Source organism: Streptomyces sp. AC555_RSS877 (assembly GCF_019049245.1).
In the GTDB taxonomy this organism is placed as follows: domain Bacteria; phylum Actinomycetota; class Actinomycetes; order Streptomycetales; family Streptomycetaceae; genus Streptomyces.
In genome coordinates this window covers 213,820-269,803 of the sequence record NZ_JAGMUK010000216.1, presented here as the reverse complement: position 1 = coordinate 269,803, position 55,984 = coordinate 213,820, and the positions used below count along the sequence as shown (strand labels likewise).

Below are 55,984 nucleotides of genomic sequence, written 5' to 3'. Positions count from 1 at the left end.
CGCGGATGAAGCGACTCGGTTCACGGTGAAGGGCGGACTCGCAGGAGGAGCGATATTGGTCGACTGGCTGCTTTAGTCCAGCGGGTTTGGCTTGATGTCCACCCGGTCGGTGTCGAACCCCCTGCCCTTCCTCGTCGGCGGGCGGACGACCACGGCGGCGAACAGGAAGCGGTAGATCGCGTTCATGCGTGCGTAGTCCTCCGCCCTCTCCAGCCTCTCCCAGTTGGCTTCGGCCTCTGGTCCGGCGATCCCCTCCAGGACGGCGACAGGTCGTTTGACGGTCTTCCGCTGTCGCTCCTTCATACGCTTGAGGATGGGGGCACGCATGGATTGGAAGTCGGCAGTCGTAAAGTCGTCATCGTTGAGCCAAAGCTGTTTCAGCTCTTCCAGCTTCGCCCGGTCCTTCTCGTCCGCGAGAACGTCAGCCTCGGGACGCGTGGTCGTAGCGGGTTCGTAGCCCGAGGTGTCCAGCTTGGTCAGAACCTTGATCGCCACATCTCGCGCGAAGGCTTCCATGGGCACTGCGGACACGGATCGATCGCACCTCTGCTGATCGACGTCGTCGGCCCGCATGCACCGGTAGTAGGCGTACCGGATGCTGTTCGTGCCGGCCATGCGGGCCCCGCACGCGCACGTCACCACTCCGCGCAGCACGTAGTACCGGGTCGGTCGCTTCTGCTTGTCCTTTGCCTGAGTAGCCCGGTACTCCCTGAACCGCTGAACCTCGTCCCACTGGCCCCGGTCGATGATGGCGGGCCACGTCCCGGTACCCACCTCCTCGCCCTGGTGGATCCGAACACCCGCCACGAAGTTGGACGAGAGCAGATGCCGGACGTTCTCCGGTTGCCACGTCTTGCCCTTGGACGTCGGCACTCCCCGCGTGGTCAGGTCCTGGGCAATGCCCAAGGGTGACTCACCGTCTAGATGCCGGCGGAAGACCTCGCGGACGATCTCCGCTTCTTCTTCGATGATCGCCTGACCGTTGCTGGTGTAGCCGTACGGACGGTTGCCCACATGCGGCTTTCCCTCGCGGGCCTTGTCCTTCAGCGCGTCTTTCAACCGCCGTGAACTGTCGTCGGATGAGCGGCACGCGTGGGCCACTTCGATGCGGAGGATGAACCGGTCGTCGGTTCCAGGAACGCTTTACCGCAACTTCCCCAGCAGGGAAGTCCTCATCGAGGCCGCCTACCCCAACGAGCTGGCCAAACTCTGCGACGCCGCACCCGAGCTCTTGGCCACCCTCCCGCCGCGGGACGCGCTGCGTGAGTGGATGGGCCGCTTCATCGACTATGCGACCGCGAAGCTGGGCATGGCCGACGCCCTGCGTTCCTTGGTCGCGACGGGGGTCAACCCCTACGCCCAGAGTCACGAGTTGATTCTCACCGCGCTGACCTCCCTTCTCGACGCCGGGGTCGAAGCCGGTACCGTTCGCGACGACATCAGAGCGACCGACATGTTCGCGGCCTCACCGGCATCGCACTGGCCTCGGGCCGGCCCGAGCAGCGGGAGCAGGCCGAGCGTCTCCTCGACCTCACACTCGACGGTCTCCGTGCCGGTGACTGAGTGCTCGAGGGTGCCGGCATTCGGCTGGACAGGACGCCCCGATTCGCTCCACTCGCCGGGAGCACGGGATGTCCGACACGACGCAGTGACCGAGGCGGCAGGGCCCGCCGGGTATGAAAGGCATGGCATGGAAGCGCCACCACGCGGCAGGATCGCCGACCGGATCAGCGCGGCGAACGAGCAAGTGTTCGTCGGCAGGGAGACCGAACTGCTTCTCCTGCGTGAGGCCCTCGCGGGAGGCCCTGACGCGCCTTCCGTGCTGTGGGTGCACGGCCCTGGAGGCATCGGCAAGTCCGCGCTCATCCGGCAGTACGCCAAGGAGGCCGCCGCTGACCGGACGGTCGTCCACATCGACGGACGGGTGGTGCCGGCCGCACCTCAGGCGTTTGAGACGGCCGCCGAGACAGCCGTGCGAGCCCCACGAGCGCTGCTGCTGATCGACACCTTCGAGTACTGCCAGAGTCTGGAAGGCTGGCTGCGTGACGAGTTTCTGCCGGGGCTGCCCGCCGACACCTTGGTCGTCGTCGCCGGCCGCCACGCGCCGGACGTGAGGTGGTCGGCGGACCCGGGGTGGGCGGACGTACTCAAGGTGATCGCTCTCGGCGACCTCGGCGCGGACGAGGCGGCGACCTTCCTGGAGAAGCGGGGGGTCGATCCGGCCCGGCGCGACGCGCTGCTCGCGTTCGCCTGTGGCCATCCACTCGCCCTGGTCCTGGCCGTCCACGCGTCCGCCGGGCACGATCTGCCCGCCTCCCGGCCGTGGGAGCCCACCGCGGAGATCGTCGCTCCGCTGCTGCGCAACATCCTGGGAGAACTGCCCGGCCCCCGGCACCGGCTGGCTCTCGAAGTCTGCGCGCAGGCGCACTTGACCACCGAGACACTCCTGCGCGCCATGGTCGGTGACGACGCGCCGGAACTCTTCGCGTGGATGCGCGAACAGCCTTACATCGACCGCTGCACCGAGGGTGTCTTCCCGCACGATGCCGTCCGGGAGGCACTCGCGGCAGACCTGAAGTGGCGCGACCCCGAGCGGTTCGACCAGTTGTACCGGCGACTGCACCGTCACCTGGTGGAGCGGATCGGCTCTGCCTCGCGCGGCAGACTGCTCCCGTACGTGGGTTCCTTGCAGTTCCTCTACCGGGGAGCGGGCCATATGGCACAGAGCCATGCGTGGTACACCCCGGGACTGGTGGAAGACCATCCCTACGACCCCGCGGACGAAGCCGACGTCCTGGCGCTCGCCGAGCGGGGAGAAGGTGCCGATACGACCGGTCCGCTCCGCTACTGGCTCGAGAACCGGCCGCAGGACTTCCGGGTGCAGCGGCTGCGCGGTACGTCACCCGCCACCGCCTTCTCGGCCTGGTTGCGTCCGGAGCCCTCCCAGGGACGCGAGCACGATCCGGTCGCCGAGGCCGCCTGGGAGCACGTGGACGTTCACGGCCCTCTCGCGCCCGGCGAGCACATCGTGGTCGGCCGCTTCCACGTGTACCCGCGCCAGTACCAACGGCCTTCCCCAGTGATGGACCTGATGCTCTGGCGCATGCTGGGCGAACTCCTGCGCGACACCGACCTCGCCTGGTCGTTCATCGTGTTGCGGGACGACGGCTTCTGGGACGCGCACATGAACTTTTGCGACATGGCGCCACTGGACCGGCTCGTCATGGTCGGCGGACACCCCTACCGGCTCTTCGCCCACGACTGGCGCGACATGTCCCCCAGGGACTGGCTGGCCGAGAAGCAGCGGACGCTGCTGACCGACACGGACGACGACGGTGACTTCACCGTCACCACCCTCACGGACCGGCCGTCGGCTCCGGTGCCGTCAGCACACGCGATGTCCAAGCCGGAGTTCACCGTCGCGGTCCGTTCGGCCCTACGTGATCTACGGCGACCGCAAGCGCTTGAAGCCAACCCGCTACGCCACAGTCGGCTCATCGTCGACCATGGCATGACCTTGCGGGAAGTACTGTCCAACGCCGTCGCGGGCCTTGTGACCGCGCGTGGCGGCGACAAGGCACACCAGGTCGCCACCCTCGCCTTCCTAGAGGGCGCACCCACCCAGGAGGCGGCGGCGCGGCGACTGCAGATGCCGTACAGCACCTACCGCCGGCACCTGACGACCGCGATCTCGCGCATTGAGGAGAGGCTGTGGCAGCACGAACAGACGGGTCTGCCCCTGCTCCCACCCTGACGCGTTGAGCAGGGGTCACGGACGGTCGTCGGCCTGGGGCCGCAGAACCACCTTGCCCATGGTGCCCCGTGTCTCCAGCGCCGAGTGCGCCTGTGCGGCGAGGGCAAGGGGGAAGGAGCGTACGACGGGACGGAACAGGCCTTGTGCCGCCCGGGCGAGCGCGGCCTCCTCCAGTCGGCGGATGCCACCGGGCAGTGCGAAGAGGGAAGGCCCCACCACCAGTTGTGACGTGATGCCGTACTTCTCCAGCTCCGCCTCGGTGAACGTGGTGAAGTGCCCCTCGTCGGACGCCCAGCCGTAGTACAGGTGCCTGCCCCCTGCACCGAGTGACTCCGCGGCGCCCCGACCGAGACGGCCGCCCACTCCGTCGAAGACGACAGTCGACGCTCCGCCCCGGAGAGTCTCACCGAGGTGTCGTTCCCAGTCGGCCAGCGTGTAGTCCACGGCTTGGTCGGCGCCCTGCTCCAGCACCGCTTCGGTCTTGTGCCTGCCGCCGGCCAGGCCGATCACCCTGGCGCCCGCCTGCCGTGCCGCCTGGACGAGCAGGGTCCCCATCCCGCCGGCCGCGGCGGTCACCACCACGACGTCCTCGGCCGACAGCGCCGCCTGCTCGAGCACGCCGACCGCGGTGCGGCCCGTCCCGATCATGGCGACCGCGGTGGCGTCGTCGACGCCTTCCGGGACGCGGTGCAGGGCGTCGGCCGCCGCCACGGCGTGGGTCGCGTAGCCGCCGTTGCGTTCGTGCCCGAGGTAGGCCACCACCCGGGCGCCGAGCCAGCTCGCGTCGACCCCGGCGCCGACGGTGTCCACCACGCCCGCGGCCTCGCGGCCCGGTGTCATCGGGAGGTAGGGCAGCGCCATCCCCATCTCTCTCCCCGCGCGGAGCACGGTGTCCATGAGGTGGACGCCTGCCGCCGTCACAGTCAGACCGACCTCGCCGGGACCGGGCGAGGGGGTGTCGACCTCTTGATAGACGAGCGTCTCCGGCGGGCCGAAGACGTGCTGCCTCACTGCGTACATGGTGTTCCCTTCAGGATGTCCTACCTGTTCAGCGGGTGTGTCAGTGGTCCCGTAGTCCGGTCAGCAGGGTAAGGACTTCCTCGGCCGGGGTCATGGCCGCGATCACCGCTGCCGCGTCCTGGGCGGCCGTCCGGTACGACGGTCTTTCCAGCACCCGAGTGACGGCGGCACCGGCCTCGTCCGCCGCGCCGATGACTTCGGCGGCCCCGAGGGCCGCGGTCCGCTCCGCGTTCAGGGGCTTGTCGAGTCCCAGGGGCCAGATCACCATCGGGACACCGGCGCCGAGCACCGACAGCACCGTGCCGGCGCCACCGGAGGAGACCACCGCGTCCACGCCCTGGAGCAGAAGCCCCATCGGCACGAAACCGGTCACATGGACACCGTCCCCCTCCACAGGCAACGTCTCTCCCTCGACTGACGGCGGAAGCGCGACCACCACGTTCACGTCCTGGCCGGCGAGCGACGCGACGATCTTCACGAGGGCGTCGGAGTCGTCGATGATGGTGCCCAGGGTCACCAGCACCCGAGGGAGATGCTCACGGCCGGGGAACGACGGCCGGCGCCACTGCGAGGTCTTCTCGGACTCGTGTGCCTCGGGCCGGATGGTGACGCGGTCCGCCGACGGCTTCCAGTCGTCGCGCTGGAGACAGGAGGGCCAGGGATCCACCGAGGCGAAGGGCAGGGTCAGAGTGATGCCCCGCTCCGCGGCGCGCGCCATGGCAGTCGACCGCATCGCCTCCGCCAGGGGAGCCTCCAGCGCGATGCCCACACCGTGGGACGCCCACTGCACTCCCAGCTCCGAGGCGACGAGCGGGCCGAGGAAGTCCGCCGTCTCGGCGACCACCAGGTCGGGGGCGAACTCGCGGGCCGCCGGCAGTGCCTCGTCGGCGCCCAGGTCGACTCGGGTACCGCCGAAGAACTCGCCGGCGGTCGCCGGAGACATGTCGGTCGTGGCATCCTTCCCGGTCCGCTGCTGGAACTCCACCAGAGTCGCCTCCAGCGTGGCACCCGCCGGAACGACGGGAGCGGGACCCACGACGGATTCCAGTGACGGGTGCGTGAGGAAAGCGGTGGTGTGACCGGCCCGGCGGGCGGCCCTCTCCAGGGGAAGCAACGGCAGCAGATGGCCGTAGGCCGGAGTGCCGGAGAACAGAATGCGCATGGAACACCTTCGACAGAACGAGAGTCGGGCCGACAAGAACGTGCCACGGTGAACGGCGTGGCAGTGCCCACGAAGGTCCCGCCGTCGCGCACCGGATGGCCGCGGCCGGACCTCGTCATCCCATCCTGACGGGTCGTGATCACCGAAACCGCAGCTTCGGGCCGCTCAGAATTGCTCACTTCCGCCAAGGCGGGCCACCACGCCGCGAAGCGGTTCCCCGGCCGCGACGTCGTGCGGGACCACGGGCCACAGTCCGTACACGTCCCAGCAGGGACGGACACCCGTTTCGGGCTCGGTGCGTGGCCATCGCCGGCAGTGGCGACACACGACGCCGTCGTCGCTGCGGTCGCCCGCCCCGACCGATGCCTCCCAGACGATCCGACAGCCGGACCCGTCGTCCGCGCGGTTCACACGAAGGCCGCGAATTGACGTGACTGCAGGACAAGCTCGCCGTCCGAGTCCCAGACCTCGGCGTCCTCGACGACGTGGTCCTCCCTCAGTGCCTTGGTGCTCGTGCGCACCTGCAACCATCCCGGAGCGGGGAAGCCGCGGATGTGGGCCGTCAGCTGCACGGTGGGAAGCCACCCGACACGGCCGAAGTCGAAGGAGATCGGAGGAAGGGCGTGCACAGCGGCCAGTAGCGCCAGAGGGTCCGGGTCACGGCCGTTGGCCAGCCGGAACCAGCCGTCGAAGTGGCCGGTGCGCGAGGGGGAATCGAAGGCCCAGCCGGCGCACTCAGGCGTCAGCCGTATGTCGATGCCGGCCAGGTGGCCGAGGCGTTTGGCCGTTCCGCCGGGGGCATCAGCACGGGCGATGCAGGCCGAGGGCGGGGTGATGGCCGGCGGCAGCGGGGTGTGGACGGGTGCCTGAGAGGCGAGGGTTCCGTGCGAGACGAGGGCGCGCAGCCGCTCGATCTCCCGGTCGTCCTCCGTCTTCTGGGTCAGCGAGACCTGGGTGGTGGTGAAGCGGCTGCCGCGCTGGATGACATCGGTGTGTATGCGGACCGGCCCCGGACGCGAGGCCGTGAGGAAGAAGGCGCTGACGGAGCTGGGAAAGAAGCGTTCCGCGCGTACGGCCGTCGCCGCCGCTGTCGCGCGGGCGGCGACGGCCAATAGGATCCCCCCGTCGATGCCCTCGGCGGTGCCCCACACCGGTGAAAGATGACTGTCGAAAGTTCCCGGCGTGTCCGTCCGTCTGACGACGGACGTGGCCGCTAGGAAGTCGGCGCTTTTGGCGCTCTCCATCTGCTGCACCTCGGGATGGTATAAGCCCGGCTGGACATGCATACCGAGGTGAACAGCTAATGATCATCGTGTGGGCATAGTTCGGCAGTCTGCTGTGGTGCCGCCTTGCCAACGGGGTGACGGTGTGCAGGGCCTGTCCGCCGTCCCGTCCTGTGCGCCACCGGCTCGGCGCAACCGGAACAGGGGATTTCCGGCCGCTTCGACGGGCGTTGGGCCGTCGAGTGAGCAGTACTGAGCAGAAGTTGGCGAATGTGTGAGCGCCGCCCGGCATGGACGTCGCAAACGGAAGAATGCGGGCACACCGCCGTGCGCGTTCGCCGCAGTGTGCATCTGGCGGGCCCGGTCGGGCCACTGCTGCTCTGAGTGACAGCAGGGGCGTTCCAGGCCCGCTTCATCTGCCGAAACGAGCTTCCGGCCGCGATGACCGAATCCACCGGTGGTTACTTTGGGTGACCGCAGGGTTTCGTGCACACCTCCCCCGGACGGAGTGCGTTCCATGTACGGAACGAGATTGTCGGCGGGAAGGGCGATGCCTCTCTTCCTATAAAGTAATTGATCTATACAACGCGAATATGGCCTCGTGTGCGGCGTGGCGCTGCGCATGCGGGCCGAGTACGGACGTCCGGTGCGACAGCGTCGACGAAGGCCTGTCGGTCACGTGGCGTCACATGAACTGCGTGCGGTCAGCTCACGGTGAGTCATGGGGGGAGCGGTGACGTGAAGTCGAAGCGCGTCGGCCCGCGGGTCGGCTGCCCGTCCGGACGACCGTGCTCCAGGAGCGCACGCACACACCGAGCCGCACGGGGCAGGTCAGCCCAACGCGGTGCACAGTGAGGAAGGACAGGAACGGAATGGCGACGGAAGATTGTGCCTCCCGCTCCGCCGGTGAGACTTCTCGCCCGCATGGTCCGGACCGGCGCGGCCGGTTCGCCGACAGGCTCGCTACGGCGAGAATGCAGAACTTCGTCGGCCGTGAGGAGGAAGTCGAACTCTTCCGCCGCGCTCTGAGCGGAGTGCCGTCCGCACCGTCGGTCATCGTTCTGCACGGACCGGGCGGTATCGGCAAGAGCGCACTGCTCCAGCGCTACGCAGTCGAGGCCCGTAGTGCGGGCAGGCCTGTCGTGTCCGTGGACACCCGCACGATCTACCCTTCCCCGGCCGCCTTCGAGCAGGCGGCGACCGGTGCCCTGTTCCAGGACGACTGTGTTCTGATGGTCGACAGTTTCGAACGCTGCCGGGACATGGAGGAGTGGTTACGCAACCGTTTCCTTCCCCGGCTGCCCACCGGCGTACTCGTGGTCCTCGCCGGCCGCCTACCGCCCGGTCCCCTGTGGCGCACCGACCTCGGATGGCGCGACCTGATGAGGGTCGTGCCACTCTCCGAACTCGACGCGGACGAGGCGGCAGGACTTCTGGCGGGGCAGGGAGCCGACCCGACCGCCCACAGGGAGCTCCTCGGCTTCGCGGGAGGCAATCCGCTCGCTCTGCGGCTGGCCGCCGAGGTCGCCGCTCACGGCAGCACGGACGGCACGGTCTGGGAGCCGTCCAGAGCGGTCACCGAGCAACTTCTGTCCCACCTTGTCGGTGACCTGCCCTCTCCCGCCCACCGTCACGCTCTGGAGATCTGCGGCCACGCGCTGGACACGACGGAAGACCTGCTGCGGGTGGTGCTCCCGGAAGAAGACGCCACCCAGTTGTTCGCTTGGCTGAGGCAGCTTCCCTTCGTCCGCTCCGGCCGGTACGGGGTGTACCCGCACGACGTCATTCGTGACTCGTTGGACAGCGACTTCCGCTGGCGGGACCCGGACCGGTACATGGCGATGCACCGGGCGGTTCGCCGTCACCTCGTCGAGCGCATCCGCAACGCGCCCGAGCGAGAGGCTCTGAGGGCCACCGGTGCCTACAACTACATCATCTCCAGAACCTCGTGGATCCGGAAGTTCCGCGGCAGCCGGGACGAGGGAGGCGCCTACGAGGACACGCCGCGTCCGGAGGAAGCCGCCGAACTGGTGCGCATGACGCGGGAGATCGAAGGCGAGCAGAGCGCGGCCGCAGTCGAGTACTGGCTGACCCGGCAGCCCGAGTCCTTCAAGGTGCACCGGCGCTACAGCTCCAACGAACTGCTGGGCTTCATGGCGTGGTTGCGCGTCGAGTGGCCCGACGCGGACATGCGGCGGGCCGATCCCGTCGCGGCGGAGGCCTGGGACGCCGTCAGCGTCATGGCCCCGCCGCGCCACGGCGAACATGTCAACATCGCCCGCTTCATGGTGCATCGGCACACTCCGCACCGACCGTCCCGGGCCTGGGACCTGGTCCACATGCGCATCATCTTCGAACTCCTGCGGGCGAGGCACTGCGCGTGGTCCTGCGTGGTGATGGCGGATCCCGAGTTCTGGGAGCCGCTGATGACCTACATGGACATGTTCCAGCCGCCAGGCCGGTCCGGACGGACACCGGGACTCTTCTGTCATGACTGGCGTGCCGTGCGTGTCGACGAGTGGGCGGAGGGCATCGACGTCCGCCTGCTGGGCGGGCAGCCGGAGAAGCCCGCGGAGGAACCGAAGGGTGTCAGTGTCGCCCTGACGCGTGCGGAGGCCGATGCGGCCGTCCGTGACGCGTTGCGGAACTGGCTCGATCCCGACGCGCTCGCCGTCAGTCCACTGCTGAAGTTCAGAATTATCGAGGCCGACGACGGCTCCAAGGCGGTGGCGGCTCTGCAAGAGGTGCTCAACAAAGCTGTCCAGCGGCTCCAGGACAACCCCCGCACCCAGCACCTGCATGCCGTACTGACGATGACGTTTCAATCGGCGCACACCCAGGAGGCCATGGCGCGTCGGCTCAACATGGCGTTCAGTACGTATCGCCGCTACCTGACGCGAGCCATCGACGAGGTACAGGAGCGGGTGTGGCTGTGGGAGACACAGGGACACGTGCCCGACTGATGCCACGGACGCCGGCCGGGTGCGTCGACAGCTACGCACCCGGCCGGCGGAGGACTCTCCTGGACGCGGTCAGTCGGCGTCGCTCGAAGACGGAGTGGAGGGCTTCACGAGCCCGCAGTCGTAAGCGAGGACCACGGCTTGCACCCGGTCGCGCAGCTGGAACTTGTCCAGGATGTGGGCGACGTGGGTCTTCACCGTCGTCTCACCGATCCCCAGTTCCCGCCCGATCTCGGCGTTGGACAGTCCCCGGGCCAGCGTGCGCAGGACGTCCAGTTCGCGTGCCGTGAGCGCGTCCAGACGGGGCGGCTGGGCGGGTGCGGTCTGCAACGGCAGAGCGGCGAAGCGGTCCAGGAGCCGCCGGGTGACACGGGGAGCGAGTACCGCGTCGCCCGTCGCCACCATGCGGATCGCCTCGACCAGGGAGTCCGCCGGCCCGTCCTTCACCAGGAAACCGCTCGCTCCGGACCGCAGCGCGTCCACGACATGTGCGTCCAGGTCGAACGTGGTGAGGATGATGACGCGGCTGGACGGATTGTTCCGGACGATCAGCTCGGTGGCCTCCACACCGTCCATGGTGGGCATCCGGATGTCCATGAGGACGACGTCGGGTGACAGCCTCTCGGTCTCCGCGACGGCCTCCCGCCCGTCGGACGCCTCCGCCACGACCTCGATGTCTCCCTCGGCCTCCAGGATGAGCCGGAAGCCCGTCCGGATCATGGGCTGGTCGTCGGCCAGCAGTACGCTGATGGGCCGCATGCGCTTCCGTTCCTTCATCGAGGTGTCGTCGTCGGTCGGATCACGACAGGTCCAGCACGGCGTGCACACAGTAGCCGCCGCCGGGGCGTATGCCGGTGTGCAGGGTGCCGCCCACCGCGGCGACCCGTTCCCGCATGCCCACCAGGCCGTGGCCGGTGCCGTGCGCGATCGCGGTGGGGTTCCGCGCGGCCGTTAGCGCGTCGGCCGGGCCGTCGTCGCAGATCCGGACCGTGAGCCGGGCCGGGTCGTCGTCCCAGACGAGACGCACCCGGGCACGGGCCGGCCCGGCGTGCTTCATCGTGTTCGTCAGTGCCTCCTGGACGACGCGGTAGGCCGTCAGATGCGTACCGGCCGGCAGGGGCAGCGGTGTGCCCGACACCGCGAAGTCGATGTCGAGACCGGTGGCCCGCACGGAGTCGACCAGCGAGGGAACGGCGTCGACGGTCGGCTGCGGTGGCTCCTTGGAGGGATCACCCTCGTCCTCGTCCGTACGCAAGACGTCCAGCAGCCGGCGCAGCTCCGTCACGGTGTCCCGGCCGGTCTGCTCGACCGCCGCGTGCAGTTCATGTGCCTTGTCCGGCGTACGGTCCTGCACGCGGTCGGCGGCGATTGTCTGCACGACCATGAGGCTCACGTTGTGCGCGACGATGTCGTGCAGCTCACGGGCGATGCGCGTCCGCTCGTGCATCACCGCCGCGCGGGCGTTGGCGGCCTGCTCCCGCTCCAGCGCGGCCGCGCGTTCCACGGCCTCGTCCCGGATCGCGGCACGGGCTCTGGCGAGGCGGCCGAGCGCCCAGGCCGCCAGCAGAAGCACGGCCATGGTGACGAACGCGGCCAGCCGGTGACCGACCGGTGCGAGCAGCGCCTCGGCGAGTGCGTCGAGGGGGATGAACACCCCCGCGACGACGGTCGTGAGCCAGGGCCCCCGGCGCACGGCGGTGAGGAACACCGCCGTGGCGACGGCCAGGTAGGTCGGACCGATCGACGTGCCCTGCGGTCCCGCCACCTGCGGTACGTAAGAGAGGCCCTGCAAGGTGGTTGCCGCCGAGGCCGTGACCAGCAGGGTCACCAGTGGGGCCCGGCGGTGTACGGCGAGCGGCGCGGCGGTCAGCAGCACGAGGGCCAGCCACTTGTCGTCCGGTGTGCGCAACGCCTGGTCGCCCGCCGGGACGACCTCGGGCAGCGCCAGGCAGCCGCCGGCCGCCAGGACGGCCAGCGCCATGTCGGTCAGCGCGGGCGGCATGCCGCGCCCGGCCAGGGACCTCATTGCTTTCATACGGCAACAGTAGAGCGGCTCCCGCGCCGGCCCCCCGTACGCGAGGTGGAGCCGGACCCCCGTTCCTCCTTCCTGTTGCCCTCTCCCCGAGGAGGAGGCGGCGGCGCACACGAAGGAGGCGGCGGCGTCGCGCGCACGTGCGTCGCTCCGCCGGGCCGGCCGGCGGCGAAGTGGTGCCGCAGGGCGGTCAGACCGCTGCCGTAGAGCTCCTCGACGAGTGCCTGGGCGCCGACGGCGTCCCCGGCGTCCTCCTCCGACTCCGCCCACCACTCGACGAACGCCTCACCCGTGTCCACCACGGGCAGTACACGCAGCGTGGAGACACTGCGGCGGACCGGGAAGGGGTGCTCCACCAGCTCGTAGGTGAAGGTGCGCCGGACGTCATCGAGGGCGGTCAGGCGTTCCAGGACCTCGGTGTCGCCACCGGCGAAGCGCAGCCGTCGCAGCGCCCCGATCTCCGCCGGGCCGCCTTCTTCCAGCACGCTGGAGGCGATCGCCGGATGCCAGCGCGGCAGGCCGTCGAAGGGGCGGACGACCTGCCAGACGGCTTCGGCGGTGGCGCATACGACAGCGCTGACATACGTGTGGGCCATGAGGTGCTCCGGAGTGAGGGGTGGGTCGCTTCGCGTGGGGTGTGCGGCCGGTCAGGCGTCGACGGCCGCGTGCAGGTCCTGGGTCACCGCAGCGAGGCGGTGGCGGTAGTCGAGTGACAGGGCGTCCGGCTCCGACGGGGCGGCCCGGTCGAAACTGTGGAAGTAGGCACCGGTGACCTCGGCCAGCGCGGGGTCGTCCACCAGGCGGCGGGTGGCCGCGACGCCCTTCTCCAGCGGTTCGTCAGCCGGCATGCCGGACGCCTCGGTCAGCGTCGTCGCCATGAAGGTCGCGGGGTGAACGGCGGTTCGACCGAACGCGGGGGTATGAGTAATGCGAAGTTGCGCACCAAGGGATACGGCGTCGGCGCACTGGCTGGCGCGCTGTGCGCGTCTTCGACGCCGCCGATTTCACCGGACTGCTGGAGAACCGGCCGCAGTGGTCGCCGCGCTGCCCGCCCAGAAGGACGACAAGATCCCCTCGATCGTCAACGACTCCGACTACCGCGTCCGTGTCTTCGAGGACAAGAACTACCTGGGCGAGTGGCTGGAGAGCGGCCCGCACGAGAGCTGGGTCGCCCCGCCCGGGTGGGACGACCGTATCTCCTCCTACTTCATGTACTAGGGGGGTTGCCCTGTCAGCCAGGCTCTGTCGGGTACGTCCATCACCCTCTCGGCCGAGCTCGTCTGAGCCGGCCGTACCGTCCGGCGACGCCGCGCCTCACCTCGTGAGGCGCGGCGTTCCGCCGTGCGGGGTCACGTCGCCCGAGCCGGATTCCCGCGTCAGCCGCTGTTGCCGCTGGACGCCCCGAAGAACTCGATCTCGGCGATCGCCAGTTGCTTGTCCTCGGACGCGTTGTAGGCGGAGCCGACGACGAGGCGCACCGAGGTCACCTCGCCGACCGTGAACCGCCTGCGCTGCGCACCCGCGCCCTGGTCGAAGGTGAGCCTGCGCGTCACCTTCTTCCCCTCCGCCGTGGTAATGACGGCGTCTACCTGGTGCGGCTGGGCCGACTTGCCCAATTGATCGCCCCGGGCGGACACTCCGGGGGTGATGACCAGGTCCAGCAGCCGGGTCGGCCGGTCGAAGGCGGCCTCCAGCCAGTCGCCGTCGCCTGACTGCGACACCCCGGGACCCCACCAGGTGTTGTTGATCCGGTCGAAGGCCAGCGGGGCGCCGTGCCCCGCGTACGACCGTGACGCGCTGACCCGGTCTGGAGCGACGGGCGCCCGCTTGACGAAGTGGTCGCGGACCGCGTCGATGGCGGGGCCGGTGTACACCACCGCGCACGCGATCAGGGCCAGCACGACCGCCGCGCCCAGCCAGTTGCCGACACGGTCGAAACCGAACCGCAGCCGCGGGCGGTCCCCGGCCCACGGCGCGGGACGGTTACGGCGGTCAAGCAGACGCCGCCACCACGGTGGCACCGTCGTAGCGTCGTCGGCCGTACGGGACATGGGCATGGCGCAGCGGTCACAGAAGTGGCGCACCGGTTCGTTGGAGGTGGAACACCAAGGACAGGGAATCCCGTCGGGGACCACATCAGGGCGCCCGGGAGCGCGCACCTGCAGCACCTGGGCTTCGGGGCGTCCCGGCAGGACCGGGGCGGCCTCGGGGGAGGTCTGCCGCGGCTGCCGGTCCGGTACCGGCACGATCAGGTTGCGCGCGCGGGTGGACGCGGAGGCCGCGGAACTCTCAGGGGCCGGGGCCGGGGCGGAAGGCGCTGGTGGTTCTGTCGGCGCGGTGGCATCCGTGTCGGCCCGGTCCTCCGGATCCGTCCGGGGCCGCGGGGCACGGACGGTGTCCGGTTCGGCACGTGGGGCGGAGTCCGGCGTCGCGATGCGGGCAGCCGCCTCCCCAGCGGGGGCGCCATCGGACGCCGGCGGGGTGTCCGCGGCGGCCCGCGCCGACGCAGGGGCAGCAGCGGTTGTCGTGGCCGTCGGACGGGTCGACGCGTCGTCCGACGCGTGGCCGGACCCGGCCGCGGTGGACCCGGACCCGGCGGGTGCGGCGGGCGGTCGGCGTGCGGCGGACCTGGAGGCCGGCTGCGAGGGCCGGCCCCAACTGAGGACGGCGCCACACGCGTCGCAGAACGGCTCGTCCGGATCTGCCGCGCTGTCGCACTCGCCGCACCGGTGCGTCCCGTCCACGGAGCGCGGGGCCTGGCTGGTCATGAGGGCGGATTCCCTTCGGTGGTGATGTCGAGGGTGGTGGTGTCAGTGGTGACGTCGGTGGCGATGACTTCGGTGGTATAGGGCATGTGCGCGGGCCGGGCGGCCGCCACCAGGGCGTCCAGCCGGTGCCGGTCGGCGGCCGTGGGCCGGGGCAGCCGGAGCGTCACGGTCAGGTGGGGGCGGACGGCACCCGGTACGGGGCCGAGCGGCTTGGAACTCCACCCCGCGGCACCGCTCTCGTCGATCTCCGGCAGCACCCCGAAACCGAGCCGCACCGCCTCCGCCAGCCCTTCCCGCGTACCTCGGATCCGGTGCAGCCGGGCCGCCGCGGCGACCGCACGGCGCAGCCGGTCCTCCGGTTCGCCGCCGTCGGTCTCCGCACCGACCCAGCCGCCCAGGCAGCGGGTGTGGTCCAGCGGCGCCAGCGCCGGAGTGAAATAGGCGTCCAGATTGTCCAGAACGACGAGGATCGGAGCCATCACCTTGTCCAGCCCCTCGACGAACCGCTGTGCCAGCTCGTCCTCGGCGAACACGGCAGGGAGGAGTTCCCCGATCGGCAGCGCGGAGGCGAGCCCGTCGACGGAGCCCCTCACGTGTCGTCCCCCAACACGCGGACCCGGTGGTCGAAGGAGAACACCAGGGCGGGCGGGGCCAGATCGATACGGTCGTTCGACTCGCCGCGGCGGCCGGTCAGCGGATCCGCCGGATGCAGTGTGACCTTGTCGACGAGTTCGACGCCGGGCACGCGCTGCAGCACGGCGAAGATCTCTCCCGCCTGCACGGGGCGGCCGAAGGACCAGCCCGTGCCCTCGCTGCCGCCGGTCAGCGGGTCGAGGTGGCGGTAGAGGGCGTCCAGGGCCCGGCGGCGTACCCGGTCGGTGTCCATGCCGGGGAAGGCGTGCAGCGTCGCCACGACGGTGACGCCCTGGTAGAAGGGCGGGCCGACCGCCACCCGGGTACCGATCAGCCGCCGCTCGTCGAGGTAGCGGGTGATGCGCCGCAGCAACGCGTCCTCGGGCACGAGCTGCTCGAAGCGGAGCCGTCCGCCGGGGTCGGGCACGGCCTGCGGGACGACGAGGACCCGTACGGCGTGCGCGCCGTGCTCGCTCTCCTCGCCGGCCAGGCAGGTGATCCGGGCCGTGTCGGGCGCCGCGCGCCGTACCAGTTCCTCGTAGTCGCGCAGGGTGACGGCGCGTTCCTGGGCGCGCAGGGTGATGGGGGCGCGGACCTTGGCCTCCTCGACGGTCTCACCGTCGACGCCGCCGCGGGCGGCCTCGCGGTTGACAACCTCGGTTACGTACGGGAGGGAACTGCGCAGTACCCGCACCGCTCCCCGCGCCACGTTGCCGGCCCGGCCGCCGCCCGTACGGTACAGACGTGCCCGCACCGCGGCCCCCTTGGCCGGGACCGCGCCGTACTGCCGGAGTGTGCCGTCGGGTTCCCGCACGGCCGGGCCGAAGGACACCTCGCCGGTCGTGGCGTCCAGCGTCACATGCCGGTCGGTGGGACCGGAGGCGGCGAAATCGGCGACCACCTCCCAGTCCCGCCACCCCCCGTCCTCGGCGACCTGCGGGTGCAGCGGCGGCCGGTCACCGACGACCGGAGCGTGGGCGAGGCGCATCCGCTGTCCGGGCAGTCCGGACGACTCACCGAGCGGCTCGTCCCGTACCGTCTCGGCGTGGACGGCCGTGGTGGTGCCGCCGATGGTGAACGCCTCCGCCGCGCGCACCGTGGGCGACAGTGAGTAGAAGGGCTGCCCGGCCTGCGGGGCGGTGACCCGGCAGCGCAGCCAGCCCGCCTCGTGGCCCGCCGCCCGTGACACGGTGTGCTCACCGGGGACGTGCAACACCACCTCGCCGGGCCGGTTCAGACCGCCGGTGCCGTCCCGGTCGACCTCACACGCCATCCACCCGTCCTCGGTCCACGCCTCCCACACCAGCGGGGGCTGGCGCGGGTCGACGCCGACACCGTCGACGCGGCTGTCCAGGTCCAGTACGACCGCGCAGTGCGGCACCGCCGCGCTCAGACCGAGCAGCATGCAGTCGTCGGGGCGCGGCGACTCGGAGAAGCAGTGGACGTCCTTGGCCGCGGTGAGATCGTCGGTGACATCGGTCATGGCCTCACCGGCCCGGTGCACCAGCAGCCGGTCGAGGCCGCACGACACCACCGTGAGGTTCCGCTCGGTGGTGAAGACGACCGCTTCCTCGGCCTCGGTCCGCAGCGTCGAAGTCTCCGTGCCGGCGGGCACCAAGAGGGCTTCCTCCAGCGGCGCCGACAGCCAGAAGGTCATGTCGGTGCGGGCCGCCGCCGGCGGGAAGAGGGTGATGCCGACGAGGTCGAGGAAGGCCAGGTAGTTCTTCTCCGGCACCCGGTTGAGACGGTAGACGATCTGGTCGGCCATGTGGGCGACAGTCTCGACGAGGGTGACGCCGGGGTCGGAGACGTTGTGGTCGGTCCACTCGGGGGCGCGCTGCTGGATGTAGCGCTTGGCGTCGTCGACGAACTGCTGGAAGCGGCGGTCGTCCAGGTTGGGGGAGGGCAGGGCCATCTAGTGATCGCTTTCTGCGGCCGGCACGCGCGGGCCAGGGCCCGCGGCTCCGGCCGGTGCATCGTCGTGGGAGTCGTGGGAGGGGATGACGTAGAAGGGGAAGACCAGGCTGCGGGGGTTGTTGGTGCCGCGGATCGTGTAGCGCACGTCGATGAAGAGCACGCCCTGCTCCCCGCCCGCGGTCACCTCCACCTCGCCGACCTCGATGCGCGGCTCCCAGCGGTCCAGGCTCGCGTGCACCTCGTACTGGATGCGTCCGGCCGTGGCCTCGTTGACGGGTGCGAACACCAGGTCGTGGATGGCGCAGCCGAACTCGGGGCGCATCGGCCGTTCACCCGGCGCGGTGGCCAGTACCAGCCGGATGGCCTCCTCGATCTCCCGTTCCCCGCTGACCAGGGCGATGCCCCCGGTGGGTCCGATCCTGAGCGGGAATGCCCAGCCGGAACCGACGAACTGTTGGGCCATTACAGAGGCACCGGCTTCCCGTTGATCGTGACGAGTCCCATCAGCGGCAGGGTCGCGCCGCGGATGCTGACATTGGCGACCGCGTTGACCTGGACGCTCGCGGTGGCCGACAGGGTCGCCGCGCCCAGCGACTTCAGGCCCAGCGCGCCCTTGGCGTCCACGTTCACCGGGCCGGTGGTGGAAGAGAGGTTGACTGGGCCGCGGCCGGTGAGGGTGAGGGTCCCGCCGCTCTTGATGCTCAACGAGCGGCGGGCGGACAGGGTCAGGTCGGTGCCCGCCTCGACCGACACCGACCGGCTGCCCCGGATGCTCACGGTGCCCTTGCTGTCGACCGTGATCTCGGTCTTCGTCCGGTCGAGGTGGATGGTCAGCCGGTCGTCGCCGCTCGCCAGCCGCACCCCCTGCCGACGGGCGCCCGTCTGCTGGCTCAGCAGGTCGACGCGGTTGCCCTGCCGGTCGGACAGGGTGTGCCGCACCGCCTGCTGCTTCAGACCGTCGTGCAGCGGTACGTCCTTGACGACCGTCGGCTTGTCCTTGCCGTTGTACAGGCCGCCGATGACGAACGGGTGGTCCAGAGCGCCCCGGTCGAAGCCGACCAGCACCTCGTCGCCGACGTCCATCGGGAAGATGCCGCCGCCCGCCTTTCCGCCCATCTGCACGGTCCGCGTCCAGTCGCTGACGTAGGTGTCGTCCAGCCAGGGGAACTGAAGCTTCACCCGGCCCGCCTTCAACGGATCCTGTACGTCCGTCACCAGGGCGTTCGCCACACTCGGCAGCCGCGAGGCGGAGGCGGCGCCGTCCGAACCGGACGTCAGCCCGTACAGCGAGCGCCACTGCCGGCCGCTGACCGTCACCCAGGTCTCGTAGTGCTTGCCGTCACCGAAGACATGACGCACCGACGTCACGGTGTACTTGCCCTCGAACGGCTTGCCCACGTCCGTGAGGGCTACCGGCACACCGGGCCGCAGCTCCGGGTTGCCCCGGACCGTCACCTCCAGTTCGGCGAAGGAGGAGGTGACGTCGTCGGCGAGGGAGTCCGCCGCGTGTTTCACCTCCGCCTGCCGGTCGTAGGGGACATGGGTCTCCACCAGGGTCGCGGCCTTGAACGCCCCGCCCACCTCGCCCGGTGTGGTGCCGATGCCGACCGCGGGATTCGACTGGGCGGGAGAGGTGGCCGTGAGCCGCTTCTTGGCCAGTACGTCCCAGCCCCGCGCCTCGACCCGGGCCACCTGGTCGGCCGAGGTGACCGCGGCCCGGCAGCGCAGCACGTCCGTGCCCGCCTGGAGGACGAAGGGGCTCTTCTCACCGGGTGTGCCCACCGCGGGCGCGCCCGAAGCCGGCTCCGGTATGACGAACCGGAACCGTCCCTTCGAGTCCAGGGACATCACCATCTCGTTCTCGTCGGCGAGCCGGGCCAGGAAGTCCCAGTCGCTCACGTTGGCCTGGCTGATGAACTCGTAGACCGTCTTGGTGGCGCTCACCTTGCCGACGGGGATGCCGTTCAGCCCGGCCAGCCTGCGGGCGATGTCGGACGCCGTCTGGTTGCGGTAGGCGGCCACCCGGCGCTGGCGCAGCAGGCGGTGGCCCGGATCGTAACCGCGGACGACCGTGAAGGTGCCCGTGCCGTCGTACTCCGTCTCCAGGCCCGTGACCTCACCGGTCAGCAGCGGGTTCGAGGCGCCCTTGCCGTCGGCGACGGGGGCCAGCACCACCTTGGCGCCGATGGTGACGCCCAGTTCGCCGAGGACCTTGCGGCGCGGATCGCGGAAGCTGAGCCGGAACGCCCCGGGCACCCCGGCACCGAGATCGACCCAGCCGCCCACCAGCAGCGGAGCGATCGGAGCGGGCAGCGGCTTACCGCCGATCCGGACATCGATGACACTGGAGAACGCCGACTGCACCATCAGCCGTTCACCTCCTCGCCCGCGGGCAGTACCAGTTCGGTACCCGGCGCGAGCCGCGTCGGGTCGTCGATGCCGTTGGCCTCGGCGATGGCACGCCAGGCGGTGGAGTCCCCGTACTCGCGCCAGGCGAGCGACGGAAGGGAGTCACCGGCGACCACCCGGTGCACACGCCGCGCGGTCAGCGCGCCCGATGTCGGGTTCTGGCCCTTTGCCCGGCCGGGGATCTCGTGCAGGTGTACCTGGCAGGTGGCCCGGATCGGTGCCCCCGTCGTGCCGAACAGGGTGTACGTGGCCTGCACGGAACTCACGTAGGAGGTGAACCGCGCGGTGGAGAACGAACCCCACTGGAACACCACCCACGGGGTCGAGGGCTGCTTGGCCGCGATGCTCTTCTGCGTCACCTCACAGCACGAGAACAGTGCTTCCACCTTCTTCAGCACACTGTTCCCGCCCGGCTCGTTGGAGGAGTCCAGGAAGATGTCGACGGTCAGTTCCCGCGGTTCGGGCCCCATGAACTCCGGGAGCGCGCCGTCCCGTACGGCGGCGGTCGGTGTGGTCTTCCACTGCGCACGGCGGCTGAGCGCCAGTTGCGCCGGGTTGAAGTCGAAAGCGAAGGTCTTGATCAGCGAGCCGGGGGTGGTGCTGTGGCCGACCGGTGGTTCGTGGATCGCCAGCGCCGCCTTGACCAGGCTCTTGCCCGCGCCGGCCTTGTTCGTCTTGCCTGCCATGCCGGGCCTCAGTTCGTGAAACCGTGGTGGGTGATCTCCAGGACCTCCGTCGCCACCCCTGGGCTCTCCGGGTCCAGGTTCGGCCCCTGCCAGCGCACCGGAAGCACGTCGATGAGACCCCAGCGGGCCACGACGGAGCCGTCCGCGCGCAGCGCGGCGATCTGTGCCGTCGGGCGGTTGATACCGGTGGCCACCGAGGAAATCCACGCCGCGGCCCTCGCGGTGTCCGGGGTGAGGGGCCGGGTGAGACGGATGCTGGAGTGCGTCACCCGGGAGGGCAACTGCCACACGAACCCGTTGTTCCCGCCCTCCTGGTGGTGCTCGATCTCCACCTCGGACGACAGCCCCTCGCACCCGTTGAAGTAGCCGAGGCTCTCGCCGTCGATGGTCAGGGTGAAGTAGATGGTGGAACCGGGGTCGAGGTCGCTGGGCATGGCTGGTCGGTCTTCTCTCTGGGTGGATGGGTGAACCGGTGGTGCGGGCGGCCGTCAGCGACGTACGTCCCGAAGCTGTCCGATCCGCTCACGGTCGCCGCGCAACTCGCCACGGAGCAGTCGGGTGAGCGGACCGACGAGACGGTGTGTCAGCTCGTCGAGCTGACCGTCAGTCAGGGCCCGAGCGTCGAAGACCGGGTCGGCGGTGCGGGTGGATGCGGCCGTTGCCGTTGGCTGCTTCGGCGGTGTGGCCGGTCGGGTGCCGGTCGGTGCCGGTGGTGCGGCTGAGGCCGGGGGGACGGCGGAAGTTCGTTGGAGGGTGGAGGGTGGCGGGGGTGCGGCAGATGCTGCGAGAGTCGCGGGTATTGGGGATGTCGCGGGTGCGGGTGGTTGGGCCGCGGGGCGGGGTGTGGGCATGGGGCCGGTTGGCAGTGGAGGGTTGGGAGCGGGCGTTGGGCTGAAGGCGGGGGTTGCGCCTGGGGCGGACGGGGTGCGTACGGGGTGGTCGTTCACGGGGGAAACGGGGTGCGGCGGTGATGCGGGGGCAAGGGAGACGACCGGGCGGGCCGTGGTGCTCGTGGTACCGGCCGCGTCCGCGACGCCCTTCGCGCCGACGACCGGCGAGGACAGGGAGACAGCACGCTGGGCGGGCGTGGTACCGACGAGCCCTTCCGTGTCATTGGTCGCGGAAGCGGATCGCGCCGGTGCGGCGAGTTGTGCCACGGGGATGTTCCGGGTGCGCGGACCTCGTGCGGGGAACGCCCCCGTACCCCGCACCGGACCTTGGCCGCTGTGCGTGGCCGGTGACGCCTGGAGGTGCTTCGAGGCTGTTCCGGGGCGCACCCGGCCAGGAGGTGTGGCGAGCGCAGGGGCAGGCGGCACCGGGGCGATATCCGAGGCGCCTGTTTCACGCCGCACCGCCGAGTGCGCGCGCGGGGGCTTTCCGCTCGTACCGGCCGTCGGTGCCGTCGGCACCAACGAGCCCCGAGAAGCGTGCACGGCGGTAGGGTTGTCGACTGCGCCGCCGCTCGCGGCGTCTGCCCCGGACGGCGAGTCGCCGGCGCGTCGCGCGCCGGGACCCGACCGCTGGACCTGGGCGGAGACATCCTCCGGCCGGGGCGCCGACCGGGCCTTCGGCAGGCTCTTCGCCGTGCCCTCGGTGCGGCTGGCCGACGGGGTCACGAGGGAGGGCGAGGGGGCACGCTGGACGGGGGGAGGTGTGATGCTGGACGGAGTGCGAGGTACGGACCCGCCCGTGGGTCCGGTGCGTACGCCCACCTGCCCGGTTCGCACCGGGACAGGTCCCTCGGCGAGAGACGGTGATCCCGTCTCGGTGCGAGGCCCGGTGGTGTCCTCCCTGCGGCCGAGGGCGGTACCGCCGTGCTCGGAGCCCGTGGCCGTGGCGGACGTGCCGGACGCCGCGGGGGGTGCCGTAGTGCCACGGCCGCGCTGAACATCGGGAGTCGGAGCACGTCGTAGCCGCTTACGCCGCTGAAGGAGGCCGCCGAGCAGTCCTGGGCGAGCGGGTGAAGGTGCCCGCTCACCGGCCGGCGGCCCGGGTGCGTCGCTGACCTCGGCGTCCGCAGCCTGCGGGCGGTGCGCTGCGGGAGCCGGGAGCGAGGGAAGACGTGTCGACGGCTCGGGTCCGTGACCGCCGGGCTGCTGGGAGTCCCCACTGGACTCCGGTCGCGTGAAGGAGCCGGACGACGGCAGGCCGGACGCGTCGGTGGACGCTGCCGAGGCGAGGTCGCGGAGTGGAACGGCCGCTGCTCGGGCGGTCTTCGGCGACTCCGGCCCCCGGAAGGTAGCGGGAACAGCGGCCCTGAAGAACGAGGTGGCCGGCGCACGCGTGGAACTGAGCCCACGTGTCGCGCTGCGGGAGGTGCCCGGGGCGCCGGTGTCCGGCACCGGGGGTTGGGCGGGAGGGCCGCCCACCGGGGGGAGTTCACGTTGCACGGGCGGGGACACCGGCCCACGGGAGACCTGGGGTTTCGCGTCACCCGGCGCACCCGTGGGGCCTTCGCCGACCCTGCGCACCCGGACACCCGAGATCACCCCTTCCGTCCCCGCTGCCGCGGGCTCGCGCGCATCGTGCCCCGACACCGGCAACGTGACCGGTGCCGCCGGTGGCGTGGCGGTCGGTCGAGTGACCGGGGTGGTGGCCCCGGCGGACGGTGACGTGACGGTCGTTCCGATGGCTCGACGCGAAACGGAAGCCACGGGCGTACCTGTGGATGGCGGCGTGGCCGGGGACAGGGAGGACGTCCCCGTGACCGGCAACGCGTCCGAGGACAAGGTCGTACCCGTGACTGGCGGCGGCGCGGTCGAAGGCATGGGGGTGCGTGGGGACGGGGACGCCGCCGGACCCGCGGGTGTGGTGGCGGACGCAGCCGAGCCCGAGCCGACACGTGTCGACGTGGTTTCGGCTGCGCTCTCGCCGGCTCGGTGAGCACGCTGGACCGGCGCGGGGGCGTCACCGCCCGCCGACTGCCGCGCGACCGGCTGCGACGCAGTCGGCTGGGGCCTGGACAGCGGCGCGCCCAGCGCCTGGTGCTCACGGCGTCCACGTGGAATGAACGCCGTGTCCGTGCTGTCCCGCGGCGCGTGGCCGACGGGAGCACCGAGTCCTTGTCGGCTGACCGGGCGCTCGCGCGCGACAGGCATGTCCGAAGAGCGCGACTGCACGGGCACGGTGGGTGCATCGGACGAGGATGCAGCGGACTCACCGGCCGCGTTCGACGGACCGGCCGTGCCCGAGGGACCTGTTGGTGACGGACCTGCCGTGCTCGACGGACGTGCCGTGGCGGAGGGGCCGGCCGTACGCGACGGACTGGCCGTGGCCGCTGGGCTGGTCGTATGCGCCGAACTGGACGTGCTGGAGGGACCTGTTGGTGACGGACCTGCCGTGCTCGACGGACGCGCCGTGGCGGAGGAACGGGCCGGCGACGGACCGGCCGTGCTTGACGGACGTGCTGTGCCGGAGGAAGCGACCGCACGCGACGGTCTTGCCGCACTTGACGAACTCGGCGTATGCGGCGCACTCGCCGTACCCGTGGCAGCCGCCGTGCCCTGGACGGTGGTTGCGCCGGACGCATCGTCAGTGCCTGGTACGTCGGCGGCGGTGGATGTCGTTGAGCGAGTGGTGGCGGTGGGTGTTCCGGAGTCGCGGCGAGCGCTGGTGTTCCGGTTCCGGGTGGGGACCGGGGTGGTCGGCGTGTGGGTCGGGGTCCGCTGGACGGAAGAGGTGTCCGGACTCATGGGGGACGGGACCGGGCGAACCGGGGCCGGACGGGGGAATGTGTTCGGCCCCGGGGCTGAGGGAACCGCCGGTTCGCCCACCGCCGGTTCGTCCACCGCCGGTTCGTCCATGGACGAACCGGCGGACACGGGCTCCGCCGCAGCGGCGGGCAGGGTGCGCAGCGCCGCAGCTGGTGACCGCCGCGCGGACGTCAGCGACCGCCGTCGAGCTCTTGGGGGCGTGGCCGCGGGGGTCACCCGTACCCCGGAGGGCACGGCGGCGCGCTGGACGACGTCCGGCAAGTGGTGCGCGCCCGCGTCCGCCGAGGGCTCGCCGGGAACCACCGGCAGCACCGTCGAGGGCTGTTCGAGTCCCGTGACCGGCCCCGTGACGCGGCCGGCGAGGCCGCTGATCAGTCCGCTGGGGGCGGCGCTGCTCACGGCGTGCGAGAGAGTGCCCGCGAAGGACGGGTTCCGCCAGGTGCTCAGACGGGCGCCGAAGCGCGCGTCGGTGACCGCGGTGCCGTGAGCCGCCGAGTCGTCGGTCACGCGCTGCACGGGCGGTGTCCCGAGCCAGGAAGGGCGGGGCCGGGGCACCGCCCCGGCCCGTGACCCGGTCCGGGCCCTGGCCCCGGCCCCGGTCCCCTCGGTAGCGAGGGCCCCTGTGGCAGCGGGAGCCCCGGTGCCGGCAGCGGACGGAACGGCACTCGCCGTCCCGCGGCGGAGGCGATTCAGGAAGGACATGCGGTTCACCCCTTGGCCGAGGCGCGTGTCACGAGATCGACGACGCGTTCCGTGTAGCGCCGCCGGTCGGCGTGTTCGAGGTCCAGAATGTCGTCCAGCCCCCAGTGGAAGTGGTAGGCGATGTACGCGATCTCCTCGTGCAGACGGTCGGTCGCGTACGTCACGATTCCCCCAGGCGGCTCCCGCCGAGTTCGACCTCGAACGGCTCCTCACAGTGCGGACAGGTGACTCCGGCGCGGGTGTGACCTTCCGCGTTGACCTGCCGGTAGAAGTCCTGGAGGAAGGCGAGGTCGGAGGCGAACATGTTCTCCACCACCCCGTCGTGCACCAGCGGCAGTGTCCCGAGGCGGGTGATGACCCGGCCCAGCAGTACCACCGACAGGTACGCGGAGTTCTCCTGGACCCTTACGTCCCGCAGCGGTACCAGTTCGTCGCGGGCCGTGGCCAGCCGCATCGTGCCGTTGCGGTGCACGGAGCCGGACTCGTCCACGTAGCCGCGGGGGAGTTCGAAGTCGAACTCGGTGCGCAGTTCGCGCAGCGGGCGGTGACCGGCGGGTTCACCCGCAGCCCCGTGCCCCCCGGGCGCCGGGGGGCCGGCGGGGGGCGACGCCGTCTCCGGCGCTGCGGGGGCGTGAGAAGCCGTTCGCCGCATTACTGGATGACCAGTTCTTCGAAGGTGATGGTCACGGTCTCGGTCAGGGCCGCCGCCTCGCCCGCCTTCACGGTGCTGGCCTCGATCTTGCTGCACCAGGCGTTGCGCATGTTGTATCGCTTGACCGGATTGTTCTGATAATCCATCACGATGATGCTGGCGTTCTTACGTGCCGTGGCCATCTGCCCGGCCACCGACTGGGTGATCCACTCGTCGAACGCCTTGGACTGCGTCATGCCCCTGACGACGGTGCAGTCACCGGCCTTCTTCACCCCCGGCATCTTCTTGGTGACGGGCTTGCCCTGGGCCGAGACCTGCTGGTACTCGATGACGTCCTGCTCCTGGCTCAGGCCGCTGACCTCCTGGAGGTACTCGACCATGACGCCGTCGATCTGCAGTCCGAAATTGTGTGAGGTGAGAGCGTCACCCGGCTGAAGACTCATGCTGTTGTACGCGTCCTTCTATAGCTGCGCGGTCATCGATGTGGTGGGGACGGAGGAGCGGGGTGCCGCTCACTCCTCCAGTTCGCCGCTGCCGCTGGAGAACTGGGCGAGGCGGAAGACCACGAACTCGGCGGGCTTGACCGGTGCCACACCGATCTCGCAGACGACCCGGCCGAGGTCCACGGACTCCGGCGTGTTGGTCTCCTCGTCACACTTGACGTAGAACGCGTCCTCGGGACGGGAGCCGAACAGGGCGCCGTTACGCCACTCGTTGACGAGGAACGCCGACACGTTGCGGTTGATACGGGCCCACAGCGCCTCGTCGTTCGGCTCGAACACCACCCACTGGGTGCCGATCAGAATCGACTCCTCCAGGTAGTTGAAGTACCGGCGGATGTTCAGGTAGCGCCAGGCCGGGTCGGAGGCCAGGGTGCGGGCTCCCCAGACGCGGATGCCACGGCCGGGGAAGGGCCGGATGCAGTTCACGCCGATGGGGTTGAGGAGGTCCTGCTCACCACGGGTGATCTTCATCTCGACGTCGACGGCGCCGCGTACCACCTCGTTCGCGGGGGCCTTGTGCACACCGCGCTCGAAGTCGTTGCGGGCCCACACGCCGGCGACGTGGCCGCTCGGCGGCACCAGCCGCGTCTGGCCGACGGCCGGGTCGAAGACCTTCACCCACGGGTAGTACAGCGCGGCGTACTTGGAGTCGTAGCCTGCCGTCTCCTGGCGCCAGACGCGGATGTCGCGGGCGTTGAGTCCCGGCGGCGGGTCGATCAGGGCGACCCGGTCACCCATCAGTTCGCAGTGCGCGATCAGACCGAGCTGCACGGCCTTGAGCGACTCGGCGTCGATGGCGCCGCGCTGGTAGGCGGCCATCAGATCGGGGACCGCGACCATGGAGATCTCGTCGACGGCCTCCAGACCGCCGAAACCGGTGCGGTCTGCGGGGTCGCCCAGGTACTCCGCCGGGCCCGGCTGGTCGCCGGTCGCCACGACGGGCGGGGCGACGGGCAGCGCGAGGGTCTGGTTCTCGGGACGCGCGAGCTGCGCGGCGGGAGCGGACTCCTGCACGGCGATCAGCTTCGAACGCTCCTTGACCTGCGTGACGACGTAGTTGCGGTTGTTCTTCTTGGCCGACACGTCGAAGGTCTCGGCGACCTTGCCGGCTTCCTTGACGATCAGCCGGAAGCGGTCGGCCGGGCCCTCGCCCTCGGCGTCGGCGACCTCGACGGTGACCGGGCCGGTGCCCGGAGCCGACGCGGCGGCAGTGACGGTGAACGTGCCCATGGGCAGCGGCTCGGCGGCCGGCAGCGCCGGCGTCGCGTCCGCGGCCTCGGCGGCCGCACCGCCCGGCACACCGCCCACGCGGACGACGTAGGCCGCGCTGCCGCCGTTGTTGAAGAACCCGTAGACCGAGTGAGCCAGGTAGTACCCATCGGCGAACTCGCCGAAGGCGGCCACGTACTGGGACCAGTTGGTCACCAGCGTCGGTTCGTTGAGGGGACCGGTCGGCGCGAGTCCGACGAAGGCGGCCACGGACGTGCCCACCCCCTCGATGGGACGTGAACCACTGGCCACCTCCTCGACGTAGACGCCGGGCGACAGGTACGACGGCATGCTCTGTTCTCCTCGGGGTGCATGAAGTAACTCTTCGAGCCTTCCTGGAGGAGGGGGTCCGGGTAAACGTCCCGGCGTCTCGCAGGTCGGGTAGTCGGCGATGCCCGGACGGGAAGCCTCCGACGGGGTCGCACAAGGGCACGTGAACGCCGAAGGGCGCACGCGACAGACCGTCGCGTGCGCCCTTCGGCGCGGTGCCGGCGTCCCGGCCCGGGCCCTCTCAGGCCCCGACCCGCCCCGGCGCCTTCGACCCCTCGGCCTCGGTTCTCGCCTCCGTGGGCGGCCCGCTCGCCGCCGTGCCGCGCGAGCGTGCCTCCTGGATCAGGTCGTCGACCCAGAAGGTGTCGGAGAACTCGCTGATGAGTCTCTGGATCGCCTCTCGCCGCCGCCGGAGCGTCTCCTCGCCACCGCCCATGCCGAACAGGCCCCCACGGCGTGCCGTGCCGCCGTCCACCTCATGGCCCAGCCAGGCGAGGACCTTGCCCGTCATCTCCTCGCGCCGTGCCTTGACACCCTCCGCCGCCCCGGCCAGCTCCTCGAAGCCGGCCGCGCCCTGAAGCATCAGGGCGTCACTCTTCAACGCCACCTCCAGGGGCAGAAACACGTTCTTCTCCAGGCCTGCCCGCTGGGAGGCCGGCCAGGACATGCCGCGCGTCTGCTGCTGCAGCCTCTCGTACCGGTCGAGCTGAGCCCCCGCGAAGCCGGCGTAGATCCTCGTCGTGTACTCCACCTCGTGCCCCGGCGACAGGTGCAGCGGACGGCTGCGCACCGCGGCGATGCGTGCCTTGCTCATGTCGGCCATGTCGACCCTGACCTCCTGGCTGATCACCTGCCAGCCGTCCGGGCCCTTCCACAGCATGTTGGTCGCCTCGAACAGGCTGGCGTCGCCCGGGGTCTCGTACTCCTCGACGCCGAACCAGTCGGTGGGGGAGCGGTCCCGGCGGAACTCCCGCGCGGGGCCGCGGTTGGTCGCGGAACTGGGCGACTGGTAATGCCAGGCGGTGAACTGCCCGTCGTCCGCCGCTCCTTCGACGGCGAAGGCGCAGCCGTTCATCGTGGCGGTGAACACGAACTCCGAGCCGGGGCCCCGTTGCCCGGCGTCCCCCGGTATCCGGGCATGGCCGACCGATTCCTCGGGCCGGGCCGTGCTGCCCGTCAGATAGGGAACGAAGGACGAGGCCAGGTACTCCTGATCGGTCATGGCGGACGGCAGGTGCGGATCGGCGGCGAGCGGCGCGAGCAGCGGGTCGTCGCCGTACGCCTCGACGTACTTCTCCACGGCCGGGGTGAGCAGGTACGCGGGTCTTCCCTCGGCGGTGCGCCGGGCGTCGGGCACCAGCACGAACCAGTGCCGGTTCCAGGCGCTCATCCGGCGGACAAACGCCTCGCTGTTCAACGTGAGGTCCGGCACGCGGTTGCGCATGCCCAGCGGGAAGTCCAGGGCGAGGGCGGTGTGCGACAGGAAGGTCCGCGGATCGTGCAGGAGGTCGTCCTTGGGCGAGCCGGGGGCCGTGCGCCGGCTGCGCCCGGCGCCCGCCGAGGACGCTCGCTGCACCATCATGCGTGAGACGGCCGCGTTCCCGGCCGCCCGCTGCAGCGTCGTCAGTGTCCGCGCGGCGTGCTCCGAGCCCTTCGCCGCGGTCTCGTCGCGCCGCACCGGTTCCATGGCGAGGCGACCGGTGGGCACCCTGCTTCCCGGCGCGGTGCGCCGGGCGTCTTTCCGATGCACGGAGGCATCCCTTCGGTAGTGCTGATCGGGCCGGACCGACGCCCCCTCAATCCATCACCAGACGGCCCGCCTTGCGGTACTCGCGCCTGGCCCCCTCCAGCAGGTCCGCGTCGGTGACCGGGGCGCCCCGGGTGGCCGCCGCGTACGCCGCCGTCACCACCGCGCTGCGGATGGCCCCGCCGGCCAGCTCGAACTGGGCGGCACAGGGAGCGGGGTCGATGCCGTCCGCGCAGGGCACGTGCCGCAGGCTGTGCCGCCAAAGGGCGAGCCGCTGCTCCGGGTCGGGGAAGGGGAAGTCGATCACCAGGTCGAGGCGGCGGGTGAACGCGTCGTCGATGTTGGCGCGCAGGTTGGTGGTGAGCAGGGCGATGCCGTCGAACGCCTCCAGGCGTTGCAGCAGGTAGGCGCTCTCCATGTTGGCGTGCTTGTCGTGCGCGTCCTTCACCTCGGACCGCTTGCCGAAGACCGCGTCGGCCTCGTCGAACAGCAGCACCGAGTCCGTCACATCGGCCTCGGCGAAGATCCGCTCCAGGTTCTTCTCGGTCTCGCCGACGTACTTGTCGACGACCGAGGACAGTTGCACGACGTACAGGTCCAGACCGAGTTCGGCGGCGACCACCTCGGCGGAATGGGTCTTGCCCGTCCCCGACTCGCCGGCGAACAGCCCGAGGACGCCGCGTCCCCTGCCGCCGCCCGCGCTCAGTCGCCACTCACCCAGCACTCGTTCGCGAAGCCGGGCGCGGGCGGCGAGTTCGTGCAGCCGGGCGAGCGGTTCGGCCGGCAGGACGAGGTCGTCCCAGCCGACCGCCGGTCTGATGCGGCGCGCGTGCTGTTCCAGGCCCGACGCGGCCTGCTGGCGGGCGGCCAGCCGGACGTGGGAGGCGTCGAGCACGCCGTCGTCCAGGCCGGCGAGCCGCAGCGCGGCCTGCGCGGCACGCGTGGCCTGGGCCGACCCGAGCCGGTAGGGAGCCAGCGTCGCCTCCAGGTCCAGCTCCGGGGCTAGGGCGGCGTCGCCGAGGGCGGCACGCCACGCGCGCGCGCCGCCCACGGCCGGCCTCGGGGCGCCCAGGACCAGCGGGTCGTCGTCGCACCAGGACGGGTCGTAGGGCCGGCTGTCCACGAAGAGCACCGGCACGTCGTCGGCGCTCAGCGCGCGCATCAGCGGTCCGGGCGTCTCCGGCAGCGGATGGACCACGACGGCGCAGCCGCGCAGCCGTGCCTCCCGCAGCAGTTCGCGCCGTGGTTCGTACCGGCCGTCGGGACGGGGCCCTGTCGGGGGAGCGTCCGCCGGGTCCGGGGCACCGGGTGGCGGCCCGGTGACGTCCGGCCGGTAGAGCAGCGCCTCCAGACCTGCGTCGGCCAGCACGGCCGACACCCAGGAGGTCCCGTCGCCGGGCCGCGTCTCCCGTACGTATGCTGTCAGCGGCGCCGAGGCCAGGCGGGCGGCCAGCCTGCCGCGCAGCGTGTCGCGGGGGTCCGGGACGGCGGGCTCGGGCAGCGCCCGCAGACGGTCCGCCAGTACGTCGTCGCAGGTGTCGTCACCGAGCAGGTGGGCGACGACCCGGTCGGGCACCCGCAGGGACCGGCTCAGGAAAGGCCGCTCACCGTCCTCCACCCGCAGCAGCCCGAGCGCGCCCAGCGGCGCCCGGGGACGGAAACGGCCCCGGGCAGCCGGGTCGGTCACCGGCAGCCCGCACAGATCGAGGACCAGGCCGACGGTGGCGCGGCGTCGGCTCACGTCGTCGTTGAGATAGCCGTACAGCGGCTCGAAGCCGCGCTCCAGTTCCGGCGCCAGGGCGATGAGCAGCACCTGGCTGTCGAGGAGACCGAGACCCAGCCGACGTGCCAGCGCCCGCAACGCGTCGTCGGAGCCTGCGTCGAGGAGTCCGGCCACGGGCGGCCGGGGGGTGTGCCCAGTGTCAGCGAGGCCTCTGCCGCGGGCGGCGATGGTGTGCGCGACGGCGTCCTGGGTGAGGAAGAGACCGCGCATCGGATCGGAGGCCGTGGGATCCTGTGCGGAGCGGCGCGTCACCAGGTCGGCGACCTGGGTGTGCAGACGGTCGAGCAGCGGCAGCAGGCCGGTGGCGGGCCGTGGTGCCGGGGCCGCGCCGCCGGTCCCGCGCGGCCCGGCGGAACGGGTGGTGCTCACGGCCGCCGCCTCCTACCCGCGGCCGTGGCTGTGACAGCGGTGTCCGTCCCGTGCGGTGGCGGGACGTCGGTCTCCCGGCGGGCCGGCCGCAGCCGCCGCTCGGGCGAACCGCTGAGCCTCCCCTCCGTGTCCCGTACCCGTACGACGGCTCCCTCGGTGACCGCGGGCGCCGCGTCGTACTCCGGGAAGGCCGGGAACGGCACGGTCACGACGAGATCCACCGACGGCTTCAGCTCACCCCCGAGGGCGGACCAGATCTCGGCGGCGGACCGCGCCTCGTTCTGCACCCCCGCCACCGACAGCGGCACCGAGAGACCGAGGGTGGCGAGCGGCCCGGGAAGCCGGTCCGGTGCCAGTACCTCGTGCGGCAGCAGTGTCGCGAGGACGGCCGACAGCAGACGGTGTTCGTCCTCGGCCTGCTTGGTCCACGCCGTCACCAGGTACGACAGCCGGAACCAGCGCGGTGGCCGGCGGTGCCGGACGACCGCGCCCCGTGTGTCCCGTATCGAGGTGGTGCCCCGTTCCCGCAGGCGTACGTCCTCGCGGATGTCGTAGAGGTAGGCGTCGATCGTCGGACCGCCCCGCCGAGCGGCCCAGTCCCGGGTGGGGGCGTCGAAGAGAACGTCCACACCGCTGCCGGTGAGGGCGCCTTCTCCCAACAGGTCTTTGATGAGCTGGTCCACTTCGTGGATCACGTGGTACTCCTGCGCTGTGTGCGGTCGCCCGGTGCCGTCCCACCGGTGGGACGGCACCGGGCGACCCGTCCGTCTGCCCTGCCCCGCACTGCGGTGAGCGGTTGTCAGATGTAGCCCTCGCGCACCGCGTGGGCCACCGCGTGGGCGCGGTTGCGCAGGTGCAGACGGGTGGTGAGTGCGTGCAGATTGTTCTTGATCGTTCTTTCGGAGTAGCTGAGCTTCTCCGCGATCTCCTTGGTGTCGAAACCGTCGGCGACCAGGCGGATCACCTCGACCTCGCGCGGTGACAGCCCGCCGGTCAGTGCGGCGGTGCCGCCCGGGATCGTCCGGGCCAGCGAGCCGATCTGGGTCATCAGCCGTCCCAGGAGTTCGGCCGGCATGTCGCCCTCTCCGCGGGAGGCCGCGGTGACGGCTTCGAACAGCCGGGTGGCCGACACCTCGTGCCGCCACAGCACGACACCCACACCGCAGGCAATGATCTCCAGCAGGTCCGATTCGCGCAGCCGGTGGACCACCAGGACCGTCCGGGCGCCGTCCCTGCGCATCAGCCGCCGCAGCCGCATCAGTGTGGTGTCGTCCAGGGTGTCGGCGACGAACACGACGACCACACCCCCGTCGTCACAGGTGTGGCCGGAGTCGTCGGCCGTGAGGTCGACCAACTCGATCGCGGGGTGCGGGCCGAGATGGTGGGTCACACCCGCGCCAATCAGTGGGTCGGCGGTGTGGATGGCGACCGGTATGCGGTCACCGACCGGTGCCGGCTGTGTGAGGGGTATCGAACTGAGCAAGGCTGACATCTCCTGAGTGCTGCCCGAAGTGGTGCGCGGGGAGCCCGTCGCGCGGGCCCGCACAGCCATCTTGGAAGCCGGTGACACACGGTCACCAGATCAGCCGCTGCTCAACAAGTGCCCAGTTACCGCCCCGATGGCGGTGGGCGTGGCGCGGGCGGTGTCCGTAAGTGCTCAACTGCATTCGTCGAGTCCGGGCACCGGGTCCTCTTCAGTGCTGAGGTCACTGGAGGCGATGTTCCCCCAGGCGCCGTTGTCGAGCTTGGTCCAGTACCAGATGTCGTTGCCGTTTTCGGTCTGCTCGCCGTGCCCCCAGCACTCGAACCAGCTGAAGTCGGTTTCGAGCCGTCCGCGCTCCGCCGAGTCGTAGGAGCGGTCCTCGTAGCCGGTGGCGTCGGCCGTGTTGGAGCAGTAGAGGCGGCCGTCGTCCTCGTGGACGGCGCACTCCGCCGTGGCCTCGGAGTCACCGGAACCGCCGGAGTCCTCCGCTTCCGCGGGCACGTCCGGCTCCGCGGCCTCACCGGACCCGGCCGGGGCGGCCGTCTCGGAGGACGTGTCCTCGGGCAGTTCGGGCAGTTGGGAGGCGACCACTGTCACCTGCTTCTCCTGGGCCAGACTGCGGACCTTGGGCGCGTAGGTGATCCACAGCATGACGAAGGTGAGGGCGAGCGCGAGCAGCACCCCGAAGAGGGTGGCGAGCCAGCCCGGCAGGAAGCTTTTCTGCACATAGGTGCCATCGACGTCCAGCTGGGGGTCACCGGAGCGCGTGATGCCCAGGGTGTAGGGCCGGTCCTCCGAGGCCCCGAACCAGGTGATCTGTCGCGGCTTGAGGACCGTCTTGACGAAAGCCGCCCGGCCCGGCTCGATCTGGACGTTGCTCGGATGGATGTCGTACGAGAGTTGCGAGCCGTTGTCCGATCCGGAGACTGACGCGGTCATCTTGGTGTTGCCGAGGTTGTCGACGGCGAGCCGGGGCCGCCCGCGGAACCGGCCCCGGACGGTGGGCGGGACGAGCTCGGCCCGGATCTCCGTGAAGGGGGTGACGGTCACGTTGCCTTCGGGGACGGTCGTCGCCTCAGGGTGTTCGGTGGGCGTGATCTGCACCCCGTAGGGATGCGGACCGGCCGCGGCGTCGGGCGTGCGGGGAGGCGAGAACGTCAGCTCGACCGTGCCCGTGGTGCCCGGGTAGAGCCGCAGCGTCGCGGGTTCGACGCTGGTCCACGGCGCGAGCGTGCCGACCGGTCTGAAACGGTATTCGTCGACGACGTCGCCGGTGTTGCGCAGACGCAGTCGCGTCGTCGCCGTGCCACCTGGGTCCACGGTGGTCGAGGCAGGTTCGAGAGAAGTCCAAAGGCTCACACGACGACGCTAAGACGGGGGCAGTGCCACAGTCAGGACACCGAGGGGCAGAAGAGGCTACCCGAAGGACCCGGGGTGCGCGGGACGGAAACCGCATGGCACAGGCTTTCAGGCGCCCACCGGCTCGACCGTCCCGGCGTAGGCGGTGTTCTCCGCCAGGCGGACGGCACCCCACGGCCAGGGGAGCGTCTGATGCTCCGTCTCGTCAGGGGGTGTGATCACGATGGTCTCCGGGGAGAACTCGCCGCCGGCACCCACGGGCCGCAGGGTGAAGTGAGTGCTGTCGCCGGGTGACAGGGTCACCCTTCGGCCCGAGGTGTCACCGCGCCGGAAGGCGTGTGTGAGCCCGTCACCCTGGAGGTCCACGCCGGGGAATCCGCCCATGGTGCAGGTGCGCTGCCCGGTGTTGCTGATGGTGACGGAGATGTCGGCGGGCAGGGTGTCGTCATCCGGCAACTCGATGGAGAGGTCCGTGGTGTGGCACCTGCCGCCGTCCGCGTCCGCGTCCGCGTCCGTTCCCGTACCCGTACCCGTACCTGACGATGTGGTGTCGGAGTCCCGGGCCGCGGCACGCGTGGGTTCGGCCGGAGCCGCGCCGGCGGCACCGCCGGAGCCGGTTCCGCCTCCCGTCACCGCCTTCGTGGCGGTCTCCACGATCGGCGGCTGAACGGTGTTGGCGTCACCGGTACCGCATCCGGCGAGAGCCGTGGCGGCGGCGGTGACCACCAGGAAGTGAGCAACCCGCCGGTGGACGGCGGTTCCGGTTCCTGGGCAGCGGAGCGATGAGCGCATGGATGAGTCCTGGGTGAGAAGCGGGAGGTGGGAGGTGGGACGGAACGGCCGACCGCACGTTCCGGGGCCGCGTCCGAACGGCGGGATCATATGCTGGGCGCGGGTACGGGGGATGTGTCGCGAACGACCCGCCGGAGGGAACGGCGGCCCACTCGGGCACCGCGTCCCGTACCGAACGGGAAGCCGGCGAGGGCGATACGTCCCGCCTCCGCCGCGCGTCGATGACAAGAGCGACATGGCTCGCGCTCTCGGCGCATGAACCCGTCGCCGACCTGCGCATGGTGGTCCCGTCAGTCAGACGCCGTTGCCCGGCGCACCCTTGCCGGGCAGCCACGTACACGGGAGACACCTCATGCGTTCCACCCACCGAGCCAGAACACTGCTGATCGCCGCGGCCGTCGTCGCTGGAGCCTGCGCCCTCACGGCCTGCGAGGAGGATGACGCGAACTCGAAGGCGGGCACCACCTCCGCCACGGCCGCCACCGATGCGGGAACCTCGACCGGCGAGGGTTCCGTCTCCACCACCCGCGGCGCCGGCGACTCGGCGGACTCGGGCTCGGCCGGCGACGGCGCCGGCACCTCGGCCGACGACGACTCCGCGGCGGACGACAGCGCGGCAGGTGTCGACAAAGGAGTGAGCGGCACCTTCGCGGGCGGGACGATCGAGTACCTGGCGCCGCAGAAGTACACCGTGAGCGTCAACGGCAAGCAGCAGCAGTTCTACGTCTCGAACAGCACCGCCGTGTACGGCGCCGGTGTGCTGTGCGGCGAGTACGACCCGAAGGCCACGACGCGCTGCTCACTCGCCGACCTGGAGAGCAACACCAAGAGCGGATCGGTCGCCGCGAACGTGGTCGTCAAGAGCGGGGTGGCCACGCGGATCACCGAGCGGGCCGCGCCGGACGAGGGCCCGGCCGTCGACGACCAATGAGGTGCGGCCCGTCGAGCGTGGCGTCGTGCCTGTCCCCACGGGCGAGTCCACGGGGCAGCGCGGTGTCAGCGTGCGTTGTGGCCGGTTGAGCCGGGCGGCGCGGGCATAGCGGGAGCGGGGGCGGCACAGGCGGGTACACCCGGTGTGCCGCCCCCGCTCCCCAGGGACATGGGTCCGGGCGGCCCGGTTCGTCTCCGAGGTCCAGCCGCCCCGTGGGCGAACCGGACGGCCGACGGGCCCGTGCCGATGTGTCGGCACGGGCCCGTCGGGGATTGGCCATGGACGCGGGTTCCGCGTCGACGGGTGGTGTCGAGGCAGGCATGGGCGGTCTCCGGTGTTCTTCTGGGCGGGCTGTGGAACGAGCGTCGGAGGAGGGCGGGGACCGGGCCTCAACCGAGCCCCACATCTGGATGTCACGGCCGTCGCACTCCCAGAACACGACCTTGCCGCCCGCCCGCCCGCGCCGTCCGGCGCGCGGTTCCGCGGCGACCGCGCCGGACACCGAGTCCGCCGCGTCCGGCGAGGCCGATGGCCGCGTCGTCACGGTCTCCGCGTGTGCTGCGGCCGCCCGAGCCGGGGCGGCTCGGGCCACGGAGGCCCGGGTGGCGTCCACTCCGGCCGTCTTAGGGCGCTCGGAGTGCTGTCCGAGCCGCCCTGTACGCCGTTCTCCTCAGGCATCCTTCGCGGGCTCCGGTACGGGCCCGATCGGCAGTTGTCGGTGCGGCATTCGTTCCAGTTCCTCATGGGCGCGGGAGGCCCGTGGCGTGGTGGGGGTGCTTCCGTCGCCGGCGCACTGATCGGCGAGCCCCAGCAGGGCAGTGCGTCCCCACTGCGTCGAACAGTTGACGACCACTCCGTGGGCGCTCAGGCGTTCGTCGAGGCGGCTGATCCTGGCCCGCAACGCTCGTCGGCTCATCGGCTCGTCCGAGGTGCCCAGCAGGAGCCGCAGTTCATGACAGCACCAGGGACGCGCGGCGGAGCACAGCATGTCGAACAGCAATGCTTGAGAGGACTGGCGCGGACGCTGGGGATGGAGTCTCAAGGTGTGCGTCGGTTCCCCCCGCCCCGCCCCCTCGCGAGAGTCGAGCCAGCGCCGCTCGGCGGTGATCCGGCTGGCCAACTCCAGCGGAGGCGTACCGCGGGACATGACGTTCACGGCACCTGCCAGCAGCAGAGCGGCCGGGTCCGACTCCTCCGGGGTGAGCACTATGACCGTTGAGAGGTTGCTGAGGGCGTGTACGCGGTGCTCCAGGGTTTCGTCCCATCGGGTGTCCGGTACGTCGAGGACGGTGAGCGGCCGCTCGGCGTCATGCAGCATGGCGCTGTACGCCTGCTCGGTGCCCCAGCCGTGGACCAGAGTCGGCAGTACGTGCTGACCGCGCAGCGTGCGCAGTAGGACAGCCGTTCGCTCGCGTTGCAGCGACAGGACGACGTCGACGGGGTAGGTGGCCGTGTCGGTCGGTTCAGTAAGGGGCATGACGGTGCCTCGAGAACTTCGGGGTCAGGGTCTCACCGCGTTGCCTCCACCGGGCGGACCGAGGTGTACGCCGGCTCTGGCGTAACGCGAGCACCCGCATGGTGAAGACGAGCGCGGCGGCGCACACGGCACCGGCCACGTTCAGGCGACCGCCCCTGAGCGGAGCGGCGGTGCCTCCTGCGCCGAGAAGGGACGGAAGCACGTGGAGGTCCTGGTTCCAGAGCAGTACCGCGGGTATTTCCCCGGCCAGGCCGCCGCCCACCAGGGAGTTCACCGGCCGGTGAGGGCGGTCAGGGACACGGCCGCGATCGCGCCCGTGCGATGTCTGTTTCGGGTGCGTGAGTGGTCGGTGGGTCGCGGCGCCGGGCCTCGGCGATGGCCTCGTCCAGGCCGGCGAGGTGCTGATGCCGACCGAGGAGCCGCCGCGGGCGGGCTTCACGAAGAGCGGCCAGCCGTGCTTGCCGGCGAAGACGACGATCTTCTTGCGGGCGGCCCGCTCGTCGCGGTCCCACTCGCGCGGGCGGATCACCACGTACGGGCCGACCTTGAGCCCGAAGGAGGTGAACACCCGCTTCATGTACTCCTTGTCCTGGCCGACGGCCGAGGCGAGCACACCCGAACCCATGTACGGCACACCGGAGAGTTCCAGCAGGCCCTGGAGGGTGCCGTCCTCGCCGTACGGGCCGTGCAGCACCGGGAAGACCACGTCGACCTCGCCCAGCGCCTTGGGCACCGAACTCGGCTCGCTGCAGACGACTTCCCGATCGGCGGGGTCGACGGGGAGCACGGAGATCCCGTGTTCGGAACTGCGCCCGCCGAACACGACGGGCACCCGCGGCTTGCGCGCATTGGCGGTGCATTCGGGCAGGCCCTTGATCTGCTGCATCATAATCGGCGCCGGCAGGCCCGCCCCGGGACAGGTTTCGTGACCGTGCCCCAGCCGGTGTCCACGGCTTCTGGTGACGTCACGCGGCCAGAGCGAGAACGGTCAGGAGCGCGGATACCGGCAAGGCGAAAATGATCCGTCCGCCACTGCCAAATCCGCTGGAATCGCCGGCCCGGTGACGGACACCGCTCGAAATTTTCTGGAGAGCAGACGGCTTTCGCCGTATTTTCTTGCGCTCATCCCCGCAGTCGGTCCACGACTTCCTTGGCCTCCAGCAGCCCGCTCCCCGTGGCCTCGCGGTATTTCTTGATGGCGAGAATGTCCTCGCCGGCACGGGCGAGAGCTATAACCTGCGCCGGTACGAGCTCGTCGTCCGGCACATTCGCCTGCTTCAGCAGCAGGTCGAGCTTCTGTTCCAGACGGATCATCCGCCGGTCGAGCCGGCGGGTCCGGTTCTCCAGCGTCACCAATGTCGTGCAGCCCACCAGAACGGCGAGAAGGGTTGTCAGGGTGTCCATGTATATTTCTGTTCCTTAATCACCGAGGCTCGGGCCCATCTGGGCGGGCGGCTGTGAATCTTAACGGGCGGGTGTGCGGCACAGGGCGGCATCATCTGCTCGACTTCCGCTCATCCAATGTTCACCCCGGTGGCCGTCGGGCAGTTCCTACCGGGGGCCCAGAAACCCGACGCGTGCTCATTCCGTCGGCCCCCTCCTCAAGGAGGAGACCGCCTCGTGACCGGTGTGCCCGGACGGCCGGTCCCCTCCTCCCTACGGCGGAACCGGCCCGCCGCGTCCTCTGCCTGGCGGAGCCGATGTCCAGCCGCACAGACGGAGGATCCGGCCTCGACCTGCCGGTGGACTGTGAGGACCACCCACCGAACCGATCGAAGGTCCCCGCATGCTCGGAGCACGCAGCCGCAACACGCCGCCCGGCGCGCCCATAGGAATCGACCCGGCGCGCAGCGCCGTACGTCTGACCCAGGTGACCAAGACCTACGGTCGCGGGTCGTCCGAGGTCGTCGCGCTCGACCAGGTCAGTACCGGTATCACCGCCGGCACGTTCACCGGCGTCATGGGCCCCTCGGGCTCGGGCAAGAGCACCTTCCTGCACTGTGCCGCCGGACTCGACCAGCCGACGTCCGGGGTGGTGCAACTCGGCGGGCAGAACCTCGGGGACCTCGGAGAACGGCAGCTCACGGAATTCCGCCGGACCCGGATCGGCTTCGTCTTCCAGGCTTTCAACCTGCTGCCCTCCCTCACCGTGGAGCAGAACATCACCCTCCCCCTGCGGCTGGCCGGAACCCGGGCCGAGAAAGGGGCGTTGCACGGCATCGCGACCTCCGTGGGCCTCGCGGGACTCCTGGACCGCCGCCCCGCCGAGCTCTCCGGGGGCCAGCAGCAACGCGTCGCCATCGCCCGCGCCCTCATCACCCGGCCCGAGGTGATCTTCGCGGACGAGCCGACGGGCGCACTCGACCCCGACACGGCCGAGGAGATACTCGCCCTGCTCCGGCAGGCGGTGACCGACCTGCACCAGACCGTGGTGATGGTCACCCACGACCCGGCCGCCGCCCAGCGCACTGACAGGGTGCTGTTCCTGGCCGCCGGCCGAGTGGTCGACTCCGTAGCCGCACCCTCCGTGGCCCGGATCAAGAGCGTCATGAGTGAGCTGCGGAGGAGGTACTGATGCTGCGTCTCGCCCTGGCCACCCTGCGCTCGCGCGGAGGTGCCTTCGCCGCCACCTTCACGGCCCTGCTGCTCGCGGCGGCCGTGGTGAGCGCCTGCGGGGTGCTCCTCGAATCGGGGCTGCGCTCCGCACTCCCGCCGGAACGGTACGACAAGGCACCGGTGATCGTGGCCGCGAGCCAGTCCGTGGACCTGGAGGTCAAGTCCGCGGACGGGTCCCCCTACCGGAGCGCGCAGCCCCTTCCCGAACGGCCCCGTCTCGACGCGTCCCTGGCCGACGACATCGCCGCGCTCGACGGCGTCACCTCGGTCGTACCGGACCGCCGTGCGACGGTGCGTCTATTGGCGGAGGACCGGTCCGTCACCGGTGCCAACGGTGCCGTGCCCCAGGCGCACACCTGGGAGAGCCATGTCCTGGGCGGGTTCCGCCTCACCGAGGGGCACCGCCCCGAGGGCTCCCGCCAGGTCGTCCTGGACACCGACCTCGCCGAGCGGGCGGGTCTCCGCGTCGGTGACGACGTCCGGCTGATGTCGACGACCACGCCCCTCACCTTCGAGGTCACCGGCCTGGTGACCCTCGACCGGGGCCGCACGCCCCGGCAGTCGGTGCTCTTCGCCTCCGCGGCCGCCGTCGAGGAGTTGGCGCCGGCCGCGCGCACGTCGGTCGACGCGTTCGGTGTGCTCACCGCCCCCGGCACCCCGGTGGGGCGGGTCGCCGCGCAGATCGAGAAGACGCTGAAGGACACGAGCGCGTCCGTGTACACGGGCGGCGGGCGGGGCGAGGCGGAGTTCACCGACGTGGCGGTCGGCGCGGCCACCCTGGTCGAGCTCGCCACCGCGATCGGCGGCAACGTCATGCTCGTGGCCGTCTTCGTCCTGTGCGCGACGACATCGCTCGCCATCCGGCACCGGCGGCGGGAGATGGCTCTGCTGCGCGCCATCGGTACCACCCCGAGGCAGCTGCACCGCATGATCGCCGCGGAGTCCGCCGTGGCCGCCCTGGCGGCGGGGGTACTGGGCTGCCCGCTCGGCGTCGGCGTCGTGTACTGGCTCAGTGGCCAGTTCGCCGGACGCGGCATCGTGCCGCCGGACTTCCAGCCGGTGGTCGGACCGCTGCCCTTCCTCACCGCGGTGACGGCCACCGTCCTGACCGCGGTGGGAGCCGCCTGGTTCGCAGCCCGGCGCGCGGCGCGCATCCGCCCCACCGAGGCCCTGCGGGAGGCGGCGGGCGAACCCGACCGCCTGGGCCGCGGACGGCTCGTGACCGGCGGGGTGCTGCTCGCCCTGGCAGCGTCCGTACTGGGCCTGGGCCTGGCCTACCGCACCGACTTCCTGACCGTGGTGGGGATGGCCAATTCGCTGGTCCTGCTGCTCGTGATAGCGGCAGCGGTCCTCGGTCCGCTGCTGACCCGCGCCGCGACCGCCCTGCTCGCCCCGCTGCTGCTGCGTACCGGCGTCGCCGGCTGGCTGGCGGCGGCCAACTCCCGGGCGCGCGCCGCCCGGACGGCGGCGGCCGTCACCCCGCTGATCCTGGCGGTGTCCTTCGCCGCGACCGTCGTCTTCACCCAGACCACCCAGCTCGACCGGTCCGCACAGGAGATCCGCTCGGGCACAGTGGCCGACCAGGTGCTGACCTCAGCCGACGGGGTGCCCCCGGACCTGGCTCGCCGGGCCGTGGCACTGCCCGGGGTGTCGGCCGCCACCGGGGTCGTTCGCAGCAAGGCCGTGGGGGTGGGCTCACTGCTCGGCACGGAAGAGACCGTCTCCCTGACCGCGCAGGGCCTCCAGCCGTCCGCCCTGCCCGCCACGATCGACCTGGACGCCCGCGAAGGCGACCTCTCAGCCCTCGCTCCGGACACGGTCGCCCTCAGCACGACGGCGGCGTCGTGGCTCGGTCTGGGCGTCGGGGACCGGGCCCACCTGTATCTCGGTGACGGTACCCCCTTCACGGGCGAGGTGATCGCCGTGTACGGCCGGGGGCTCGGCTTCGCCGACCTCACCTTCGACCACGATCTGTTGCTGTCGCACACCACCGCGGGCGTCGACCAGTCGGTACTGGTCCGGTCCGCGTCCGGGGCCGGCGATGTCGCGGACCAGCTCTCCACGCTGGCCCACGCCTACCCGGGTACGGCGCTGAGCGGTGCGTTGGCGGTGGACGACCTGGTGGCGGAGCAGCGGACGATGGCGTGGGTGAACTACGTGGTGGTCGGACTGATCATCGCCTACACCGCGCTCACCGTCGTCAACACCCAGGCGATGAACACCGCTGCCCGGCGACGGGAGTTCGCCCTGCTGCGGCTGACCGGCACCACCCGCGCGCAACTGCTCGGGATGGTGCGCCGGGAGAGCGCCGCGGTGGTGGTCGTCGGAGCGGTCCTGGGGACGCTTCTCGCCGCTGCGCCGCTGGCGTTGGTCGCACTCGCCCTGACCGGCGGGCCGATGCCCACGGTGCCCCCGGCGGGCTGGCTCGTCATCGTCGGTACGACGGGTCTGCTGGCGATGGCCGGGGCGATGCTGCCCAGCCGTCTGATGCTCCGCGCCCGGCCGGTGGATGCCATCGGGACCAAGGAATGACGGCGTGACGAGCGGTCACGGGGGAGCGGAGGGAGAACGCCGCCAGTATCTCCGCGACCCGAATCGTCTCCATCCGCAAGAGGCTAACGCCTGCCCGGAGCCGGCCGGGAACCGTCACCGCGCCGCGCATAGGTCGATCAACCGATGTGCCGGGACTCCTGGCCCGTGAGGATGTGCGGAGCGCGGACACGACGTGCCGCGCGGCGGCCCGGCCGCTCACCTGTCACGGAGAACACTGACGAGCGGTCACGGGGGAGCGGCGGACTGACCGCACGCATCCCCCCGCCGGCCCTTACAGGTGAGTGATCCAGTGCACATGACGGAACAACCTGTGTTCCCCCCGGGCGGTGCGGCGGTCCACGGCGGGCTCCCGGACGCTCCTGAAACCCCGTTCATCGGCAGGGTGACGGAGCGTGCGGTGTTCCGCTCGGCGCTTCGCGGTGACCGCGAGACGCCGGCGGTGCAGTACCTGCACGCGATGGCCGGCGCCGGGAAGAGCGCGCTGCTGAGGCGGTTCGCTCTCGACGCCGCCAGGGCCGGCAGGACGGTCCGCGAGGCCGACGGAAGCCGTTTCGCCGGCCCGCGTGCCCTGTCGGCCGCCCTCGGCGACATCGAGGCCCTGACCGGTCCGGTGCTGCTCGTCGACCAGGTGGACCGGTGCGAGAGCCTCGAACCGTGGCTGCGCGAGTGCTTCCTGCCGTCCCTGTCCGAGGACGCGGTCGTCGTCCTCGCCGGACGCCGACGCCCGGACCCGGCCTGGACCGCCGATCCCGGCTGGGCCCGCCATGCCCGTACGCACCGGCTCGCATGCCTGGCGGACCACGAGGCGGACCGTCTCCTCGACGGCCTCCGCGTGCCATGGCCGCTGCGCACCCCCGTCAAGGCGTTCGCGGCGGGCCACCCGCTCGCCCTGCGTGCCGCCGCGGCCGACGCGCTGGCACGTCCGCTCCCGTCCGCCGGGACGGGAACGTGGTCCCCCGCCCCTTCCACCACGTCGTTCCTGTTCGGCCGCCTCGTCGGCCCGGCGCCGACGGCCCTGCACCGCACGACGCTGGCCGTCGCCGCCGCCGCACGGGTCGTCACGGAGGGACGCCTGCGGGCCGCGGTGGGCAGCCAGGCCACGTCCGCGTTCCAGTGGCTCCGCACCCAGCCCTACATGACACCCGTGGCCGGCGGGCTGCGGATGTGCGAGGTGCTGATCCACGTCGTGCTGGCCGAGAAGGCGCGGGAGGGAGCGATGCGCGGCACCAGAAACTTGCCTTACTGGTAAGTTAAGTTTCATGAGTCCTCGAAGGAGTGCCCGCAACCAGCTCATCGAGAGTGCCGAGGAGGTCTTCTACAGCCGGGGCCTCGGCGCCACCGGCGTGGACGCCGTCGCGCAGGCGGCCGGTGTGTCGAAACCGACGCTGTACGCGCACTTCACCGGCAAGGGCGAACTCGCCGCGACCGCACTGCGCCACAGGCACGACCAGGCGGCCGCGGAACTGGGGGAATGGCTGGCCGGCGTGGCAGATCCCGCCGCCCGGCCGCTGGCGGTGTTCTCGTGGCTGGCGCACCGGTACGAGACCAAGGGCAGGCGGGGCTGCGCCTTCCTCAACGCCGCGGCCGAGGTGGTCGACCCCGCGGACCCCGTGCGCCAGGCCGTCCGGGGGGAGAAGCGGTGGCTGCTGGGCCTGCTCACCACCCTGTGCGCCGAGGCCGGGACGACGGCACCCGAACTGCGTGCCTCCCAGTTGCTGCTGCTCATCGACGGAGTGGCCGGACGCGTGGTCGTCGAGGGTCCGGAGGCCGCCGCGCGGGCGGTGGCCGACGCCGCCGACGCCGCGGCCGCGCTGCTGGCGGCCGGTACGTCATGAGGCGCGCCGGGGACCGGGTCGCGCGCCGCGCCACCCTTCTGCTGTCCGGCCTGGCCCTCTACGGGGTCAGTACGGCCCTGCTGGTCCGGGCGGGTCTGGGAACGGACCCGTGGACGGTCCTGACCCAGGGGCTCGCCCGTACCACCGGGCTGACGCTCGGGGTCGTGGTCGTCCTGATCTCGGCCGTCGTGTTCGTCCTCTGGGTTCCCCTGCGGCAACGCCCCGGCATCGGCACCTTCGCCAACGCCGTCCTCGTCGGCCCCGTTCTCGACCAGGCGCTGCGGGTACTGCCCGCTCCCGGGCCCTGGCCGTGGCGGCTGCTGTCCCTCTTCGCCGGAGTCGTCGGCACCGCGGTGGCCACCGGTCTGTACGTCGGGGCCGGCTGGGGGCCGGGCCCCCGGGACGGACTGATGACCGGACTGGCGCGGCTGGGTGTTCCCCTCCTCGTCGCCCGTACCCTCGTGGAGGCCTCGGTCCTGGCGGGGGGATGGCTGCTCGGCGGCACCGTCGGCATCGGCACGGCGGTGTACGCCCTCGGTATCGGACCCCTCGTCGCCTTCTTCCTGCCGCGGCTCGCCCTGCCGCCGGACGAGCCGCGAGCCGCCCCTACGACGGGCTCTCCGAGAACTGGGTCCCGATGGTCCGCAGCAGTGCGAGCGCGTCATCGTCCGACGACCCCGGAACAGCCGTGTACAGAACGGCACGCAGATCACTGCCCTCGACGGTGAGCACATCGCAGTCGAGGGTCAGGGGGCCCACCTGAGGGTGGCGGATCGTCTTGCGGCTGGAGGCGTGGCGGGCCACGGCGCGTTCCCGCCACAGGGACTCGAACCGGGGACTCGCCCGCCGCAGGTCGGTGATGAGCCCGCGCAGCAGCGGATCGTCCGGGTGGCGTCCGGCGGCGGCACGCAGGTCGGCGGTGGCTGCGGACTCGAAAGCCGCGTCCTGCTCGGCGGTGGCGATGACCCGCGACGGGACGCCGGTGAAGTGCCGCCACAGCAGGTTCTGGTCGCGTGCCGGACCCGCGGACAGTTCCCCGAGCAAGGCGATGAGCAGAGGATTGGCGGCGACCACCTGCCAGGCGGCGTCCAGTACGAGGACCGGGGTGTCGGTCATCCGGTCCAGCATGCGTCGTACCCCGGGCGGGATGTGCCTGCTGATGCCGCTGGTGCGCGGATCGGCGTACCCCGCCAGCCGGAACAGGTAGGCGTTCTCGTCGTCGGACAGGCGCAGCGCCCGGGCCAGCGACTCCACCACAGACGGCGAGGGGTTGCCCGCCCGTCCCTGTTCGAGGCGGGCGAGGTAGTCCACGGAGAGCCCGGCGAGCAGCGCCACATCCGCGCGCCGGAGACCGGGTGCGCGCCGACGGGCTCCCGCGGGCAGTCCGACGCTCGCCGGAGTGAGGCGGTCGCGCCAGCCGCGCAGACAGCGGGCGAGTTCTTGGCGTTCCATGACTCCATGGTCACCCGGTTCGCACCGGTGAGGGTAGCCCTGTCCGTCCTAGCCAGACACGGTCTCTGGTACCGGGCCGGCGCGACGTCCATCGTCGAGGGCAACGGCCGGCACAGACGCTGTGCGCCACCACGGCCGCCCCTGAATCCGTTACGCCCTTTGGAGCCACCGCATGACCACGCATCCCCACCGCAACCCTGCGCCGCTGACGCTCCGGGCCCGGCGCCTTGAGGACAAGGTGATCCTGATCACCGGTGCGTCCGCCGGGATCGGCGAGGCCGCCGTGCGGCGCTTCGCCGCCGAGGGCGCGACCGTCGTCGCCGGCGCACGCCGCGTCGACCGCCTGGAGAAGCTGGCCGCCGAGCTGTCCACCGGGGCCGCCCAGGTGGTCGCCGTCCCCCTCGACGTGACCGACGAAGCCTCCGTCGAGGCGGCGGTCGCCACCGCCGTCCAGCGGTTCGGCCGCCTCGACGGCGCCCTGAACGCCGCCGGGGTGACCAGCGACGGCACCCCCGTCCACGACAAGCCCACCGACGTCTACGACCGGATCATGGAGGTCAACGCCAAGGGCGTCTTCCTCTCGATGAAGTACGAGGTCCGCGCCCTGCTCGCGCACGGCGGCGGATCGATCGTCAACGTCTCCTCCATAGGCGGCATGGTCGGCGTGGCAGGCATCTCGGAGTACGTCGCTTCCAAGTGGGCGGTCAACGGACTCACCAAGAGCGCGGCCCTGGAACTCGCCCCGCACAACGTGCGCGTCAACGCCCTCGCGCCGGGCTCCACACGCACGGAGATGTGGGACATGCTCCCCGCCGCGATGCAGGACCACCTCGCCTCCATGTCGCCGATGAACCACGTGGCCCTCGCCGACGATATGGCCCGCGCCGCCCTGTTCCTGCTCTCCGACGAGAGCCGCTGGACCACCGGGGCCGTGCTCCCGGCGGAGGGCGGCCACCACGTGGGCCGCTGACCCTGCCCGCCGACGCCACGCGCGTGAGCAGAAGATGGACAGCAAGCGGCCGACCGTTGCCTGTTTCCGCGCGTTAGCGTCCCGGGCCGAAGTGATCACACCGACCCGGCGAGGTGCCCATGCGCCAGGTCACGGACCACCGACTCGACAACCCGGCTCTCACCTCCCTGACCGGGCCGCACGCCCGCTTCGCGGAGTGTCGCGGACGCGTGCTCCGCTACCCGCGTGAGGTGTCGCAGTTCGTGGCCCTGCCCGACGCCCCCGTCCCGGCGGACTGGGAGGACCTCGCCACGCTCGCCGGTCCCGGGAACCGCGCCCTCCTTCCCGCCTCGGCGGCCGTGCCACCGGCCGGCTGGGACGTCGAGTGGCGGCTCGAAGGCCTCCAGATGGTCCTGGAGGACCACGACGACGCGTCCTTCCCCTACCAGGAAGTGCTCCGGCTGGGCTCCGCGGACGTACCGGAGATGCTCGCCCTCGCCGAGCGGACCCGCCCCGGCCCCTTCCACGCGCGCACCATCGAACTCGGCGCGTACTACGGCATCCGCCGGGGCGGCGAACTCGTGGCCATGGCGGGCGAACGGCTGCGTCCGCCCGGCTGGGCGGAGACGAGCGCCGTCTGCACCACCGCCGCCCACCGGGGCCAGGGCCTCGCCGCCCGGCTCGTCCTCGCCGTCGCGGCCGACGCCCGAAGCCGCGGCGACCGCTCCTTCCTCCATGTGACGGCCGACAACACCCGGGCCGTCCGGCTGTACGAGTCCCTGGGGTTCCGCGTGCGCTGCCGGACGGCCTTCACCATGGTCCGCGTGCCCGCCCCGGCCCGGAGGGGCTGACGACGCCGGAGAACGCCGTCGACGCTACGGCAGCAATTGGTGCTCCATGGCGAAGACGGCCACCCCGGCGCGGGTGCGCCGTCCGGTCTTGTCGTAGATGTGCGCCAAGTGGTGGCCGACCGTGCGGTCCGAGATGGACAGGCGCTCACCGATCCGCTGGTTGGTCAGCCCCCGGGCGGCGAGCTTCAGCACCTCGACCTCACGATCCGTCAGCCCGGCCGGATGACCGGGGCGGGCCGGCCTCAGGCCGGCCGCGCGCAGGACGAGAGCACACGCACCGGGGTCCAGCTCACCCGCCGCGGCCTGGCCCTGGAGCAGGGCGGCGGCGGCCTCGGCCGAGTGGGCGTCCCGGTGCGCCCTCGGCTCGGTCAGCGCGGCGAAGACATCGGCCGCGGCAAGGATACGGCCGGCCTGCGACAGGTGCGGCGCGCCCGTGCCGCGGTGGTAGCCGCTGCCGTCCATGCGCTCGTGGTGGGAGGAGGCCAGGGCGGCCAGCGGCGCGAGCAGCGGTATGCGCTCCAGCGTCCGCTGCGTCCAGTAGGCGTGGAGCCGTACGCGCTCGGTGTCGGCCGTGCTCAGTGGGTGCGTGCTGTCCCATACGTCGGCGGAGACCGTCGCCCGCCCGAGATCGTGCAGGAGGGCCGCGCACCGCAGCCGCTCGACCTCGTCCGCCGCCATGCCGGCCAGTCGGGCGGCCCCGGCCGCGAGGCGGGCGACGTGCTCACTGTGGCCGATAAGCCACCGGCTCTTGAGATCGACGAACCTGCCGAGCAGCGCGCACAGTTCGGCCATCTCCGCGGCCGGCACCGTGGCGTGGGGCAGGGGTTCGAGCGCCAGGACGGTGGCGAGGGCGTCGGGCACGCGGAGGGGAGCCAGCACCGTGTCCGCCGCCTGTGTGAAGGCCGAGGCGAGGCCGGGATCGAGATGCCCCCCGGCCCGCCGCGCCACTTCGAGCGCCGCCGCCGGCACCCCGCCCGCGGCATGGGCCAGTACGGCCTGCTCGGCGACGTGGACGACACGCGTGGCCAGGGGCAGGTGCGGGCCCTTCCGGCCGTGCGGGATGCCGAGCCCGTCCCAGCGTTCGTAGACGTCGTCCAGCGCCGCGAGGGTAGGTGTGCCCAGTCCGAGGCCCCTGCCGAGCACCCGGCTCGTCTCACAGCCGTTGCGCATGGCTTCCACGCCGGCACTCGGCAGTACCTCGGCCAGGACACCGGTCAGTTGGCGCGCGGCCTGCCGGGTCCATCCGCCCAGCCGGTACAACTGCTCCGCCATGGGCGTCCCGTCAGCCGGGTCGAGGTGTTTCAGCGCGCGCTGGAACGCGACCTCGTCACCGAAGAGGGCCGCCAACTCCGGGGCGTAGGACGTGCAACCGACCGAACGCAGCAGGGCCGTCTCGTGGACGGTCCGGCACGTGTCCGCTCCCGCGCCGAGCACGTCCCGTGCGAACACGGTCGCCACCGCACAGGTGCGCAGCCCTTTCTCCACGGGCATGCCGGCCGCCATGTCGGTGGTGAGGGAGAACGCCGCCAGTATCTCCGCGACCCGAATCGTCTCCATCCACAAGAGGCTAATGCCTGCCCGGAGGCGGCCGGGAACCGTCACCGCGCCGCGCATAGGTCGATCAACCGATGTGCCGGGACTCCTGGCCCGTGAGGATGTGCGGAGCGCGGAACACGACGTGCCGCGCGGCGGCCCGACCGCTCACCTGTCACGGAGAACACTGATGAACACTGCCGCTCGACCCCACACCGACACCGGCGCCGTCGTGCGCGGGCTGTACGGCCGCCTCGCTCAGGGAGATGTCGAGGGACTGCTCGCCGGACTGCACGAGGACATCCAGTGGGTCGTCCCGCCGGGCCTGCACTACGGAGGCACCTACCGGGGCCGGGAGGCGGTCCTGAACAACGTCTTCGCACGCTTCGTCACGGAGTGGGAGGGCTTCGCCGTGGAGCCCGCCGAAGTCATCGCCGCCGGGGAGACGGTCGTGGCACTGGGGCACTACAGCGGCACCAACCTGTCCACGGGCAAGGCGATGCGGACCCGCTTCGCCCATGTCTGGCGCTTCGAGCACGGTGTACCCGTCCACTTCGAGACCGTCCTCGACACCCACACCATGGTGCGCGCCATGTGACACCTGCCCGCCTGAGCAGAGGTGAGCGCGCAGTGAGCCACAGATGACCTGGTCGGCCGCGGTGCGCGAAACCTAGGCTCCCCCCAGCCCGTCCTGCCGTCCGGGCGGACGGGCTGACGCATGCGCGTTGCTCGATCTCTCACACACAGGACAGGTGCGGACATGACTGGCACGACGAACGAGGGAACAGCGTCCGAGCTGCCGTTCTCCTTCTCCCACACGGCCTTGGTCGTCGACGACATGGAAGCGGCGGTGAAGCGGTTCTCCGACGTTTTCGGTGTCACCTTTACCACGCCTGTGACGAGTGTCTTCCCGTATGTGCGGGGGGCCGCCGGTGTCACACAGGAGACCGTGCGGACGTGTGTCTCCCTCACTCAGGAACCCTACTTCGTGCTCGTCGAGGCACAGGACCGGGAAGAGGGTGTGTACGCGAGGAACCAGGTGGGCTCCCTCGCCTACTGGGGCTGGTGGGAGGAGGACACGGAGGCTCGGCTGCGGCATCTGCGGGCGGAGGGCGTGGAGATCGCCGCGACCTACGCGATCGGACCCGACGCGCCACCATCCATGATCGTCACGGAGCGCGACCTCTGCGGTACCCGGCTCTGTTACGTGGGAGCCGCGCTGCGGGACGAGTGGGCCGACCGGATCGCACGCGAACACGGCGGTGACCGGCTGCCGGAGTCGTACTACCACGTGGGCATGGTCGTACCGGACATCGACGCGGCGATCGAGCGGTGCGCCGCGGTGCTCGGGGTGCCGTTCACCGAGGCGGCCTGGACCGAGAGCCCCCACCAGGTGGAGGGCGACGTGGTGCACACGCCCTTCCGCCAGCGCCAGGCGATCTCCCGCACGCGCGAACCGTACGTCGAGCTGATCGAGGCGACGGGTGAAGGCGTGTTCGGACCGGACCGCGCGGGGGCGCTGATGTACTACGCCTGCTGGGAGCCGGACATGGCCCGGCGCCTCGCGCGCCTCACGGAGCAGGGCTTCACCATGGACGCCGTCATACGGATGGACGCCGACTCCGACCCGATCGCCGTCATCACGTCCCGCGACGCGACCGGCATCAGCATCGAGCTGGCACACCCCGGCGCCAAACCCGTGATGGAGCACTGGGCGAGCACCGGGCGGCTCCCGCAGTCCTGACGGCCGGCCGGGGCGGTGGTCCGCCCCGTACCGACACGGCACGGGTCGGCGCGCACGACGCCGGCCCGTGTTCGTGCTCCTCCGGCTCAGGGCACGACGAGTGCCTTCACGACGCGCTGCCGGGCCACGTCCTCCAGCGCGTTCTGCGCTTCCGCCAGGGAGTACTCCCGGCTGATGAGCTCGGTCCAGCGGAATTGGTCACGGTAGCGGGCCAACACCTGGACGGCCCGGTACAGGTGACCGACGTCGCTGCCCCAGCAGCCCCGGACGTCGAGGTGCTTCTGGTTCAGGTCGAGATGCGGGTTGAAGGACGCGGCACCCGCGTCCGTGTACTGTCCGACCCGTGACGAACGCCGCGTAGGGCAGGGTCCACGCCAGCACGTGGAACTGCGGGACGACGGCCAGGGCCATGTCGTCCCGGCTGAGCGCGAACGCGTCGGGCAGGCACGCCTCGACCGAATGGAGGTAGACGGACCGGTGATTGTAGACGACCCCCTTGGGGAGGCCGGTCGTCCCGGAGGTGTAGCACATGGCGGCCGCGGACCGTTCGTCGACGTCGGGCCAGTCGTAGGTGTCCGCGGCCGTGCTCAACAGCGCGTGGTAGTCGTGCACTTCGACACCCGCGGCGGCTTCCCGCGGAGCGGCGAGGTCAGCGGGACCGTTCACGATGACATGACGCACCGCTTCCAGGTGCGGCAACAGGGTCGCGAAGGCCGGAACCAGCGAGTGGTCGACGATCACGTAGGCGTCCCCGGCGTGACGCGCGATGTGTATCAGCTGTTCCGCGGGCAGCCGGATGTTCAGCGGATGCACGACGCCGCCCATCGCCGGCACCGGCGGTGACGACCCTGCTGTTCGCGTGAACCCGCGATCCGTGCTGCAGGATGCGTCTGATCTGCAGGTGTGTGGTGTGCATGGTGCTGCGCATGGGATCTCCGGGTTGAGTGAGTGAGGTGGTGCTGGTCCCGTTCCGGCACGGCTGCCGGGCGTGTCACGCCGTAGGGGGACCGGTCGGCGGACCGCTGCTCCGCGAGCCTAACCAGGGCGGCGGTTCGCAAGGCGTCCGCAGCGGCGGACGAACTGGTCGATCACTGCTCTGATCCTGCTCACCTCCGGGCTCGAGGTGCTTCTTGGCCGTCGGCCGGTGATATCTGTGAGCGGATGTGGTGGAACCGGAAGTTCGGCAGCGGGGTGGCGGGCACACGGATGACGGCGGACGTCGCCCGGCCCTGCCAGTGGCCGTCGACAGCCATTGTCCTGTGCGTCACCGTGCTCGTCCCGCTCGGCTGCCTGCTGGTGACCGTGATGGCGTTCGCCCTGGCCTGGCCCGGATTCGAAGGACTGTGGGACGAGGCGCTCGCCGCTCGTGCAGCCGAGGACTCCTACTCCGCCGACTGGTTGCGTGTCGTTCCTCCCGCGCTCCTTGCGGTACCGCTCGGCGGGTTGGTCGTCGCCGCGGGCAGCGCCGTGGTGCACGCGGCGGCCGTGGCCGGTGGCACCGGTGAGAGGGAGCACCCCCGGCCGTCCGTGCGCGAGGTGTGGCGGCGACTGCGTCCCAGGGCCGCGGGCATACTCGTCGTCTACGTCCTGCGTGCCGCACTCGTACTCGCGGCGGTGCTCGCCGCCGGGGCGGCGAGCGTGGGCGTGGCATCCGCCCTGGACCTGTTCACCGGCCTCGACCCCTTTCGCATGGGCGGCCCGTTCGAAACACCGGTCGGGCTCGCCTCGATGCTGGCGCCGTTGCCGGTCCTCCTGCGCCTCGGATTCATACTGGCCCCCGCCGCCGTCGCCGTGGACGGTCTGACGGCACGGCGGGCGCTGCGTCGCTCGTGGGTACTGGTCTGGCGGCGGAGTGTCTGGCCCCGGCTGCTGGCAGCAGCCGCGCTGGGAGCGTCTGTCATGGGGGCCGTCTGGTGGTCGTTGTGGCAGGCCTTCACACCCTCGCGTCCCGCCGTGCGCGAGATGGTCCTGAACCATGTCACCTCCAACGCGTACGTCGCTGGAGCGGCGGCGACCGCGGTGCCGATGGTGATGCTCACGCTGTTCTGCGCCGCGGTCTTCCTCCGCCCGGCGCAGACGCTGCTCACTTCCGTCTACGTCCGCCTGCGGTGACCTGCCGGTCCTGAACCGTCCCCGGGGAAGACCTCGGTGGTACCTGGGGGCACCCCGTCCCCGTCACGTCCGGCCTGAGTGCGTTCCGTCAGTCTCGTCCCCGCCCGCGCACACTCCGTTCTCCCACGCCCAGGCGGCGATCTCCACCCGGTTGCGGGTGGCGAGCTTGCGCTGCACGCTGCCGACGTGCGTCTTGACGGTGGACAGGGAGACGTGCAGCTCGGCAGCCACCTCCTCGTTGGTGCGGCCACGGGCGACGAGGCGTACGACGTCCAGTTCACGCGCGGTGAGAGTGCTTCCCGGCGGAACCGGGCCGGTGCCCGCCCGGCCCCGCCTTCCGTCGCCGGTCCGGCCGGCGGCGTCGGTCATGTGCCTGAGCAGGCGCACCGTGACCGTCGGGGAAATCAGAGCGGTGTCGGCGGCCACCGCGCGCACGGCCTCCACCAGCAGTGCGGGCGACCCGTCTTTCAGCAGGAACCCACAGGCACCGTGACGCAGCGCCCGGTACACGTATTCGTCCAGGTCGAACGTGGTGGAGATGAGGACTTTCAGCGGGTCGGTCGCCTGCGGGCCGGCCAGCAGGCGGGTTGCCTCCAGGCCGTCCAGGCCCGGCATCCGGATGTCCAGCACACACACGTCGGGGCGGAGCCGCCGGGCCTCGCGCACCGCGGTCGAGCCGTCGGCCACGGAGGCGACGACCTCCATGTCGGGCTGGGCGCCGAGGATCATGCCGTAGGCCGAGCGGATCATCGGCTGGTCGTCCGCGATGAGGATGCTGGTCGTCATGTGTCCAGGGTGACAGTTGTGCCGGGCATCCCGGCGCATCCCTCCGCTCCGGCCGTGACGGCGGCCCGGTCGTCGCCCGCGGGGCCGGGATCGGGCAGCGGACCGGGAAGGGGTATGCGTGCCTCGACGATCCAGCCGACTCCCGCCCGCGGCCCCGCGGTCAGCGTGCCGCCGACCATGGCGGCGCGTTCCGACAGCCCCGTCAGGCCGAATCCGGTACCTGGCGTACCCGTCGGCGGAGTGCTCCGGTCGGCGTCCGGTCCGTCGTCGGTCACCGCCACAAGGACGGTGGGCCGTTCCGAGCCGTCCTCCTCCAGTCGTACGTCGACGGTGACCGCGGTGGCCCGGCCCGCGTGCTTGCGTACGTTCGTCAGGGCCTCGCGCACGATCTGGTGCACCGTGGTGGCGGTGCCGGGAGGCAGATCACCCCCGGCGAGGCGCGGGTCCAGGGCGAGCGTGGTCTTTGGGCCGCTCGCGGAGAACCGCTCGATCAGGTCGCGCAGTTCGGTGAGCATGCCGCCCGTTCCCGGCCGGTCGCCGGGACTCCGGGGGTCGCGCAGGACGGTGACCATGGACCGCATCGACCGCATGGCCTGGGACCCGGCGTCCTCGATGGCGGCCAGCATGTCGTCGAGTTCGCCGGGTGACGGAGGCCGGCCCGCAGCCGTCGTGTACCGCACCGCCCTGGTCTGGGCGATGATCGCGGTGACGTGGTGGCCGACGAAGTCGTGCAGGTCCCGGGCGTATTCGAGCCGCTGTTCCTGGATCTCGGCCGTGCGCTCCCGCTTCCGGTAGCGGTCGAGGAGCCGCAGGTAGAGACCGAGCACGGTGGCGAGGGCGGCGGCGAACCACAGTACGGGCACGACGTAGGACACCAGGTCCGGGTACTCGGCGGGATCGCAGCGCAGGAACTGCGCGCTGAGAGCGGCGAACGCACCCCCGGCCAGGGGCACGGCACCCCGCGGCCGGAGCTGCCGGACGGCACGAGCCATGACCAGCAGCAGCGCTGCCGATTCGATGATGCCGAAGGTCGTCTCCGCGTGGGTACTCATCCTGGCGTTCACCAGGGTCACGAGGCAGGAGGCGACGACACCCGAGGCGGCCGTCGCGGCGAAGCGGTCCGGACGCGCGGCGACGGCCGCGAGGACGAGGAAGCCGGACACCGTCCATGCCGCGGCCATCGGCACGGAACCGGTGTTCGTGCCCTCGGCAGCCACCCCGGCGAGCAGCAGCACCGCCGCGCAGAGCGCCGCAACCCGCCGGCCTCCCGTCGGGACGTGGAAGAACTCGTTCATGCCGGTGAAGGCTACGGGGCCCGCCCGCCGCCGCGCCTCGGCCGAACGGCCGATGACCGCCCGGCGAGGGGGTCCGGCACTCGGTCCTCCGGCTGATCCGCACGCCTGCCCGCCCGGCCCAGAATCGTTCCGTCCGCCGGTACACCGGCTGTGACGTCCCCGCCCACGACCCCGGAAGGCCCCACATCGTATGTTACGTACGGTCCTGCGCTCCGTGCTCCGCGATCGGCACCGCTTCATCCTGCCCGCCCTCGCCGTGCTGATCGGTGTGGCTTGCGTCAGCGGCTCCCTGCTGTACACCGGTGCCCTGGCCCGGGACGCGGAGCAGCTCCAGCGGGCCTCCCGGCCCGACGTATCGGTGGAGGTGCGTCCCACGGGGGAGCACGCGGTGACCGACGAGGCCCTGCGGCACCGGCTCTCGAAGCTGCCCGGGGTGGCGTCGGCCCGCGGCACCCTGCGCGGCCGGGCGTTCCTGGTGGCGCCGGACGGCACCCTGGTCGGGACGCCGTCCTCGGACGTGGGCGTGGACCACGTACCCGGCGCGCGCGGTACCGACCCCCGTCATCCCATGACCGAGGGGCGCGGCCCGCACGGACCCGGTGAGATCGCCGTGGACCGGTGGGCGGCGGCCCGGGCCGGGTACC

At 71.4% G+C, this 55,984-nt stretch carries 50 protein-coding genes and 2 pseudogenes (2 of these 52 running past the window's edge); 18 read left to right on the top strand and 34 right to left on the bottom strand.

The features are described from left to right. Positions 1–9: the end of a hypothetical protein gene (locus KUM49_RS43705; protein WP_308407006.1), read on the top strand. The gene continues 495 nt to the left of window position 1, outside the view; 9 of the gene's 504 nt are visible here — the last part of the coding sequence; the start codon falls outside the window, past its left edge; its stop codon occupies positions 7–9. Positions 10–72: 63 nt separating this feature from the next. Here KUM49_RS43705 and KUM49_RS43700 read toward each other — a convergent pair whose 3' ends face one another. Further along, complete coding sequence (locus tag KUM49_RS43700; RefSeq protein ID WP_254402661.1) at positions 73–1,059, bottom strand: recombinase family protein; 987 nt, start codon at positions 1,057–1,059, stop codon at positions 73–75. Here KUM49_RS43700 and KUM49_RS43695 point away from each other — a divergent pair. Together KUM49_RS43695 and KUM49_RS43690 are read left to right on the top strand one after the other, a co-directional pair. Beyond that, positions 1,007–1,563, top strand: a pseudogene (locus tag KUM49_RS43695) (TetR/AcrR family transcriptional regulator). The gene KUM49_RS43700 and the pseudogene KUM49_RS43695 overlap by 53 nt on opposite strands. A 127-nt stretch (positions 1,564–1,690) precedes the next feature. Further along, complete coding sequence (locus KUM49_RS43690) at positions 1,691–3,754, top strand: AAA family ATPase (RefSeq protein ID WP_217242505.1); 2,064 nt, start codon at positions 1,691–1,693, stop codon at positions 3,752–3,754. 15 nt (positions 3,755–3,769) lie between these two features. On the opposite strand, the gene KUM49_RS43685 is transcribed toward KUM49_RS43690, so the two are convergent. From KUM49_RS43685 to KUM49_RS43675, 3 genes are all read right to left on the bottom strand, one after another. Beyond that, positions 3,770–4,774 carry a zinc-binding dehydrogenase gene (locus KUM49_RS43685; protein ID WP_217242504.1) on the bottom strand — a complete coding sequence of 335 codons (1,005 nt, stop codon included), beginning with the start codon at positions 4,772–4,774 and terminating at the stop codon, positions 3,770–3,772. Between the two features lie 40 nt (positions 4,775–4,814). Then, complete coding sequence (locus KUM49_RS43680) at positions 4,815–5,936, bottom strand: glycosyltransferase (protein WP_217242503.1); 1,122 nt, start codon at positions 5,934–5,936, stop codon at positions 4,815–4,817. Positions 5,937–6,343: 407 nt separating this feature from the next. Beyond that, the gene (locus KUM49_RS43675; RefSeq protein ID WP_254402702.1) at positions 6,344–7,180 is read right to left on the bottom strand and encodes a thioesterase family protein; all 837 of its coding nucleotides are present in this window, start codon (positions 7,178–7,180) and stop codon (positions 6,344–6,346) included. Positions 7,181–8,133: 953 nt separating this feature from the next. On the opposite strand from KUM49_RS43675, the gene KUM49_RS43670 reads away from it, so the two are divergent. Next, positions 8,134–10,122: an ATP-binding protein gene (locus KUM49_RS43670; RefSeq protein WP_254402660.1), complete on the top strand. Its 1,989-nt coding sequence runs from the start codon at positions 8,134–8,136 to the stop codon at positions 10,120–10,122. A 69-nt stretch (positions 10,123–10,191) separates the two neighbouring features. Here KUM49_RS43670 and KUM49_RS43665 read toward each other — a convergent pair whose 3' ends face one another. Genes KUM49_RS43665 through KUM49_RS43650 form a run of 4 tightly spaced genes read right to left on the bottom strand, consistent with a single transcriptional unit; the run spans position 10,192 to position 13,029 of the window. After that, positions 10,192–10,878 carry a response regulator transcription factor gene (locus tag KUM49_RS43665; protein WP_217242500.1) on the bottom strand — a complete coding sequence of 229 codons (687 nt, stop codon included), beginning with the start codon at positions 10,876–10,878 and terminating at the stop codon, positions 10,192–10,194. Between the two features lie 40 nt (positions 10,879–10,918). Next, positions 10,919–12,154, bottom strand: a complete 1,236-nt coding sequence (locus KUM49_RS43660) for a sensor histidine kinase (RefSeq protein WP_217242499.1) — start codon at positions 12,152–12,154, stop codon at positions 10,919–10,921. Beyond that, positions 12,151–12,747 carry an SRPBCC family protein gene (locus tag KUM49_RS43655; RefSeq protein ID WP_217242498.1) on the bottom strand — a complete coding sequence of 199 codons (597 nt, stop codon included), beginning with the start codon at positions 12,745–12,747 and terminating at the stop codon, positions 12,151–12,153. Before KUM49_RS43655 ends, KUM49_RS43660 begins: the two co-directional genes overlap by 4 nt. A 51-nt stretch (positions 12,748–12,798) precedes the next feature. Further along, a complete protein-coding gene (locus tag KUM49_RS43650) occupies positions 12,799–13,029 on the bottom strand; it encodes a hypothetical protein (protein WP_217242497.1) in 231 nt (76 codons plus the stop codon). A gap of 154 nt (positions 13,030–13,183) precedes the next feature. Here KUM49_RS43650 and KUM49_RS43645 point away from each other — a divergent pair, with 154 nt between their 5' ends. Further along, on the top strand, positions 13,184–13,369 hold the full coding sequence (locus KUM49_RS43645) for a peptidase inhibitor family I36 protein (protein WP_217242496.1): 186 nt from the start codon (positions 13,184–13,186) through the stop codon (positions 13,367–13,369). A gap of 158 nt (positions 13,370–13,527) precedes the next feature. Here the strand turns inward: KUM49_RS43645 and KUM49_RS50535 are convergent, their stop codons facing one another. The 7 genes from KUM49_RS50535 to KUM49_RS43610 all read right to left on the bottom strand — a co-directional run bounded on the left by KUM49_RS50535 (position 13,528) and on the right by KUM49_RS43610 (position 20,998). Next, entirely contained in the window at positions 13,528–14,208 is a 681-nt protein-coding gene (locus KUM49_RS50535) for a carbohydrate-binding protein (RefSeq protein ID WP_308407005.1), read from the bottom strand. A 707-nt stretch (positions 14,209–14,915) separates the two neighbouring features. Continuing rightward, entirely contained in the window at positions 14,916–15,512 is a 597-nt protein-coding gene (locus KUM49_RS43635) for a phage tail protein (protein WP_217242494.1), read from the bottom strand. Continuing rightward, positions 15,509–17,467 (bottom strand): putative baseplate assembly protein, encoded by a 1,959-nt coding sequence (locus tag KUM49_RS43630; protein WP_217242493.1) that lies wholly within the window; start codon positions 17,465–17,467, stop codon positions 15,509–15,511. Before KUM49_RS43630 ends, KUM49_RS43635 begins: the two co-directional genes overlap by 4 nt. After that, entirely contained in the window at positions 17,468–17,932 is a 465-nt protein-coding gene (locus tag KUM49_RS43625) for a GPW/gp25 family protein (protein ID WP_254402659.1), read from the bottom strand. Continuing rightward, positions 17,932–19,836, bottom strand: coding sequence for a VgrG-related protein (locus KUM49_RS43620; protein WP_217242492.1), 1,905 nt, complete (start codon positions 19,834–19,836; stop codon positions 17,932–17,934). The genes KUM49_RS43625 and KUM49_RS43620 overlap by 1 nt, the downstream gene beginning before the upstream one ends. Further along, positions 19,836–20,564, bottom strand: a complete 729-nt coding sequence (locus KUM49_RS43615; RefSeq protein ID WP_217242491.1) for a LysM peptidoglycan-binding domain-containing protein — start codon at positions 20,562–20,564, stop codon at positions 19,836–19,838. Before KUM49_RS43615 ends, KUM49_RS43620 begins: the two co-directional genes overlap by 1 nt. An 8-nt stretch (positions 20,565–20,572) precedes the next feature. Next, positions 20,573–20,998 (bottom strand): phage tail protein, encoded by a 426-nt coding sequence (locus tag KUM49_RS43610; protein WP_217242490.1) that lies wholly within the window; start codon positions 20,996–20,998, stop codon positions 20,573–20,575. A 2,242-nt stretch (positions 20,999–23,240) separates the two neighbouring features. On the opposite strand from KUM49_RS43610, the gene KUM49_RS43605 reads away from it, so the two are divergent. Then, a complete protein-coding gene (locus KUM49_RS43605; protein WP_217242489.1) occupies positions 23,241–23,447 on the top strand; it encodes a hypothetical protein in 207 nt (68 codons plus the stop codon). Between the two features lie 333 nt (positions 23,448–23,780). Further along, a complete protein-coding gene (locus KUM49_RS43600) occupies positions 23,781–24,764 on the top strand; it encodes a hypothetical protein (RefSeq protein WP_217242488.1) in 984 nt (327 codons plus the stop codon). Between the two features lie 220 nt (positions 24,765–24,984). Here KUM49_RS43600 and KUM49_RS43595 read toward each other — a convergent pair whose 3' ends face one another. The 10 genes from KUM49_RS43595 to KUM49_RS43550 form a co-directional block, all read right to left on the bottom strand. Continuing rightward, complete coding sequence (locus KUM49_RS43595) at positions 24,985–25,143, bottom strand: DUF6760 family protein (RefSeq protein ID WP_217242487.1); 159 nt, start codon at positions 25,141–25,143, stop codon at positions 24,985–24,987. Continuing rightward, positions 25,140–25,631, bottom strand: coding sequence for a hypothetical protein (locus KUM49_RS43590; RefSeq protein WP_217242486.1), 492 nt, complete (start codon positions 25,629–25,631; stop codon positions 25,140–25,142). Before KUM49_RS43590 ends, KUM49_RS43595 begins: the two co-directional genes overlap by 4 nt. Beyond that, on the bottom strand, positions 25,631–26,074 hold the full coding sequence (locus KUM49_RS43585) for a phage tail protein (RefSeq protein ID WP_217242485.1): 444 nt from the start codon (positions 26,072–26,074) through the stop codon (positions 25,631–25,633). The genes KUM49_RS43590 and KUM49_RS43585 overlap by 1 nt, the downstream gene beginning before the upstream one ends. A gap of 69 nt (positions 26,075–26,143) precedes the next feature. Then, positions 26,144–27,694, bottom strand: coding sequence for a phage tail sheath family protein (locus KUM49_RS43580; RefSeq protein ID WP_217242484.1), 1,551 nt, complete (start codon positions 27,692–27,694; stop codon positions 26,144–26,146). Positions 27,695–27,914: 220 nt separating this feature from the next. Next, entirely contained in the window at positions 27,915–29,381 is a 1,467-nt protein-coding gene (locus tag KUM49_RS43575; protein WP_217242483.1) for a hypothetical protein, read from the bottom strand. Between the two features lie 88 nt (positions 29,382–29,469). Continuing rightward, positions 29,470–31,572 (bottom strand): ATP-binding protein, encoded by a 2,103-nt coding sequence (locus KUM49_RS43570; protein WP_374200274.1) that lies wholly within the window; start codon positions 31,570–31,572, stop codon positions 29,470–29,472. Continuing rightward, a complete protein-coding gene (locus tag KUM49_RS43565; RefSeq protein ID WP_217242482.1) occupies positions 31,569–32,267 on the bottom strand; it encodes a DUF4255 domain-containing protein in 699 nt (232 codons plus the stop codon). The genes KUM49_RS43570 and KUM49_RS43565 overlap by 4 nt, the downstream gene beginning before the upstream one ends. A 104-nt stretch (positions 32,268–32,371) precedes the next feature. Further along, positions 32,372–33,064 carry a response regulator transcription factor gene (locus KUM49_RS43560; protein ID WP_217242481.1) on the bottom strand — a complete coding sequence of 231 codons (693 nt, stop codon included), beginning with the start codon at positions 33,062–33,064 and terminating at the stop codon, positions 32,372–32,374. Between the two features lie 165 nt (positions 33,065–33,229). After that, positions 33,230–34,414 (bottom strand): hydrolase, encoded by a 1,185-nt coding sequence (locus KUM49_RS49515; protein WP_308407004.1) that lies wholly within the window; start codon positions 34,412–34,414, stop codon positions 33,230–33,232. A gap of 108 nt (positions 34,415–34,522) precedes the next feature. After that, positions 34,523–35,206 (bottom strand): DUF4232 domain-containing protein, encoded by a 684-nt coding sequence (locus KUM49_RS43550; RefSeq protein WP_217242480.1) that lies wholly within the window; start codon positions 35,204–35,206, stop codon positions 34,523–34,525. A gap of 352 nt (positions 35,207–35,558) precedes the next feature. On the opposite strand from KUM49_RS43550, the gene KUM49_RS43545 reads away from it, so the two are divergent. Beyond that, positions 35,559–36,137 (top strand): hypothetical protein, encoded by a 579-nt coding sequence (locus tag KUM49_RS43545; protein WP_217242479.1) that lies wholly within the window; start codon positions 35,559–35,561, stop codon positions 36,135–36,137. Between the two features lie 670 nt (positions 36,138–36,807). Here the strand turns inward: KUM49_RS43545 and KUM49_RS43540 are convergent. The 3 genes and pseudogenes from KUM49_RS43540 to KUM49_RS43530 form a co-directional block, all read right to left on the bottom strand. Continuing rightward, on the bottom strand, positions 36,808–37,614 hold the full coding sequence (locus tag KUM49_RS43540; protein WP_217242478.1) for a hypothetical protein: 807 nt from the start codon (positions 37,612–37,614) through the stop codon (positions 36,808–36,810). 350 nt (positions 37,615–37,964) lie between these two features. Then, positions 37,965–38,500 (bottom strand): annotated as a pseudogene (locus KUM49_RS43535) (D-alanine--D-alanine ligase A); the annotation flags it as partial. A gap of 236 nt (positions 38,501–38,736) precedes the next feature. Then, entirely contained in the window at positions 38,737–39,018 is a 282-nt protein-coding gene (locus tag KUM49_RS43530; protein WP_217242477.1) for a hypothetical protein, read from the bottom strand. Between the two features lie 382 nt (positions 39,019–39,400). Between KUM49_RS43530 and KUM49_RS43525 the strand changes: the two genes are divergently transcribed. The 4 genes from KUM49_RS43525 to KUM49_RS43510 all read left to right on the top strand — a co-directional run bounded on the left by KUM49_RS43525 (position 39,401) and on the right by KUM49_RS43510 (position 44,618). Then, a complete protein-coding gene (locus KUM49_RS43525) occupies positions 39,401–40,189 on the top strand; it encodes an ABC transporter ATP-binding protein (RefSeq protein ID WP_217242476.1) in 789 nt (262 codons plus the stop codon). Beyond that, complete coding sequence (locus tag KUM49_RS43520; protein ID WP_217242475.1) at positions 40,189–42,762, top strand: FtsX-like permease family protein; 2,574 nt, start codon at positions 40,189–40,191, stop codon at positions 42,760–42,762. The genes KUM49_RS43525 and KUM49_RS43520 overlap by 1 nt, the downstream gene beginning before the upstream one ends. Before the next feature lie 316 nt (positions 42,763–43,078). Then, positions 43,079–44,032, top strand: a complete 954-nt coding sequence (locus KUM49_RS43515) for an ATP-binding protein (protein WP_217242474.1) — start codon at positions 43,079–43,081, stop codon at positions 44,030–44,032. Positions 44,033–44,042: 10 nt separating this feature from the next. Further along, a complete protein-coding gene (locus KUM49_RS43510) occupies positions 44,043–44,618 on the top strand; it encodes a TetR/AcrR family transcriptional regulator (RefSeq protein ID WP_217242473.1) in 576 nt (191 codons plus the stop codon). 606 nt (positions 44,619–45,224) lie between these two features. Here KUM49_RS43510 and KUM49_RS43505 read toward each other — a convergent pair. After that, positions 45,225–46,070: a helix-turn-helix transcriptional regulator gene (locus KUM49_RS43505; RefSeq protein WP_217242472.1), complete on the bottom strand. Its 846-nt coding sequence runs from the start codon at positions 46,068–46,070 to the stop codon at positions 45,225–45,227. A 172-nt stretch (positions 46,071–46,242) separates the two neighbouring features. Between KUM49_RS43505 and KUM49_RS43500 the strand changes: the two genes are divergently transcribed. Continuing rightward, positions 46,243–47,040, top strand: a complete 798-nt coding sequence (locus KUM49_RS43500) for an SDR family NAD(P)-dependent oxidoreductase (protein ID WP_217242471.1) — start codon at positions 46,243–46,245, stop codon at positions 47,038–47,040. Between the two features lie 119 nt (positions 47,041–47,159). After that, a complete protein-coding gene (locus tag KUM49_RS43495; protein WP_217242470.1) occupies positions 47,160–47,870 on the top strand; it encodes a GNAT family N-acetyltransferase in 711 nt (236 codons plus the stop codon). Positions 47,871–47,894: 24 nt separating this feature from the next. Here KUM49_RS43495 and KUM49_RS50105 read toward each other — a convergent pair whose 3' ends face one another. Beyond that, entirely contained in the window at positions 47,895–49,427 is a 1,533-nt protein-coding gene (locus KUM49_RS50105; RefSeq protein WP_217242469.1) for an HD domain-containing phosphohydrolase, read from the bottom strand. Between the two features lie 166 nt (positions 49,428–49,593). Between KUM49_RS50105 and KUM49_RS43485 the strand changes: the two genes are divergently transcribed. Together KUM49_RS43485 and KUM49_RS43480 are read left to right on the top strand one after the other, a co-directional pair. Next, positions 49,594–50,001, top strand: coding sequence for a nuclear transport factor 2 family protein (locus KUM49_RS43485; protein ID WP_217242468.1), 408 nt, complete (start codon positions 49,594–49,596; stop codon positions 49,999–50,001). 162 nt (positions 50,002–50,163) lie between these two features. After that, positions 50,164–51,147: a VOC family protein gene (locus tag KUM49_RS43480; RefSeq protein WP_217242467.1), complete on the top strand. Its 984-nt coding sequence runs from the start codon at positions 50,164–50,166 to the stop codon at positions 51,145–51,147. An 86-nt stretch (positions 51,148–51,233) separates the two neighbouring features. On the opposite strand, the gene KUM49_RS50100 is transcribed toward KUM49_RS43480, so the two are convergent. Together KUM49_RS50100 and KUM49_RS43475 are read right to left on the bottom strand one after the other, a co-directional pair. Continuing rightward, complete coding sequence (locus KUM49_RS50100) at positions 51,234–51,362, bottom strand: hypothetical protein (protein ID WP_302185581.1); 129 nt, start codon at positions 51,360–51,362, stop codon at positions 51,234–51,236. Continuing rightward, a complete protein-coding gene (locus tag KUM49_RS43475; protein ID WP_217242466.1) occupies positions 51,346–51,972 on the bottom strand; it encodes an AMP-binding protein in 627 nt (208 codons plus the stop codon). Before KUM49_RS43475 ends, KUM49_RS50100 begins: the two co-directional genes overlap by 17 nt. A 336-nt stretch (positions 51,973–52,308) precedes the next feature. Here KUM49_RS43475 and KUM49_RS43470 point away from each other — a divergent pair, with 336 nt between their 5' ends. Further along, the gene (locus KUM49_RS43470; RefSeq protein WP_217242465.1) at positions 52,309–53,259 is read left to right on the top strand and encodes a hypothetical protein; all 951 of its coding nucleotides are present in this window, start codon (positions 52,309–52,311) and stop codon (positions 53,257–53,259) included. 63 nt (positions 53,260–53,322) lie between these two features. On the opposite strand, the gene KUM49_RS43465 is transcribed toward KUM49_RS43470, so the two are convergent. Further along, entirely contained in the window at positions 53,323–54,045 is a 723-nt protein-coding gene (locus KUM49_RS43465; RefSeq protein ID WP_217242464.1) for a response regulator transcription factor, read from the bottom strand. Continuing rightward, on the bottom strand, positions 54,042–55,340 hold the full coding sequence (locus KUM49_RS43460; protein WP_217242463.1) for a sensor histidine kinase: 1,299 nt from the start codon (positions 55,338–55,340) through the stop codon (positions 54,042–54,044). The genes KUM49_RS43465 and KUM49_RS43460 overlap by 4 nt, the downstream gene beginning before the upstream one ends. A 214-nt stretch (positions 55,341–55,554) precedes the next feature. Here KUM49_RS43460 and KUM49_RS43455 point away from each other — a divergent pair, with 214 nt between their 5' ends. Continuing rightward, positions 55,555–55,984, top strand: the 5' portion of a protein-coding gene (locus KUM49_RS43455) for an ABC transporter permease (RefSeq protein WP_308407003.1). 2,060 nt of this gene lie beyond the right edge of the window; only the first 430 of its 2,490 coding nucleotides appear in the window; the start codon lies at positions 55,555–55,557; its stop codon lies off the right edge, out of view.

What these genes read in the sequence shown, in the direction of transcription:
- KUM49_RS43690 (WP_217242505.1), top strand. Translation starts at nt 1,691, where the DNA reads ATGGAAGCGCCACCACGCGGCAGGATCGCCGACCGGATCAGCGCGGCG.
- KUM49_RS43685 (WP_217242504.1), bottom strand. Translation starts at nt 4,774, where the DNA reads ATGTACGCAGTGAGGCAGCACGTCTTCGGCCCGCCGGAGACGCTCGTC.
- KUM49_RS43680 (WP_217242503.1), bottom strand. Translation starts at nt 5,936, where the DNA reads ATGCGCATTCTGTTCTCCGGCACTCCGGCCTACGGCCATCTGCTGCCG.
- KUM49_RS43675 (WP_254402702.1), bottom strand. Translation starts at nt 7,180, where the DNA reads ATGGAGAGCGCCAAAAGCGCCGACTTCCTAGCGGCCACGTCCGTCGTC.
- KUM49_RS43670 (WP_254402660.1), top strand. Translation starts at nt 8,134, where the DNA reads ATGCAGAACTTCGTCGGCCGTGAGGAGGAAGTCGAACTCTTCCGCCGC.
- KUM49_RS43665 (WP_217242500.1), bottom strand. Translation starts at nt 10,878, where the DNA reads ATGCGGCCCATCAGCGTACTGCTGGCCGACGACCAGCCCATGATCCGG.
- KUM49_RS43660 (WP_217242499.1), bottom strand. Translation starts at nt 12,154, where the DNA reads ATGAAAGCAATGAGGTCCCTGGCCGGGCGCGGCATGCCGCCCGCGCTG.
- KUM49_RS43655 (WP_217242498.1), bottom strand. Translation starts at nt 12,747, where the DNA reads ATGGCCCACACGTATGTCAGCGCTGTCGTATGCGCCACCGCCGAAGCC.
- KUM49_RS43650 (WP_217242497.1), bottom strand. Translation starts at nt 13,029, where the DNA reads ATGGCGACGACGCTGACCGAGGCGTCCGGCATGCCGGCTGACGAACCG.
- KUM49_RS50535 (WP_308407005.1), bottom strand. Translation starts at nt 14,208, where the DNA reads ATGCCCATGTCCCGTACGGCCGACGACGCTACGACGGTGCCACCGTGG.
- KUM49_RS43630 (WP_217242493.1), bottom strand. Translation starts at nt 17,467, where the DNA reads ATGGCCCTGCCCTCCCCCAACCTGGACGACCGCCGCTTCCAGCAGTTC.
- KUM49_RS43625 (WP_254402659.1), bottom strand. Translation starts at nt 17,932, where the DNA reads ATGGCCCAACAGTTCGTCGGTTCCGGCTGGGCATTCCCGCTCAGGATC.
- KUM49_RS43620 (WP_217242492.1), bottom strand. Translation starts at nt 19,836, where the DNA reads ATGGTGCAGTCGGCGTTCTCCAGTGTCATCGATGTCCGGATCGGCGGT.
- KUM49_RS43615 (WP_217242491.1), bottom strand. Translation starts at nt 20,564, where the DNA reads ATGGCAGGCAAGACGAACAAGGCCGGCGCGGGCAAGAGCCTGGTCAAG.
- KUM49_RS43610 (WP_217242490.1), bottom strand. Translation starts at nt 20,998, where the DNA reads ATGCCCAGCGACCTCGACCCCGGTTCCACCATCTACTTCACCCTGACC.
- KUM49_RS43590 (WP_217242486.1), bottom strand. Translation starts at nt 25,631, where the DNA reads ATGCGGCGAACGGCTTCTCACGCCCCCGCAGCGCCGGAGACGGCGTCG.
- KUM49_RS43585 (WP_217242485.1), bottom strand. Translation starts at nt 26,074, where the DNA reads ATGAGTCTTCAGCCGGGTGACGCTCTCACCTCACACAATTTCGGACTG.
- KUM49_RS43580 (WP_217242484.1), bottom strand. Translation starts at nt 27,694, where the DNA reads ATGCCGTCGTACCTGTCGCCCGGCGTCTACGTCGAGGAGGTGGCCAGT.
- KUM49_RS43560 (WP_217242481.1), bottom strand. Translation starts at nt 33,064, where the DNA reads ATGTCAGCCTTGCTCAGTTCGATACCCCTCACACAGCCGGCACCGGTC.
- KUM49_RS43550 (WP_217242480.1), bottom strand. Translation starts at nt 35,206, where the DNA reads ATGCGCTCATCGCTCCGCTGCCCAGGAACCGGAACCGCCGTCCACCGG.
- KUM49_RS43545 (WP_217242479.1), top strand. Translation starts at nt 35,559, where the DNA reads ATGCGTTCCACCCACCGAGCCAGAACACTGCTGATCGCCGCGGCCGTC.
- KUM49_RS43540 (WP_217242478.1), bottom strand. Translation starts at nt 37,614, where the DNA reads ATGCCCCTTACTGAACCGACCGACACGGCCACCTACCCCGTCGACGTC.
- KUM49_RS43530 (WP_217242477.1), bottom strand. Translation starts at nt 39,018, where the DNA reads ATGGACACCCTGACAACCCTTCTCGCCGTTCTGGTGGGCTGCACGACA.
- KUM49_RS43525 (WP_217242476.1), top strand. Translation starts at nt 39,401, where the DNA reads ATGCTCGGAGCACGCAGCCGCAACACGCCGCCCGGCGCGCCCATAGGA.
- KUM49_RS43520 (WP_217242475.1), top strand. Translation starts at nt 40,189, where the DNA reads ATGCTGCGTCTCGCCCTGGCCACCCTGCGCTCGCGCGGAGGTGCCTTC.
- KUM49_RS43515 (WP_217242474.1), top strand. Translation starts at nt 43,079, where the DNA reads ATGACGGAACAACCTGTGTTCCCCCCGGGCGGTGCGGCGGTCCACGGC.
- KUM49_RS43510 (WP_217242473.1), top strand. Translation starts at nt 44,043, where the DNA reads ATGAGTCCTCGAAGGAGTGCCCGCAACCAGCTCATCGAGAGTGCCGAG.
- KUM49_RS43505 (WP_217242472.1), bottom strand. Translation starts at nt 46,070, where the DNA reads ATGGAACGCCAAGAACTCGCCCGCTGTCTGCGCGGCTGGCGCGACCGC.
- KUM49_RS43500 (WP_217242471.1), top strand. Translation starts at nt 46,243, where the DNA reads ATGACCACGCATCCCCACCGCAACCCTGCGCCGCTGACGCTCCGGGCC.
- KUM49_RS43495 (WP_217242470.1), top strand. Translation starts at nt 47,160, where the DNA reads ATGCGCCAGGTCACGGACCACCGACTCGACAACCCGGCTCTCACCTCC.
- KUM49_RS50105 (WP_217242469.1), bottom strand. Translation starts at nt 49,427, where the DNA reads ATGGAGACGATTCGGGTCGCGGAGATACTGGCGGCGTTCTCCCTCACC.
- KUM49_RS43485 (WP_217242468.1), top strand. Translation starts at nt 49,594, where the DNA reads ATGAACACTGCCGCTCGACCCCACACCGACACCGGCGCCGTCGTGCGC.
- KUM49_RS43480 (WP_217242467.1), top strand. Translation starts at nt 50,164, where the DNA reads ATGACTGGCACGACGAACGAGGGAACAGCGTCCGAGCTGCCGTTCTCC.
- KUM49_RS43475 (WP_217242466.1), bottom strand. Translation starts at nt 51,972, where the DNA reads ATGGGCGGCGTCGTGCATCCGCTGAACATCCGGCTGCCCGCGGAACAG.
- KUM49_RS43470 (WP_217242465.1), top strand. Translation starts at nt 52,309, where the DNA reads ATGTGGTGGAACCGGAAGTTCGGCAGCGGGGTGGCGGGCACACGGATG.
- KUM49_RS43465 (WP_217242464.1), bottom strand. Translation starts at nt 54,045, where the DNA reads ATGACGACCAGCATCCTCATCGCGGACGACCAGCCGATGATCCGCTCG.
- KUM49_RS43460 (WP_217242463.1), bottom strand. Translation starts at nt 55,340, where the DNA reads ATGAACGAGTTCTTCCACGTCCCGACGGGAGGCCGGCGGGTTGCGGCG.